Here is a 49,113-nt window from a genome sequence, read left to right on the forward strand (position 1 = left end):
GCGGCTAAGGCTTTTTGGCCACGGCGGCCCAGATGTTGCTCTCGGCACTCGGCGGGACGACGCTGTCGGGGCCGGCGCGCCACTCGGCCACCGGAACTATGCCGGGATCGACCAGGTCCAGGCCGGTGAGGAAGCGGGCCACCTCGGACCTGGTGCGGAAGCGGAAGTCCACGTTGTGCGCCTGGTTGGTGGCGTTGGCGGCATCCACCTGTTCCTGCGGCCAGAAGTCGCCGGTCGCGTGCGAGATCACCAGGTAGCTGCCCGAGGGCATGGCGTCGAAGATGGTGCTGATCGCCGGATAGGCGACCGCGTCGTCGGTCACCAGGTGAAGCACGGCGATCAGCATCACGGCGACCGGCTCGGTGAGGTCGAGCGTCTCGGTGAGCTCCTTGGCCTCCAGGATGGCGCCGGGGTCGCGGACGTCGGCGTCAATGTAGGCGGTGCGCCCCTCGGGGGAACTGGTCAGCAAGGCTCGGGCGTGGACCAGCACCAGCGGATCGTTGTCGGTGTAGACGACCCGGGCCGCCGGCGCGATCCGCTGCGCCACCTGATGGGTGTTGTCGGCCGTGGGCAGGCCGGTGCCGATGTCGAGGAACTGGCGGATGCCGGCGTCGGCGGTCAGGAAGCTGACGGCCCGGCCCAGGAACTGACGGTTCATCCGGCACGTCAGGCGGATGGACGGCACCCGGGCCTCGAGGGCGTCACCGTACGCCCGGTCGGCCTCGAAGTTGTCCTTGCCGCCGAGCCAGTAGTCGTAGACGCGTGCCACGTGGGCCTTGCTGGTGTCCAGGCCGACGGGCGGCCTCGGCTCCTCCATGGCGAGCTCCGATCGGTCGGCGGGAACACAGTGGACCATGGCAACGGGCTGTCACTGTATCCCTCGATCGGCCGCGATGATTTCGCGGAGGTGCCGTCAATCGGATTCGGCGCGGCCCTGGCGCCAGTAACCCATGAAGGCGACCGAGCGGCGGTCCACGCCGCACTCGATGACGAGGTGGCGGCGCAGCGACTTGATCATCGCGGCCTCGCCGGCGAGCCAGGCGTAGAAGCGGCTCACGTCGGCCGGCTCGGGCACCTCCCAGAGGATGCCGGCGTCGACGTCGACATCCTCGAGCTCGTCCGCGGGCGCCGGGGCCCGATCGCCGAGCAGCCGCCGGACCGCCGCGCGCATGGCCGGGACGAGCCGCTCGCCGTGCGGGGCGCCGTTGCGGGCCAGCCACGTCACGCGTACACCCGGTGGCGCCGTGATCTGCAGGGCGTCCTCGTCGGCCGGTACCTCCAGCAGGGCCTCGCCGCGGGCGTCGGCGGGCAGGCCGGCCAGGATCGAGGAGATGGCCGGGACCGCGGTCTCGTCGCCACCGAGCAGGAGGCACTCGGTCCGGGCGGGCGGGCGGAAGTCGACGCCGCCGTGGGCGCCGTCGTGCTCGGCGTTCGGGCCCATCAGGCAGGCGGTCGACCCCGGCACCGCCGAGGCGGCCCAGCGGGAGGCGGGGCCGTGGACGCCGTGCAGGACCATGTCGACGTCGACCTCGCGCAGGTCGGGGCGGACCGCGCGGACGGTGTAGGTGCGGATCGGGTTGCGCCGCTCGTCGGGCAGGTCGCGCCACCGGGAGTACCAGTCGGGCCCGGCCGGGAAGTGGTCGTGGCCGCCGCCCGGCAGCGGCGGGATCAGCTTGATCCGCTGGTCGAAGCCGTTGTCGGCGAAATGATGCAGGTCGTCGCCGGTGAAGGTGACACGAAGGAAGCTGGGGCTCAGCCGCCGCACCTCGCGGACGGTCGTGGAGAAGATTCGCCACGGCGGGGGTGCGGTGGTGGTCACCGGGTCCTCCTAGGTCGGCAGCAAAGGCATGCCTAACCTAACCTATGCGCCCGGGCCGTGCGAGTAGCGGGTCAGGAACTGCAGCAGCGGCCGCAGCCCGGCGGGGATCGTGGGGTCTGCGACGGTGCCCTGCCAGCGCCGGCCGCCGCGCTCGATCATCAGGTCGTAGCTCATCAGGTCGGCGCCGGCGGGCGGGCCGGGGCGGGCCGCGCCGAGCCGGGACAGATCGATGGTGGAGACCAGCTGGACGAGCCGGGCCGCGTCGGCCGGCGGCAGGGTCGCGGAGTCGACCTGGACGTGCACCGGGCGGCCGGCGAAACCGCCGGAGCGGCGCAGCTCGGCGCGGACATGCTCGGACACGACGCCCTCCGATGGCAACGGTGGTGTTCGCGGCGACTTTCGCGGGTAAACAGGAATTATGGGTATTCCGAAGGCTGCGCCCGGCCAGGCGGTGGTCGGCACCGCCTGCTGGTCGTGCGGCGCACAGCTCTACAAGACGGTACCCCGCCGTCGCCGCGGGCCCGGACACGTGCTCTGGACCTGCGACGACTGCGGGGTGCTCTGGTCGGAACCCGCCGGCCCCTACTACACGACGCCCACCTCACGGAACGCCGAGCGCACGGTCTGAGCGGCGTTGCGGCCGACCTTGCCGTCGCGGGCGAGGATGCGCGCCTGCTCGGCGCAGACGTAGGCGCAGTCGCTGAACTGCGCGTTCGGCCACAGGTTGACCAGCGTGTTGAACCAGACCTGGGCGGCCGGGAAGGTGCCCAGCTCGATCGCGGTCAGGTAGAACGCCCGGTTGATGATGCCCGAGTTCACGTGCGGGTCGCCGCCGGGCACGTACCCGGACATGTCGGCGGCCTGCGGGTCCTTGCCGAGGATCGGGTTGTCGTAGGCGGTGCCCGGGTGCGACATCGAGCGGATCGCCTCGCCGTACAGCTGCTCCGCCATGACCTGCTCGCCGATCAGCCAGTTGTGCTCGCCGGCGTCCACCTTGTGCACCATCTGGTCCACGCACGAGCCGAAGATGTCGGAGAACGCCTCGTTCATCGCGCCCGGCTGGTCGGTGTAGACGAGCCCCGCCGTGTACTGGGTGACGCCGTGGGTCAGTTCGTGCGCGCAGACATCGACGTCCTTGGTGAAGTCGGTGAAAATCGTCTCGTCGCCGTTGCCGAACACCATCTGGGTGCCGTCCCAGAACGCGTTGTCGTACTGGTCGCCGAAATTGACGTTTCCGAGCAGCGTGAGGCCGGCATTGTCGATGGAGTCGCGCCCGAGAACGTCCCGGTAGAAGTCGCGGGTGGCGCCCAGCCCGTCATAGGCGGCGTTCGCGTTGGCGGCACCGACCGCGGGGTCGCCCTCGCCGCGGACCAGCGTCACGCTCGTGTTCCACTGGTGCTCGTCGTCGTAGATCTGCCGGTCGCCCTTGCCCGGGCGAGGCGGCGTGAGCGCGGCCAGACTCGCGGTGGCGGCGCTGCGCCGAGCCTGCCGCTGTGCCTGGGAGGCAAGGGCCGTGCGCTGCGCCGGCTCCGGGTCGATGCCGAGTTGGCGAGCATTCTTCGCAATATGGTCGATGATGTGCGCGGGAACGTAGAAACAAACCGGACCTGACATGTGCCTGCCCCTCGCCGGAGGAATTGATCCACCTACATTTCGCCGATTCGCGGGCGCGGGCTGTCAATTCTTGAACAGTCGGTACTGTCAATTTTTGAACAAATCGGCGACCAGACTTGAATGGCTCAAAGGAGCGGCGGCTCGGCAAGTTCGGCGAGCCAGTCGGCGACCGCGGTGCGGAAGCCGGGGTCGACCGGGACGGCCGGGTCGGCCAGGGCGCGCTGCCAGGCGAGGGCCTTGGACACTCGGGTGACCCGGCAGGCCAGTGCGGCCGCGCGACGCAGGTCGGGCAGCGGGGCCAGGTCGGACCAGGGCTCGAGGTAGGCATCCCGCAGGCGGTCGAGATCGGGCGCTCCCGGCTCGAGCCCGAGCAGGTGGGCCGCAAAGCCGATGGCGACCAGCAGGGAGCCGAACGGGTGCGCCACGCTCGAGTCGCCCCAATCGAAGAACCGGAAGCCGTCGGGTGCGGGGAAGACGTTGGCGTCGGTCAGGTCGTCGTGCTGGAGGGTGGCGGAGATGCCGTCGGCGGAGAGCTCGGCGCACCAGTCGGTGACATCGGGGGCGACCCTGTCCACGGCGGCCCGGCGTGCCGGGCCCAGGTCGGCCTGGACCTGCGGATCGGCCAGCAGGGCGGCGAGGCGGGTGGGGAGGTGCTCGGGGCGGTGATCGGGGACGCCCAGGGCCAGCATCTCGGGAGTGTGCGCGGCCAGGTCACGCTGGAGCGCCGCGTAGGACTGCAGCATCGCCGCCCAGGTCGGCAGCAGGCGGTCCCCGGCCACCACCTCGCGCAGGGTGGGGCCGGCGTCGGCGGTCAGCAGCCAGCCCCGGGACGCGTCGACGGCCAGGGGTGCGAGCACCCGGCCGGGCGCCCAGGTGGCCAGCGGGACGGTCAGGCCGGCCTCGTAGGCGCACTCCGGAGTGTTCGCCTTGAACCAGGCGACCCCGGCCGTCGTCGGCACCCGATGGGTCACCGACCAGGGCCGCACCCGGACCTCTTCGATCGCGCCGACCGGGGGCATACCGCCCTCGGCGAGCCGTTCGGTCACCCACGCGTGGGCGGACTCCCGCCACCGTGGATCGTCCCAGGCGTTGGCCCGCACCGTGTCCATCGCCGCAACGATAGGGCTCGCCCCGCCCGCGGCGCCTCCCGATTTCCGGCTCGAGTTGCAGCTCAGCCCGCAGCGGGCGGCACGGGGCCGGGACGGCAGCGAGATCGCCTGGAGCGGCGGGGACCGGACCGGCCGCGTACGGCAAGGGCCTTTGAAGCGGAACGCCGAGGGTGACCGTCGGTCGAAGCCGCCCATGATCGGTGTCGATGTTGCGGCGAGATTTCCGGGAGACTGTGGACACGGGATTGGCGGGCATCTATCGTGAGCGATACCGCCGACAATCGAAGCGCTTCGACACGGACCTGAAACACGTCCCGCGGAAACGTGGCCTTCGAAAATCTGGCCTGCTCGCGTTCCTCGCTGAGCGGGTTATTTGCCGTTCCTGAAAATCGAGGAGAATCGCCCATGCGAAGGCGTTTCCTACCGGTTCTGGCGGCCGCTCTGCTGCTGGCTCCGGCCATTCCGGGCGCCGCGCACGCGGACCCGGCCTATCCGTTCCGTGATCCACATCTGCCGCTCCAGGCGCGCGTCGACGACCTGGTCGGGCGGCTCACGCTGGACGAGAAGATCTCGCTGCTGCACCAGTATCAGCCGGCCATCCCGCGGCTGGGCATCAACCTTTTCAAGGCCGGCACCGAGGCGCTGCACGGCGTGGCGTGGTCCAACGACCTCGACAACGGCGGCGCGGTGGTGCAGGCCGACGGCACGTCGTTCGCCCAGCCGGTCGGGCTCGCGAGCACGTGGGACACCGGCCTGATCACCCGGGTCGGCTCGGCGGTGGGCGACGAGGCGCGCGGCTTCAACGCGAAGAACCCGCGGGTCTTCGGGCTGAACCTGTGGGCGCCCGTGGTGAACCTGCTGCGCGATCCGCGGTGGGGGCGCAACGAGGAGGGCTACTCCGAGGATCCGTTGCTCACCGGCGCGATCTCGACGGCGTACGGCGCAGGGCTGGAGGGCGGCGACCCCGACCACCTCAAGGCCGCACCGACGCTGAAGCACTACCTGGCCTACAACAACGAGGTCGGCCGGGACGTGACCTCGTCGAACGTGCCGAACCGGGTGCTCAACGAGTACGACCGGGCGGCGTTCCAGCCGGCGATCAGCGCGAACGCGGCAACCGGCGTGATGGGCTCGTACAACCTGACCAACGGGCGCCCGAACACGGTGAACCCGGACCTGGCGACGCTCGAGCGCGGCTGGAGCAAATACCCGCTGTTCAACGTCTCGGACGCCTACGCGCCGTACAACCTCACCGGCTCGGAGAAGTACTACGCGACCCAGGCCGAGGCCGACGCCGCGGTGATCAAGGCGGGGATCAACTCGTTCACGGTGGACGACGCCAACGGGACGCCGACCGTCACCGCGATCAAGCAGGCGCTCGACCAGGGGCTGCTCACCGAGCACGACATCGACGTGGCAGCCGGGCAGGCGCTGAGCATCCGCTTCCGGCTCGGCGAGTTCGACCCGGGCGGCGGCCGGTATGGCGGTATCGGGCCGGATGTGATCAACAGCCCGGCCAACCAGAAGCTGTCCCGGCAGACCGCCGACGAGGCGATGGTGCTGCTGAAGAACTCGGACAACGCGCTGCCGCTGAAGCCGGGCGGCAAGGTCGCGGTGGTCGGCCCGCTCGGCGACACCCTTTACAGCGACTGGTACGGCGGGAAGCTGCCCTACCGGGTGACCGCCGTGGACGGGATCAAGGAGCGCGCCGGCAGCGTGGTCAGCTCGACCGGATCCGACCGGATCGCGCTCAAGGACGTCGCCACCGGCAAGTACGTGACCGCGACCGGCACCACCGACGCGGACGCCGTCAGCGTCTCCGGAACCGAGGCCACCACGGCCGCGCAGTTCGACGCGGACGACTGGGGGCAGGGCGTGCTCACCCTCAAGAACGTCTCGAACGGCAAATACCTCGGCTACAACTGGGGGCCGTTCGTCACCCGGGACGACCAGCCCAACGGCTGGTTCGTGCAGCAGCAGTTCAAGCTCGAGGCGCAGCCGGACGGGACGTTCGCCATCAGGTACGCGGGCTACGAGACCTTGGAAAGCTGGTTCGGGCCGAATCGCTACCTCACGGTCGATGCCGCCGGCAAGCTCGCCCTGGGCTCGCCGGACGCCGCGGGCGCCGCGAAGTTCAGCAAACAGGTGCTGCGCAGCGGCATCGACGAGGCGGTCGCCGCGGCCAAGTCGGCCGACACCGCCGTGCTGGTGGTGGGCAGCCAGCCGTTCATCAACGGCCGGGAAGCGCACGACCGCACCACGACGGCGCTCGGCGCCGGCCAGGAGGCCCTGGTCAAGGCGGTGCAGGCGGTCAACCCGCACACGATCGTCGTGCTGCAGACCAGTTACCCCGACACGATCACCTGGGAGCAGCAGCACGTGCCGGGGATCGTGTGGACGACGCACGCCGGCGCGGAGACCGGGCACGCGATCGCGGACGTGCTCTACGGCTCGTACAACCCGGCCGGGCGGCTCTCGCAGACCTGGTATCAGAGCGACCGCCAGCTGCCGGCCGACCTGCTCGATTACGACATCATCACCTCGAACCAGACCTACCTCTACAGCCGGCAGAAGCCGCTCTACCCGTTCGGGTACGGCCTGTCGTACACGTCCTTCAGGTATGGCAAGCCGGTGCTCGGCAACGGCCGGGTCACCTTCACCGTCACCAACACCGGCAGGCGGGACGGCGACGAGGTGGTCCAGCTCTACACCCACCAGCGCACCTCGCGGGACCGGACGGCGGTCAAGCAGCTGCGCGCCTTCGACCGGGTGCACCTGGCGGCCGGGCAGACGAGGACCGTCAGCCTGAGGCTGACCGCCGACGACCTCAAGCACTGGGACGTCACCCGCGGCAGGTGGGTGGTGGAGACCTCGGCGTACGACGTCATGATCGGCTCTTCGTCGGCCGACATCCGGCAGTCGATCACCTGGAACGTGCGCGGCGAGACGATCCCGGCGCGGGACCTGTCGAAGGTCACGCGGGCGGAGAACTTCGACGCGTACGCCCCGGCGGTCAAGCTCGTCGACGAGTCGAAGGCGTCCGGCACGGCGGTGGGCTCGTCGGCGGCCGGCGACTGGATCGCCTTCAAGGACGCCGATCTGCGCGGCGGCACGACCTTCACCGCCAGCGTCGCGGCCCTTTCCGCCGGCAGGATCGAGATCCGCCTGGACTCGCCGGCGGGCCGACTGCTCGGCACGGCGGCCGTTCCCGCGACCGGCGACGTCTACCGGTATGCGACCACCACCGCCGCGCTGGCCTCGGCTCACCTCGGCGGGCACCACGACGTCTACCTCGTGTTCGGCGACGCGCTGCGCGTGTCCACATTCTCCATTCGGTGAGAGGGGAACCCGCCCGCCCGCCTGGTCAGCGGGCGGGCGGGTCACCGATCCTTCCGCCCTCGAGGGAGTCTGCATGAAGTTTCGCCGCATCCTGCTCGCCCTTGCCTTGACGCTCGCCGGCCTGGTGACGATCGCCGGGCCGTCCGCCGCGGCGCCGGGGCACCGCGTGACGTACGACCGATATTCGCTGATGCTCGACGGGCGACGCATCGTTCTTTCGGCAGCCGAGTTCCACTACTTCCGGCTGCCCTCGCCCGACCTCTGGAAGGACATCCTGGAGAAGGAGAAGGCGGCCGGCTTCACCGCGATCTCGGTCTACTTCTCCTGGGCGTTCCACTCGCCCGCGCCCGGAATATACGACTTCACCGGCGTCCGCGACGTCGACCGGCTGCTGCGCACGGCCGAGCAGGCCGGGCTGTACGTGATCGCCCGGCCCGGACCGTACATCAACGCCGAGACCAGCGGCGGGGGCTTCCCGGCCTGGCTCAAGACGGTGCCCGGGCGGGCGCGCAGCAGCGACGCCGGCTACACCGCCGCGTACCACGACTGGCTCGCGCACATCAACCCGATCCTCGCCCGGCATCAGGTGACCCGCGGCGGGTCGGTGGTGCTCTACAACGTCGAGAACGAGTACCAGGTGAACACCGACCCGGTGTACATGCAGGACCTGCAGGACACCGCGCGAGCCGACGGCATCGACGTGCCGATCACCACCAACGACTGCTGCGACGCCGGATCCTGGTCGTCGACCTGGGGGTCGGGGCCGGGCGCGGTGCAGATTCCGGGCGTGGACGACTATCCCCAGTCGTTCGAATGCCAGAACGCCTCCAGCGTCTGGGGGCCGTGGGGCGCGGGCGTCACCGAGCGGGTGCGCGACGACGCCCCGGTGTTCGCGGCCGAATATCAGGCCGGCGCGATCGACTCGAACAACGCCGGATACGACGCCTGCCGGGACCTGACCGGCGTCCAATACACCAAGTACTTCCAGAAGGGGAATGTCGTGCTCTCCGGGGCGACGGCGTTCAACTACTACATGGGGTTCGGCGGGACGAACTGGGGCTGGCTCGGTCAGCCCAACGACGTCTACACCTCCTACGACTACGGCGCGGCGATCGACGAGGCGCGCCGGCTGACGCCGAAGTACTTCGAGTACAAGCGGCAGAACTACTTCCTGCAGGCGGTGCCGGCTCTTGCCAAGACCGATCCCGCCACCGCGCCGGTCGCCGCCGGGCTGGAAACCGCAGCAAGGACAAACCCCGATTTGGGTACGCAGTTTGTCCTGGTCCGAAACGGCTCCACGGCGCCGGTCTCGTCGACGCTTTCGTGGAACGGGCACACGCTGCCGCTGACGCTTCCCGGGCACGACGCGAAAGTCCTGGTGGGCGGATTCGACCTGGGCGGGCAGCGGCTTGTCGCGTCGACCTCGGAGCTGCTGACCACGGCGTACATCAATCGGGATGTCGCGGTTCTCTACGGTTCCGAAGGAACGCCGGGGACAACGGTGCTGCGCTATTCGTCGGAGCCGGTGGTCAAGGTGCTCGACGGGACGGTCGCATCGTCGTACGCGAATGGGGATCTGCGGCTCGACTACACCCATCACGGGTTGGCCCGCGTGCTGATCAGCGGTGGGGGACACCGGCCGCTGCTGCTTCTGCTCGGCACCGATGACGCGGCCGGCTCGTTCTGGCGGGCCGACACGGCCGCCGGGCCGGTTCTGGTGCGGGGCACTGCTCTGCTGCGGTCGGCATCGGTGTCGCACGGGACGGTCTCGTTGCGGGCGGACACCTCGTCGGCCGGGGCGATCGAGGTGTTCTCGCCGGCCGTCCGGGTCGTGGTCAACGGGGAGCCGGTCGTCACCCGTACGTCGGAAAGCGGTTCGCTGGTCGGTGGTCTGCCCGGCCCGCGGAAGGTTTCGTTGCCGGCTCTCGGCGGCTGGAAACAGCGGGGCGAGGCGCCGGAAGCGCAGCCGGGCTTCGACGACTCGCGGTGGACGGTGGCCGACCGGACGAGCAGTCTGAGCACGTTCCCGCCGCTCACCCAGCCGGTGCTGTTCAGCGACGAGTACGGCTACCACGCGGGCAGCGTCTGGTATCGCGGCCGGTTCACCGCCTCCGGGAACGAGACGACCGTGTCACTCAACGCGATCACCGGCAAGCGAGGCAACTACCTGGTGTGGCTGAACGGGACGTACCTGGGCAGCGCGGTGGGTGGCGTGCAGGCCGACTCGGACGTGCCGGCCAACCCGTCGCCGGGGGCCGGGAAGTTCACCATCCCGGCCGGCCTGGTGAAGCCGGGCTCGACGGCGGTGCTGTCCGTGCTGGTGCAGAACATGGGCAACAACGACGACTGGACGGCCGAGGACAGCCGGTTCCGGCAGCCGCGCGGGCTGGTCGGCGCCGCGGTCGACGGCGTACCTGCAATCTCCTGGAAGATTCAGGGGCAGGCCGCGGTGGACCCGGTTCGGGGCGGGCTCAACAACGGCGGCCTGTACGGGGAGCGCACCGGCTGGACGCTGCCGGGCTACCCCGACCGGTCCTGGCAGCCGGCCACCCGGGCGGTGCCGGGCGGGGTGAGCTGGCTGCGGACCGGCTTCGCGCTCGACCTGCCGCGGGGGCAGGACACGTCGGTCACGCTGCGCTTCGACGGGGCGATTCCCGAGGGTTACCGGGAGCAGATCTTCCTCAACGGCTGGAACCTCGGCGAGTACGGCGCGGCGATCGGCCCGCAGACCTCGTTCGTCCTGCCCGCCGGCCTGCTGCACCAGAACGGCCGGAACACCCTCGCGATCGCCGTGATCGCCGAGCGGCCATCGACCGTGACCGTTCCGCATCTGGCGGTCGCCGGAACCCAGCGCGGAGGTGTGCCGGTACGCGACGTCCCAGCTTGATCAATTAGGCGGTTAGGATTCCTGGCGAAGGGCGCATGATGGAGCGCGACCGGGTCACGTGGGGAGGGCCGATGCCGACGATCAACGACGTCGCCCGGGCGGCCGGGGTGTCGCCGAGCACGGTGTCGTACGTGCTGAGCGGCCGCCGGCCGATCTCCGCGCAGACCCGGGCCCGGGTCCAGGCCGCCATCGCCGAGCTCGGCTTCCACCCGCACGCCGGCGCGCGGGCGCTCGCGAGCAGCAAGACCAACGTCGTGGCGCTCGTGGTGCCGCTGCGGGTGGACGTCAACGTCCCGGTCATCATGCAGTTCGCGACCGCGGTGGTGACCGCGGCCCGCACGCACAACCACGACGTGCTGCTGCTGACCAAGGACGAGGGCACCGCCGGGCTCGAGCGGGTGGCGCACTCGACGATGGTCGACGCGCTGATCGTGATGGACGTCGAGAAGCACGACATGCGCATCCCGGCGCTGCGCCGGCTCAAGCAGCCGACCGTGCTGATCGGCCTGCCCGACGACCCGGCCGGCATCGTCTGCGTCGACCTCGACTTCGCGGCCGCGGCCCGGGAGACGCTGCGCCACCTGGCGTGGCACGGTCACCGCCGGATCGCGCTGGTCGGGCCGTCGCCGGCGGTCTACCGGCGGGGGACCAGCTATGCCGACCGGTTCCTGGCCGGGTTCACGGCGGCGTCCGGGGAGTTCGGGCTGGAGACGATGACCCACCCGTGCGAGCCGGGTCAGGACGGGGTACGCACCTGCCTCGCCGACATCGACGCGGAGCTCGACGGGGTGACCGCGCTGGTGGTGCACAACGAGGAGGCGCTGCGGCCGCTGCTCGACCAGTTGCGGGCGGCCGGGCGGCGGGTGCCGGAGGACATCTCGGTGGTCGCGGTCTGCCCGCGGGACGTGGCCCTGTCGATGCCGATCGAGCTGACCTCGGTGGACATACCGTCGCACGACGTGGGCGGCCTGGCCGTCGAGACGGTCATGAAGCTGCTCGACGGGCGGCACACCGAGCCGGTGCGGCTGCTTCCGCCGACTCTCGTCGAGCGGGAGAGCTGCGCGGCCCCGGCGGCGGTGCGGTAGGAACACTCACGCCGAGGCGTCCTCGGTGCTTCCGCCGACCCTCGTCGAGCGGGAGAGCTGCGCGGCCCCGGCGGCGGTGCGGTAGGAACGCTCACGCCGAGGCGTCCTCCGCCTGCCGGCCGAGCCGGACCAGCGCGCTCAGCCGTTCCCACCGGTTGAGCAGGGCCGCTGCCAGGACGAATGCCACCGGCGGGGTAGCCAGCAGAACTGCCCACTGGACCGGGACCAGCAGAACCGGCGACGGGAACCGCTGGCTGGAGTACATGAACCCGGCGAACCCGTACGCGACCATCGCGGCGATGGCGGCCACCGGGGCGGCCAGCGCCAGGACCCGGCGGCGGACCGGACCACCCAGCCGCCACCATGCCCACAGGGCGAGCCCGGCGGCAGTCAGATAAAAGGGCGCGCCGACCCGGAACACGAACCGACCGTCATAGAAGATCGCGACGTCGAGGCCGCGGAACTGCCACTGGCGGTCGTCGGCGACCCGGCCGCCGACCGCGGCCAGCAGCGCCGCGGCGAACCACCACAGGCCGCGCGGCACGGTGACCCGCGCGCCGCCGGCCAGCCACACCGAGCCGGCCGCGACCAGCAGCGCCACCGTCACCAGCCAGCTCGACCGCAGGACCTGGCTCGGCGAGTAGTCGTACCACCGGGCGACGTGCACGGTCTCGACGATCGCGCCGGCCGCCGCGACCCCGGCGGCGACCCGGCGCAGACCGGCCAGGGCCACGGCGAACCCGATCGCCCACACGGCCGGCCGGGCGACGTCCACCGCGTCCGCGCCGCCGGCGAGATAGGGGGCCACGCTGAGCGGCAGCCGGCGAAGCCCGACGCCGAGCAGGAACAGCGACCCGACCAACTGGACCACGAACGCCGCCCGCCGCCACGCGTCGTCGCCCAGGGCGGTGCCCCACCCGCGAAGACGGACGGCCAGCGCGTTGACCAGGAGATCGGCGCGGTCGCGGAGACCCGGGCGGCGCGCGCCCGGCTCGGCTGCGGCCAGCAGCACGGCCACCATCTCCTCCTCGTACTCCTGCCGGTGCCGCCGCGGGTAGGCGGTCATCAGGCGCCGGTACCGGCGCTCCAGTTCGTCGTGCGGGGTCATCGACGGTCGGTCTCCAGTCTTCATCGGAATTCTTCGGCGGGGCGTTGCCGGGCCGGATTCTCAGGCGGGGAGCGTTGCTGGGTCCGATTTTCAGGCGGGGGCGTTGCCGGGCCGGGGGCGGCGCTCGCGCAGCCGCCGCTCGGCCACCGTCGCCTGCCGCCGCAGCCGGGCGCTCTCGGCGGCCAGCCGCCGCTCGCCCAGCGCGGTGAGCCGGTAGTAGCGCCGCAGCCGGGACTGGACCACCTCCTCGCGGTCGACCTCGATGAGCCCGTCGCCGCGCAGCCGGTCGAGGACGGCGTAGAGCGTGCCCGCCCGCAGCGTCACCCGCCCATCGGTGATGCGCCGGACGTCCTCGATGACGGCGTAGCCGTGCTGTGGCTCGGCCGCGAGCGCGGTGAGCACCAGGAACGTCGGCTCCCGCATGGTCGCCTCATTCATGCCCGGAAGTATATACCGATCACAGGTATATACCGGGTTGCCCAGGCCGGCGCGTCGAAAGTGGAGCGCTGATGTCAGGAGCGCGCGGAAACCTTTCAAGATCCCGGGGTGGGCGCGGAGCGAGGGGCGCGGCGCCAGGGGTGCGGCGCGAGTGGGCGGCGCGGCGCGAGGGGCCGCGGTGTGAGTGGGACGCGCCGTGACCGGGGCGCGGCGTGAGCGGGGGCGCGCCGTGAGCGGGGGTGCGGCGTGAGTGGGTTGCGGGCGTGGGGCGGGACATCGACGGGGAACTCTGTGGCGAGGTTGAGGGGCCTGTGTTCGGGGGTGGGGTCGATCGATGGTGGTGCGATCCGATCGTTGCGAAATCTCTTGGTCACACCGTTGACATCGATGTGTGGCGGACCCTAACGTCACCGGAAAGTCCCGCGTCGAAGCGCTTCGACGACCGCGTGTCGAAGCGCTTCGACGGACCCCTCCCGGAGGACGGCATGTTCAGAACCCGAGCCGGCGCTGCCGCCGGTGCATTCTTGCTGGCCACGTCACTCGCGCTGTCCGCATGCAGCGGTTCCGGCTCGGATGACAAAAACAGCGGCAGCGACGCGAAGACCCTCACCCTCTGGCACTACGAGGGCCCGACCAGCGCCATGGGCGTCGCCTGGAACAAGGCGATCGACATCTTCAAGCAGAAGCACCCCGGCGTGACGGTGAAGTTCGAGGAGAAGTCCTTCGAGCAGATCCAGCAGAACGCCCAGATGATCCTGAACTCGGACAGCGCGCCCGACATCATGGAGTACAACAAGGGCAACGCGACCGCCGGCCTGCTGTCGAAGCAGGGCCTGCTCACCGATCTGAGCGACCAGGCGACGCAGCGCGGGTGGGACAAGAAGCTGAGCAACAGCCTGCAGACCACGGCCAAGTACGACGACAGCGGCATCATGGGCTCGGGCAAGTGGTTCGGCGTCCCGAACTACGGCGAATACGTCATGGTCTATTACAACCAGGACCTGTTCAAGAAGTACAACCTGCAGGTGCCGACCACCCTGGACGAGTTCACCAAGGTGCTGGACGCGTTCAAGGCCAAGGGCAGCACGCCGCTGTCGGTGGGCGGCGCCGAGTACCCGGCTCAGCAGATCTTCTACGAGCTCGCGCTGTCCAAGGCCGACCGCTCGTTCGTGGACGACTACCAGCTCTACAAGAACAAGGTGGACTTCCACGGGCCGCAGCTCACCTACGGCGCGCAGACCTTCGCGGACTGGGTCGCCAAGGGCTACATCGCCAAGAACTCGGCCGGCATCAAGGCCGAGGACATGGGTGTCGCCTGGGAGCAGGGCAAGTTCCCGATCCTGATCTCGGGCAGCTGGTGGTACGGCCGGTTCGCCAGCGAGATCAAGAACTTCTCGTGGGGCACCTTCCTCTTCCCGGGCAACAGCCTGCACCCGGGCTCGAGCGGCAACATCTGGGTCGTCCCGGAGAAGAGTAAGGCCAAGAGCCTCGCGTACGACTTCATCGACATCACCATGTCGCCGGAGATCCAGAACCTGCTCGGCAACTCGGGCGGCGTCCCGGTGGCGGCCGACGCCTCGGCGATCACCGACGCGAAGAACAAGGAACTGATCGACAACTTCAACAAGATCTCGTCGCAGGACGGTCTGGCGTTCTACCCGGACTGGCCGGCGCCGGGCTACTACGACGTCCTGGTGGCGGGCGTGCAGGGCCTGATCAACGGCTCGAAGACCCCGTCGGCGTTCCTCGACGAGATCGCGAAGCCGTACAACCAGAACCTCGCCGACATCGGCAAGTAGGACCGGCCCGCGGGCGGCGACAAAGCCGCCCGCGGGCAGCAGAACGGGTCCGCAAGCGAAGAGAAGGGACGTAACCCACATGGCCGGCAAGAGGGCGAGCCGGGGCGGCGGTTACGCGGTCTACCTGATCCCGGGGGTGATCGCCTCCCTGGCGGTCATCGTGGTCCCGTTGGTCATGACGGTCTACACCAGCTTCACCAGGTGGAACGGTGTGGGCGGCCAGACGTGGATCGGCTTCGACAACTACACCCGGCTGCTGCACGACGAGTTGTTCTGGCAGTCGTTCGGGCACATCATCCTGCTGATCCTGGCCATGGCGGTGGTGCCGACGCTGCTCGGCCTGGTGCTCGCGGCGGTGCTGTTCGACTACGTCGCCAAGCATTTCGGCAACCGGTGGGCGTCGATCTTCCGGTCCGGTTTCTACCTGCCCCAGGTCATCCCGGTCGCCGTCACCGGCATCGTGTGGGGCTGGATCCTGCACCCGGAGTACGGCGCGCTCAACAAGATCCTCGAGTCGATCGGGCTGTCGAGCCTGGCCAAGAACTGGCTCGGCGACGAGAGCTACGCGCTCTACAGCGTCATGGCCATCATGATCTGGTTCCAGCTCGGCTACCCGATCGTGATGTTCATGTCCGGCCTCCAGCGGATCGACCCCTCGCTGTACGAGGCGGCGGACCTGGACGGCGCCAGTTGGTGGCAGCGGTTCCGCAAGATCACGGTCTACCTGATCCGGCCGGAGTTCTACGTGGTGCTGGTGACCACCACGATCGCCGCGCTGAAGATCTTCGGGCCGATCTTCGTGCTCACCCGGGGCGGCCCGAGCAACGCGACGATCGTGCCCTCGTACTTCGCGTACAAGAACTTCTTCGAAAAAGCCCAGGTGGGGTACGGGTCGGCCATCTCGACCGTGCTCACCGTGCTGATCATCCTGCTGGCGATCGTGTTCCTGCGGGTGCAGAACCGGGCCGAGAAGGCCGGTGCCTGAGATGACCGTGACCGCCCCCGCCCCGACGAAGACCGCCGAGCCGCCGGTGACCGCCGCCAAGCACCGCAACCCGGTGCGCTTCGCGGTCCTGGTCGCGCTGCTCGTGCTGCTGCTGCTCGTGGTCGCGCCGCTGCTCGTGGTCGTGCTCAACGCGGTGAAGAGCCCGAGCGACTACGCCGGCCACGGCCCGCTCGCCCTGCCCAGCCACCTGTACTGGGACGGCATCGTCAACTTCTGGAACCGGGTGAACTTCGGCCAGAAGCTCTGGAACAGCTTCCTGTCGAGCATGGTGGTGGCCGTGCTCGGCGTCGTGCTGAGCATCCTCAACTCGTACGCGCTGGGCATCGGCAAGGTGCGGGGCCGGGTCTGGTTCCTGGTCTTCTTCCTGGTCGCCAACCTGCTGCCGCAGGAGGTGCTGGTCTACCCGCTGTACTACCTGTCCAAGCAGGCCGGCCTGTACGACGACCTCCTCTCGATCATCATCATCTTCACCGTCATCCAGAGCGCGTTCGGCACGTACCTGCTGACCTCGGTCTACGCCGAGTTCCCGACCGAGCTGCTGGACGCCGCCTCCGTCGATGGCGCCGGGAAGTGGCGGACCCTTTGGCGCGTCGTGGTGCCGGTCAGCCGGCCGACCCTCGGCGTGCTGTTCACCTTCTTCTTCATCTGGACCTGGAACGAGTTCTTCCTTCCGCTGGTCTTCCTGATCTCGAACGACAACCAGACGGTGCCGGTCGCCCTCGGCGTGCTGCAGGGGGACCGGCTGATGGACGCCACCACGACCAGCGCCTCGGCGCTGCTCGGCATCCTGCCCGCGATGCTCTTCTTCGTGATCTTCCAGCGGACGCTGACCCGCGGCATCACCGCCGGCGCCATCAAGTAAGCAAAGGACGCATATGAAGTTCACCGACGGCTACTGGCGCAAGCGCGATGGGTTCGCCGTGCTGCACCCGGCACAGCTGCACGACACCGAGTCGGACGGGGCGACGCTGACCGCGTACGCCACCGCGAAGAAGGTGCGCGACCGCAGCGACACCCTGGACGCGCCGGTCATCACGATCAGGTGCGAGGCGCCCGCGCCGGACGTCATCCGGGTGACCATCGGGCACTTCCTCGGCGGTGTTGCCAACGGGCCGAACTTCGCGCTGAACCGGGAAGAGCACCCGGTCACCGTCACCGAGCACGAGCTGACCTCGGGCCGCTTGACCGCCCGGTTCCGGCCGGGCGACGAATGGGGTCTGGACTTCGTGGCCGACGGCAGGCGCCTGACCGGCAGCGGGTGGAAGGGCATGGGGATCGTCGACGGCGCCGACGGTGCTCACTACGTACACGAGCAGTTGGATCTTGGGGTCGGCGAAGCCGTCTACGGCCTGGGCGAGCGGTTCGGGCCGTTCGTGAAGAACGGCCAGAGCATCGACATCTGGAACGAGGACGGCGGGACCAGCAGCGAGCAGGCCTACAAGAACGTCCCGTTCTACCTGACCAACGGCGGGTACGGCGTGCTCGTCGACCATCCTGGGCGGGTGTCCTTCGAGGTCGCCAGCGAGATGGTGTCCCGCACCCAGTTCAGCGTCGCCGGGCAGACCCTGTCCTACCTGGTCATCTACGGCCCCACCCCGGCCGACGTGCTGCGCAGGTACACCGCGCTGACCGGCCGGCCGGCCCTGCCCCCGGCCTGGTCGTTCGGGCTGTGGCTGACCACCTCGTTCACCACCCCGTACGACGAGGAGACGGTCAACCGGTTCATCGACGGGATGGCCTCGCGCGACCTGCCGCTGAGCGTCTTCCACTTCGACACGTTCTGGATGCGCGAGTTCCACTGGTGCGACTTCGAATGGGACCCGCGGATCTTCCCGGACCCGCCGGGCATGCTCAAGCGCCTGTCCGACCGAGGGCTGCGCACCTGCCTGTGGATCAACCCGTACATCGCGCAGCGCTCGGCGATGTTCGCCGAGGGTAGGGCCAACGGCTACCTGGTCACCAGGGCGAACGGTGACGTGTGGCAGTGGGACCGGTGGCAGGCCGGCATGGGCCTGGTCGACTTCACCAACCCGGCGGCCCGCGACTGGTATGCGGGCAAGCTGAGAAACCTGGTCGAGATGGGTGTGGACGCGTTCAAGTCGGACTTCGGCGAGCGCATACCCACCGACGTGGTCTGGCACGACGGCTCCGACCCGGAGCGGATGCACAACTACTACACCCAGCTGTACAACCAGACCGTCTTCGACGTGCTGCGGGAGGCCCGCGGCGAGGGCGAGGCGGTGCTGTTCGCCCGGTCGGCCACGGTCGGCGGGCAGCAGTTCCCGGTGCACTGGGGCGGGGACAACTCGGCCACGTACGAGTCGATGGCGGAGAGCCTGCGCGGCGGGCTGTCCCTGATGTCCTCGGGGTTCGGCTTCTGGAGCCACGACATCGGTGGCTTCGAGGGCCGGCCGGACCCCGCGGTGTTCAAGCGGTGGATCGCGTTCGGGCTGCTCTCCTCGCACAGCCGGCTGCACGGCAACCAGGAGTACAAGGTGCCGTGGCTGTACGACGAGGAGTCGGTCGAGGTGCTGCGCAAGTTCACGCACCTCAAGTACGCGCTGATGCCGTACCTGTACGGCGCCGCCCGCCAGGCGCACGAGGACGGGCTGCCGGTCATGCGGCCGATGGTCGTCGGATTCCCCGGGGACCCGGCCGTCACCCACCTTGACCGGCAGTACCTCCTCGGCGGCGACCTGCTGGTCGCCCCGGTGCTGAGCGAGTCCGGAGTCGTCAGTTTCTACGTGCCGGCCGGGCGCTGGACGCACTACCTGACCGGCGAGGTGGTCGAGGGGCCGGGCTGGGTCACCGAGACGCACGGCTTCGACAGCGTGCCGCTGCTGGTGCGCCCGGGTGCGGTGCTGCCGATCGGCAACCGCACCGACCGGCCGGACTACGACTACCGCGACGGGATCACGCTGCGGGTGTACGAGCCGGCCGACGGGACCACGACCGTGCCGGTCGGCGACAGCACGTTCACGGTGACCCGGGACGGCACGGCGACCCGGGTGGAGCGCGACGGCGCGGCCCTGCCGTGGCGCGTCGAGATCGTCGGCGGGGCCTCGGCGGACCTGCCCGCCGGCGAGGCGGTCTGGGTCGCCGGCTGATCCGGGCGTTCTGTCTCGCCGCTGATCGGGCAGGCCGGGGGTGGTTCTGCAATGAGGATCACCCCCGTTTTGTCGTACCCCCGAAATACGATCGCAGGATGGCGCCGACGCTGGACCTCTTCGTTCCCGGTGTCGTCTACCTCGACATCATCTTCACCGGGCTGCGCGATCTGCCGCGCCCGGGCACCGAGGTGTGGGCGACCGGGATGGGGTCGTGTCCGGGCGGGGTGGCCAACCTGGCCGTCGCCGCGGCCCGGCTCGGGCTGCGCACCGGCCTGGGCACGGCGCTGGCCACCGACGCGTACGGCGACTTCTGCGCGCGCACGCTGTGCGGCCAGGAGAACATCGACCTGTCCGCCTCGACGCGGGTCGACGGGCATTCGCCGGTGACGGTGTCGCTGGCGTACGACCGGGACCGCAGCATGGTCACGCATGCGCATCCGCCGCCGCTGAACGCGTCCGGCCTGGTCGGGCCGCTGCCGGCGGCCCGGGCCGCGTCGGTCAGCCTCACCAAGGACGATCTGCCCTGGGTGCGGCAGGCCCGCCAGGCGGGCACCCTGGTCTTCGCCGACGTCGGCTGGGACGACACCGACGCGTGGCCGGCCGAGGCGCTCGCGATGCTCTCCGACTGCCACGCGTTCCTGCCGAACTCGGTCGAGGCGATGCGCTACACCCGGGCGTCTTCGCCGGAGGAAGCGGCGCGACGGCTCGCCGGGCTGGTGCCGATCGTGGTGGTGACCTGCGGGTCGGACGGCGCGATCGCGATCGACTCGGCCACCGGGGAGCTGGTGCACGCGCCGGCGGTGCCGGTGGAGGCGCTCGACCCGACCGGGGCCGGCGACGTCTTCATGGCGGGCTTCATCCTGGGCACGCTCGCCGGCCGGCCGCTCGAGGAGCGGCTCGCGTTCGCCAACCTCATCGCGTCGCTGTCGGTGCAGCAGTTCGGCGGGTCGCTGTCGGCGCCGGGCTGGGGCGACATCGCGGACTGGTGGCGGTGCTCGGACGATCCTCGATACGCCTTCCTGGACGACCTGATCCCGGACGGAGAGCAGCGCGCGGTACGCCGGGCCACGGCCACGATCGCGCGTCTCTCGGATGCGCAGGCCCATGACTGAGGGGCGGCGGCTCACCATTCTCGGGGGCGGGGGTTTCCGGGTGCCGCTGGTCTTCGGCGCGCTCCTCGATCCCGGGAGCCCGATCTCGTCGGTCGTCCTGCACGACGTCTCGGTGGCCCGGCTGGCGGCCATCGCGCGGGTGCTGGCCGCGCAGGCGGCCACCGCGCCGGCGCCACCGGAAATCCTGGTCACGACGGATCTGACCGAGGCGCTGACCGGGGCCGACTTCGTGTTCAGCGCGATCCGGGTGCACGGGCTCGCGGGCCGGGTCATCGACGAGCGGGTGGCGCTGGGCGAGGGCGTGCTCGGGCAGGAGACCGTCGGGGCCGGCGGCATCGCGTTCGGGCTTCGGACCCTGCCGGTCGCCGACGCCATCGCCCGCCGGATCGCGCTGGTCGCGCCGCAGGCCTGGGTCATCAACTTCACCAATCCGGCGGGGCTGGTCACCGAGGCGATGGCGGCGCACCTGGGCGACCGGGTGATCGGGATCTGCGATTCGCCCTCGGCGCTCGGCCGGCGGGTCATGCGGGCGCTGGGGGTCTCGTCGGCCCGGCTCGACTATGCCGGGCTCAACCACCTGGGCTGGCTGTCGGGCGTACGGGTCGACGGGGAGAATGCGCTCCCACGGCTGCTGGCCTCCGACGACGGCCTCTCGTCCTTCGAGGAAGGACGGCTGTTCGGGGCGGAGAGGCTGCGCGCGCTGGGTGCGGTGCCCAACGAATACCTGCGCTATTACTACGAAACCCCTTCCCTGGTACGCGCGGAGTTGAGCGCGACCGAGACGCGCGGGGAGTTCCTTCTCCGGCAGCAGGACGAGTTGTACGCGAAGCTTGCCGGGTCCGCGGATCCCCTGGCCACCTGGCAAGCGGCGCTGCGGCAGCGGGACGCCACGTACATGGCCCTCGAAGGGTTGGGGGAGCGGGACGACGCCGAGGGCGGCGGCTACGAAGCGGTGGCGCTGGCCCTGATGCTCGCCATCGCGACGGACACGCCCGCGGAGCTGATCCTGAACGTGCGCAATCGGGGCACCCTCGACGTCCTCGACGACGACGCGGTGGTGGAGGTGCCCTGCCGGGTGGACGGCGCCGGGGCGCACCCGCGTCCGGGCGCGTCGATCCCGGGGCACGGCGTCGAGCTGGTAAAGCGGATCAAGGCGGTCGAGCGCGGCGTGCTCGAGGCGGCGTCGACCGGTTCGCGGGCCGTCGCGGCGCGGGCGATGGCCTGCCACCCGCTGATCGACTCCGTGCCGATCGCGCGCCGCCTGATCGCCGAGTACCAACGGCAACTGCCCGAGCTCGGTTATCTGCGCTGACCGTCCGAGTTCGGTTATCTGCGCTCACCGGCCGAGCAGTCTAAAGGCGGCGCGGGCGGCCTGCGGGCTGCCGGATCATCCTCATCCGTTGGGAAGGATGTCTTGTCCGGGTTGGTCCCCGAGACTTTCGGCGAGCGGTGCCTCGTGCTGGCGCCGGGCACGAAGGGGACTGGAGATGGGACTGTTCGCGCACGCCCGCCCGCTCGTGGTGGCCGTTGCCCTGGCCGGTGCGCTGACCGGGCTGGCGGCCTGCGGGGGCGGCGAGGGCGGCACGGCGCTGCCGTCGACGCTGCCCTCGATCGAACGACCGACCAAGACCGCGGAGACGACCGAGCCGACCGCGACGGCCGAGGGGTCCAGGACGGCCAGGCCGACCAGGACCACGGAGCCGACCAAGACCACCGTGCCGACGAAGACCGCGGAGCCGACGAAGACCGCGGAGCCGACCAAGACCACCGAGCCGACCAAGACGGCGGAGCCGACGAAGACCGCGGAGCCGACCAAGACCACCGAGCCGACGAAGACCGCGGAGCCCACGACCACCGCGGCGACGACGGAGACCACGACCGCGGCGGCCGCGACCACCACCCCGACCGCGAACCCGTCCGAGGCCGCGGCCACCACCGAGACCACCAGCGGCCTCGGCACCCTCGGCTGGCTCCTGATCATCCTGTTGGCGGGGCTCGCGATCGTGGTCACCGTCCTGATGGTCAACCGCAAGAAGCGGGCCGCCGCCTGGCAGACCGAGGCGGCGAATCTGGCCGCCGCCGGCCGCAACGTGATCGCCACCCGGCTCCCGGGGGCGCTGAGCACCCAGGTGGCCGCGGAGCGGGCCCTGGCCTGGCCGCCGGTGCGCGCCGACCTGACCGAGATGTCGTCCCGCTGGGACCTGCTCGCCGGGCGCGCCGTCGACGACTACCACCGCGCGTCGGCCGGCCAGGTCAGCGCGATGTCGCAGGACCTGGTCGCCGCGGTCGACGCGGAGAGCCAGGCCCTCGCCGCCGGGCAGGACTGGCGGATGCTGAGTCCGCGGGTGGACGAGATCGTGCGGGCCCTGGACACGGCGCTGGTGGGCTTCCTGGTCGCCCAGCCGGATCCGAACGCCGAGCCGGGGAACGGCACCACCTACCCGGGGGACGGCCCGACCTATCCGGGCGGGAGCCCGGGGTATCCGGGCGGCGGGGGCCCAACCTACCCGGCCGACCCCACGTATCCCGGCGGCGGGACCTATCCCGGGACCACCCAGCCTGGTGGGCCGTACCCCGGGAGCGGCGACGAGCCGGGACCTGGCAGCAGCGGGCCGGGGCCGTATCCGGCCTGACGCAGACGCGTGCGTGCGGTCGGGCGAGGGCCCGGCCGCCGTCGTCGGCCCGGAGGGAACGGCTACTTGGTGGTGAAAGCTTCCTTGTCGGTGAAAGCGGCTTCCGCCTTCACGTTCTCGATCGCCTCGGCGGCCTGTTCGGTCACCGGCTCCGCCGACTCCCGATGGGCGATCACCCGCTCCACCGCGACGGCAGCCGCCGCCCCGACGATCGTCGCGGCGATCGCGGTCAGGGTGACCGCGCGCCGCCGCTGCCGGATCTCCCGGCCGCGCATCACCTGCAGGGCCACGCCCATCCGGCTGCCGTAGACCGGCACGAGGGCGCGGAACTGCCCGCCGGTGACCCGGGCGGCGGCCCAGGCCGCGGCCATCGCGTCGCGCAGTTCGATCTCACGTTTTCCCATCGTTCTTCCCTTCACGGTGCGAATCGGCGAGGTGGAAAGCGGCGCCCGCCGGCAGTCGCGCAGCGGCAAACCTCGTCGCGGCGAGCCCCGGCGTCCCCCGCGCACGTCTCCCACCCTCCCGTCGGCCCGGCCCCGCTCGCCTCACCCCGTTCGGATGAACGCCATCCCGCGCGAAAATCCCGCAAAATCTCGGAAAACACCCATTGCGTACGCCCGGGGCACGCTATATTCACGCGCTCGGTGTGGGGTGGCAACCTCCTGGATGGACGACGGTCAACGCGCGTCCGCCCGGGAGAGCCCCCATGACCGGCGAAGTGCCATCCGCGGAGACCGGTCCGCGCGAACTGTCCATGCTCGACGCGGTCTGACCCGGCGGGCTCTCCGGGCGGCGCGACGATCGGCAGGGCCGCGCCCGCCCAGCCGGCGGGCCGGTCGGGTGCCGAGGGCGACGACCGCCGCGGCCGTGACCGAGAGGCGCTCGACGGCGGCGAAACAGCCGGCCCGGAACTCGGCGGCCAGTGCCCCGAGGATGGCGCCGGTGCAGCAGGCCGAACCGGACCCGGTCCTGGCCATCCGCGACGCGGGTCCAGGCCGTCGGCTGTGGGGGAGCGGCGGTGTCCGGTAACGCCTTCGGTACCGCGTGCCGGGAGCGGATCGGCTGCCTGGTGAGGATAGCCTTACTTCCGACAGCGTCGCGGGGCGGACAGGAGTGTGGGATGGCCGAGGACGAGGCCGGGCGCCGGCGCGCTCGTGGCGAGCTCGAGTCCGAGGTGATGGCCGCGCTGTGGTCGGCCGGCGAGCCGCTCACCCCGGCGGGCGTGCAGGAGGCGCTGGGCGGCGGCCTCGCGTACAACACCGTGCAGACGATCCTGAGCCGCCTGCTGGAGAAGGACCTGGTCCGGCGGGGCCGCGCCGATCGTGGACGCGGCCACGTGTACTGGCCCGCCCAGGACGCGGCGACGCTGGCCGCGACCCGGATGCGGGCCGCCCTCGACGAGCGGCCCGACCGGCGGGCGGTGCTGCAGCAGTTCGCCGCCGCGCTGGGCGAGGACGACGCCGAGACGCTGCGCGCCCTGCTCGCGGAGCGGGCGACATGACGCTCGCCGTCTACCTCCCGCTGCTGCTGCCGGTGCTGGTCGTCCTCGCCGCGCGGGTCGCCGCCGACCGAGCCCGCCCGTGTGCCGCCGTCCCGGCCCTGGTCGCGGGCGCCGTGCTGACCGCGGCCGCCACGGTCTGGTCGCTGGTGCTGCTGGTGCTGACGTTGTTCGACGACCTGCCCGCGATGATCGCCCTCGACGCCCGGTCCGGCATGCGCCTGCCCGAGCCCGTCCCGGACGCGGTGGCGGCCGCCGCGGCGGCGCTGCTGGCGGTCGCCCTGATCCGTCTCGTGCGCGACGTCCGCCTGCGGAGCGCCACGGCTCGCCGGTTGCGCGACGCCGGGCCGTCGGCGGGCGGGGTGGTGGTGGCCGACTGGTCCGAGCCGTTGGCGGTCGCCGTGCCGGGGCGTCCGGGCGAGATCCTGCTGACCACCGGCATGCTGCGGGTGCTCGACGCCGGCGAGCGCCGGGCGGTGCTGGCCCACGAGCGGGCTCACCTGGCACACCGGCACCACCGGGCGATGCTGCTGGCCGGGGCGGCGGCCGCGATCAACCCGCTGTTGCGGCCGGCCCGGGAGGCGGTGGCCTACCTGGTGGAGCGCTGGGCCGACGAGGAGGCGGCGACCGGTGTCGGCGACCGCGACCTGGTGGCGCGGGCGGTGGCCCGGGCGGCCCTGGCGACCGCTGCGTCGCCGGCCCCGGCCCCGGCCCTGGGCGTGCACGGCGGGGTGATCGTGCGGCGGGTCCGGGCGTTGCAGGGGCCGCCGCCGGTCGGCAGCGGCCGGCCGGTGTCGCTGCTGGCCGTGGTGGGCTTCGCCGCCCTGCTGCTGGAGGCGACCGCCACGGCCGACTTCGTGGCCGTCCTGCGGGCATGGCTGATCGGCTGATCGGCGCCCGCCGCCATCGAGATCACTTAGGCTCGGCGGCGGCTTTCGGCGCCGCGGTGGCTTCCGGCTCTGCGGCGGGTTCCAACTCGGCGGCGTCCGGCTCGGTGAGCTGTCCGTCCGGGCCGTCGTCCGCGCGGGGGAGCGGCCCGCTGGACACGAGGGGGGTGATCCATCGGGTCGACGGGTCGATGTCGACCAGCAGGCCCTTGGCGAGCAGGCTGAGCGGGATGGCGAGCAGCGCGCCGAGCGGCCCGAGCACCCATCCCCAGAAGATCAGGGAGAGGAACGACATGGTGGCGGACAGGCCGACCGCCTCGCCCACCACCTTCGGCTGGATGATCGACTGGATGACGAAGTTGATCGCGCAGTAGACGACGATCACCCAGATCATCTTCTCCACGCCGCCCTGCAACAGCCCGAGCAGCGCCGGCGGGATCACGCCGATGATGAAGCCGATGTTGGGGATGTAGTTCGTGATGAACGACAGCAGACCCCACAGGAACGGCAGCGGGATGTCCAGCGCCCACAGCGCGAGGGTGTCGATCACCGCGACGATCAGCCCGAAGACCGTGGTCACCCACAGGTAGCGGCGGGTGCCCTGGGCGAACTCGCGAAGCGCGCCGATCACCTGCGGCCGCTGGTCGCCGCTGGCGGCGAGCCGGGCCGGGAAGTCGATCGCGTCCACGCACATGAACAGCAGCACGGCGAGCAGGAACACGGTGTTCGAGAGCACTCCGGCGATCCCGCCGAAGACCCATTCGAGGGCGCCGACGACCTTCGAGGGGTCGGTCAGCTTCTGCAGCTGGGCGGTCACCTGGCTCTGGTCGATGCCGAGGTCGCGCAGCGTGCTCGCCAGATTGGCGCGCAGGTCGGCGAACTGCTGCTGGTACTGCGGCAGCAGATCGACCAGCCGGGCCAGCGACAGCGCCATCGCGGCACCGAGGATGAACAACAGCAGGTAGACCACGAGCACGTTGACGATCATGGCGAGCCACAGCGGCACGCCCTTGGCGCGCATCCTGATCGCGATCGGGCTGACCGTGACGGTCAGCATCAGCGCCAGGAACACCGGGCCGAGCAGGTCGGCGGTGATCCGCATCCCGCCGACCACGATGACCAGGCACGCGGATCCGAGCAGGACGATGACGCCGCGCGGCAGGCCGGCGCTCGTGATCACGGGCGCCGGCCATACCCGCGGCGTCCGCTCAGTACTGGACCTCACGGCCGTGCACGGCGAGCGCGTAGATCGCCAGCACGTCGAGCGCGATGATGATCGTCGCCCAGATCGGGTACGCGGGCAGGAACGCGATGTTGGACAGCGCGCTCAGCACCGCGATGATGATGCCCGTGACCCGGGCCCAGGTCTGCCCGAGCAGGACGCCGATACCGGCGATCACCGCGACCGCGCCGAGGATCAGGTGCGTCCAGCCCCAGGCGGTGAAGTCCATGGTGAGCAGCAGGCCGCGTTGGGTGACGAGGTAGTAGTCGTCCCGGAAGATGGCTACCAAGCCCTCGATCGCCTGGAACCCGCCCAGCATGATCAGCATGACGCCGGCGAACACGACGTACCCGACCCAGCCGGTCGCCTGCGGACGCGGGGTGTAGGTGGAGTTGGAGGCCACCGGCCTCTGCTGTGTCTCGGACATTCCTCACTCCTCGATCGAATTAGGTTGCGAGTTCACGGTCGTCTCCTCCTGCGGCGAAGACGCCATCCTGGGCGGATGAACCTTGTCCCGCCAGCCCCTCGGGCTCCACACATTCACGACCTTGGCCACGGCCGTGACCAGGAAGAGCTGCCCGAGCAGTGCCTCCAGCACGGCCAGCGTGCGGCCGGGATTCCCGGCCGGGACGAGATCGCCGTAGCCGGTCGTGGTGAGCGTGACGAAGCTGTAGAACAGGCTGTCCGCCATCGTCCCGTCGCCGTTGCTGCCGTAGAACGGGCCGGGCTGGAACGCCGCTATGCAGCGGTAGGCGAAGGCGAAGGCCATCCCGAGCATCAGGTACGTCGAGAGCGCCCCCAGCATCAGCTCGCGGTCGACGTGCCGGCGGCGGCCCAGGTCGCCGGCGATGGAGACCGGCGCCACCAGGTACAGCATGCTGCCGGCGAAGAAGACCAGCCCGATCAGCGTGGCGCCGTGGACGAAGAAGTTCCAGGCGCCGGCGATCAGGGAGAGCGCGAACACCACCGCGGCCAGAGCGCGCAGGCTGGTGTGGGCCCGGGAGACCAGCAGGGCGTACCAGACCGTGCCGATCTGCGCGAACAGCAGCAGCGAGATCGTCCAGCGCTGGTTCGCGATCGTGCCGATCACGTAGGTGGCGCAGATCAGCAGCATCAGCGGGCCGTAGCTGTGGCTGGACCAGATCGGCGTGCGCCTACGGGGAATTCTCATCTACGCGTGTCCACGGTGGAATCCTCACCCCCGGGGAGCCGGCGGATCTCGATCAACCGCAGACCCATGCCGTGCATCCGTGAGATCAGGCCGAAGAGCGCCGACTGGTCGGGGAGCGCGCCGAAGAGCACGGTCTCGGGTGGCTCGACCGAGATCGTCATGTCGGACAACTCGGCCAGCAGCTCGCTCGGGATCGTCCCGGACACCCGTACCTGGTAGTTCGTCGCGGTCATGACCATCCTCTCCGCGTCGTCTCGACCAGGTCCGGTGCTTGCGCGCCGAGCCGGCCGCGGTTGGTTGGAACCTCAACACTCGACCTGTACGGCCGCCGCGTCGTCACCCCGAGCAGATGAGGCGGGGCCGATCCCGGTGCGATGTGCTCACAACTGCGACCACCAGGAGGTGTGTGATGAGGGATCCGGAGACACGCGCAGCCGCCGGACGGGATGCGCAGAAGGTGACGCCGCGGGAGAGCCATGCCGATTTCGCCCCGCCCGCCGACCGGCCGGACCCGGTGGCCGTTCTGCAGGCGCAGGACGCCGACCGGGTACCCGAGCTGGTGCCCATCCGGCACGGCCGGATGGGCCTCTCACCCTTCTCCTTCCTGCGCGGCTCGGCCGCGGTGATGGCCGCCGACCTGGCCGCCGCGCCGGACACCGGGCTGCGGGTCCAGCTCTGCGGCGACGCGCACCTGATGAACTTCGGCCTGTTCGCCTCGCCCGAGCGGCGCCTGGTCTTCGACATCAACGACTTCGACGAGACCTGGCCGGGCCCGTGGGAATGGGACGTCAAACGGCTCGCCGCCAGCCTCGCGGTGGCCGGCCGGGCCAACGGCTACGCCCGCAAGATCCGCCGCGGCATCGTCCTGGCGATGGCCGAGCGCTACCGGGTGGCGATGGCCGAGTTCGCGGCGATGCGCGACCTGGAGGTCTGGTACGCCCGAGCCGACGTCGACGACCTGGCCGGCACGCTCGGGGCTCAGCTGGACAAGGCGCGCCAGAAGCGGGTGGACAAGATGCGGACCAAGGCGATGACCCGGGACAGCCTCCAGGCGTACAAGAAGCTCACGGCCGCGGTGGGCGGCAGCCGGCGGATCGTCGCCGACCCGCCGCTGGTGGTGCCGGTCCGTGATCTGCTCCCCGAGGTGGAGTGGCAGGAGCTGGCGGGCCAGCTGCGGGGGCTGCTGGCCGGCTACCGGGACAGCCTCGCCGAGGACCGGCGGCACCTGTTCGACCAGTACGAGTTCGTCGACATGGCCCGCAAGGTCGTCGGGGTGGGCAGCGTCGGCACCCGCTGCTGGATCGTGCTGCTGGCCGGCCGCGACGAGCACGACCCCCTGCTGCTGCAGGTCAAGGAGGCCGGCCAGTCGGTGCTGGCGACCGCGCCCGCCGAGAACGAGGGCCGCCGCGTGGTGGTCGGGCAGCGGCTCATGCAGGCGGTCAGCGACATCTTCCTGGGCTGGCAACGGGTGCCCGGCTTGGACGGCACGAGCCGCGATTTCTACGTGCGGCAGCTGCGCGACTGGAAGGGCGCGGTGGTGGCCGAGGAGATGGAGCCGGCCGGGATGCGCGACTACGCGGCGGTGTGCGGGTGGACCCTGGCCCGGGCGCACGCCCGCACCGGCGACCGGATCGCGATCGCCGCCTACCTGGGCGACGACGCGGTCGTCGACAACGCCCTCGCCGAGTTCGCCGAGAAGTACGCCGACCAGACCGAGCGCGATCACGCGGCTCTGGCCGCCGCGGTGAACGAAGGCCGGGTCACGGCCCAGACCGGGATCTGAGGCGCTCGAGCCGTCCGGCCGCCCCCGCGGGGGCGGCCGGACGGCCGCTAATTCGAGTCGAGGTAGACCAGCTCCACACCGGACTGCTGCAGCTTGTCGAGCAGGCGCTGCAGCTCCTCCTCGGAGAACCGGCCGCGGATCGTGCTCTGGCAAGGCAGCGTCTCGCAGGCGAGATTCGCGAACTTGCTGCGCAGCAGCGGACCCAGCAGCCCGTGGATGCGGATCTCGTACCGTTCCTTCATGAGCCAGCCCCCTGCTCTCTAGGAATGGGATGGGGTCAACGGTGCCGGGTCGGCAGGCTCCGGCGCATCACTCTCCGGGAGTGAACCGTCGCTCTCCGACAGAGATCCATCCGGGAGCCGGTCGGTACGGCCGATCAGGGTGACCGCCAGCTCGTACGCGGCGACCACGATCAAAATCACCAGCAGCGACGTCCAGGAGGACAGCAGCAGCGCGAGGATGCCGCCGACCACCAGGCCGCCGACCCGCAGCACGTCGCGGTGCGCGGCGGTCCAGCCGGGCGCGTTGCCGCCCAGCCAGCGGGCGCCGCGAGCGGTCGCCCGGCCGGTGATCACCGCGCCCCGGCGCACCTGCGCGCGCAACCAGGTCGCGCCCCGGCCGGGGCCGAACAGGTAGCAGACCACCGCCAGGATCGCGCCGATCCAGATCAACTGCGTTCCGCGCGTACGCAGGAGACTGAACACGCTGGTGACGGCCGCCGCCACCCCCTCCCGATAGACGCCGTCGGGCACCTGGTTGAGCAGTTGGTCGCGGACCCCGCGCAGCACCGCAGTGACCGCCACCGCGGCGACCACCAGCCAGAGCCCGAGCTGCAGCAGGGTGCGGCGCCGCCAGGGGGAGATCGCCAGGGCGATCAGCAGCAGGAGGATCGTCGCGGTGACGAACAGCACCAGGTACCTCTTCGCCGCCTCGACCGACTGCTGCACCGCGTAGAGCTGGCCGTTGTCGTAGACGGTGAACTGGGCGAAGTTCTCCGGCAGGGTGACGCCGAGGGCGTCCTGCACCCGGGCGCGCAGGTTGTCCGGTATCTCCCCGCTGCTCAGGTCGGGCAGCGTGATCGTCTTGCCGAACAGGGTCGGCAGCTGGTCACTGAGTGCGCGGATCACCTGGTTGATCAGCGGCAGCAGATCGATCTCGACCTTGTCCTGCTGCGCGGTCACCGTCTGGCTCTTGCCCTCGATGATGTCCAGCACCCGCGCGTGGACCCGCGCGTTGACCCCGACCCAGATCCGCTGGAACTGATCGCTCTGCATCACCTTGTAGACGGTGTTCTGGATCTGAGTGCGAAGCTGGCCGGTGACCGGGCCGGCGATGAACGCGGCCTGCGGCGGCAGGACGTCCGCGATCCGCTGCTGCACGTTGATCGCCGTGAACAGCTGGTCGGTCGAGTACTCGGCGACCGCGGCGGCGATCTTCGGGTCCTTCGGCAGCGGCGCGACCGTGGACACCCAGCGGTCGGTGCTCAGCACCGTGGTCGCGGCCCAGACCCCGACGACGCTCGTCACCAGGGCGAACGCCGTGATCATGATAAAGACGGCGGCGGCCACCCGGCGCAGCGCGAGCAGGGCGAACTGCCGGCGGCGGCGGTCCTGAAGGCGGGCCTGCAGGGTGGCGACCTCATCGCGGAGCCGGGCGACCTCGTCGTCCGGCACGATCGGGCTCGAAGTCATGCCCCTGACGTTCGCCGACCGGGGCGCCGCGGCGCTTCATCCGGCGCGAGTGAACGCCCCTTTTCATTCCCCCGGTATGAGGAAGCGCCCACCGAGCTGTGGCTGACTGGGCAACGCAACCGCAGACGGAGAAAGGGTCATCACCATGTCAACTCTGGTCGCCATCGGGTACCCCGACGAGACCACGGCGACAGCCGCGGGCTTGGAAGCCGAGAGGCTCGCGAAGGACCTCATCATCCAGCCGGACGCCATCGCGGTCATCCGGCGTGACGCCGAGGGCAAGTACCACGTGACCACCAACCACCACGCGGTGGGCGGCGGCGCGACGTGGGGCATGTTCTGGGGTCTGCTGTTCGGCCTGCTGTTCTTCATCCCGGTGATCGGCATGGCCGTCGGCGCGGGTCTCGGCGCGCTGATGGGCAAGTTCACCAAGGGGGCGATCAACAAGGAGTTCCAGGAGCAGGTACGGGACATGCTGCAGCCCGGCACGTCGGCGCTGTTCCTGATCGTCGAGGCCGTGACTCCGGACAAGGCCGTCGACGCGCTGAGCCAGTTCGGCGGCACGGTGCTCAAGTCGTCGCTCTCCAAGGAGGCCGAGGAGCAGCTCCAGGAGGCGCTGCACGGCCAGGGCCAGGAGACCGCTCAGGCCTGATCGACATGGCGCCGCCCGCCCGTTCGGGGCGGGCGGCGCTTTCATGGAGGAGAGAGCCATGACCAGTGCCGAGCAGCTGCGACTGACAGACGCGGACACCACCGGAATTCCCTGGCGGCGCTGGGGGCCTTACCTCAGCGAGCGGCAGTGGGGCTCGGTGCGGGAGGACTACAGCCCGGGCGGGGACGCCTGGAACTATCTGACCCACGACCAGGCGCGGTCCCGCGCGTACCGGTGGGGTGAGGACGGCATCGCCGGGGTCAGTGACGACCGCCAGCTGCTGTGCCTGGCGCTGGCCATGTGGAACGGCCGGGACCCGATCCTCAAGGAGCGCTTCTTCGGCGTGACCAACTCGGAGGGCAACCACGGCGAGGACGTCAAGGAGCAGTACTTCTACGTCGACGGCACGCCCACCCACTCGTACATGCGGATGGTCTACAAATATCCGCACGCCGCGTTCCCCTACGACGACCTGGTGCGGACGAACCGGGAGCGCGGGCGCGACCAGTTCGAGTACGAGCTGCTGGACACCGGGATCTTCGCCGGCGAGCGGTACTTCGACGTCGAGGTCGAGTTCGCCAAGGGCGGCCCCGAGGACATCCTGTACCGGGTCACCGTGCACAACCGCGGGCCGGAGGCGGCGACCCTGCGCCTGCTGCCCACGCTCTGGTTCCGCAACACCTGGCAGGACGCGGCGAACGGGCAGCCGACCCTCTACCAGGTGCCCGGGATCCGCGGCGCCGCGGTGATCGAGGCGCGCCACGCCGAGCTGGGCCGCCGCTGGCTGCTCGTGCAGGGCGAGCACACGGTGCTGTTCACCGACAACGAGAGCGCCGGCACCGCCCCGTACGTCAAGGATGCTTTTGATCGTTTCGTGGTGCACGACGAGAAGGACGCGGTCAACCCGGCGCTGACCGGCACCAAGGCCGCCGCCGACATCCTCCTTCAGATCCCCGCCGGCGACTCGGCCGTGGTGCGGCTGCGGCTCACCGACGAGCCGGTCCCGCCCGAGGCGGTCCGGGAGCGGCTCGGCCCGATCTTCGACGAGACCCTTGAACTGCGCCGCCGCGAGGCCGACGCGTTCTACGACGAGCGGCTCGGCGCCGGCCTGAGCGCCGGGCAGCGGCAGGTCAGCCGGCAGGCGCTGGCGGGCATGCTGTGGAGCAAGCAGTACTTCGGGTACGACGTGGAGGCGTGGCTGACCCAGCACGGCCGCGACCCCCTCGCCGCCGGGCCGACCCGCAACGGCGAGTGGTACCACCTGATCGCCGACGACATCATCTCGATGCCGGACGCCTGGGAGTACCCGTGGTTCGCCGCCTGGGACCTGGCCTTCCACGCGGTCACCTTCAGCCTGATCGACCCGGCGTTCGCCAAGCGCCAGCTCGACCTCCTGCTCAGCCGGCGCTACCTGCACCCCAACGGCCAGATCCCGGCGTACGAGTGGAACTTCTCCGACGTGAACCCGCCGGTGCACGCCTGGGCCACCTACCTGGTCTACGAGCTGGACAAGGCGCGGCACGGGCACGGCGACCGCAACTGGCTGGCCACCGCCTTCCACAAGCTGGCCAAGAACTTCACCTGGTGGGTCAACCGCAAGGACGCCGACGGCAACAACGTCTTCCAGGGCGGCTTCCTCGGGCTGGACAACATCGGGGTGTTCGACCGCAGCGCCCCGCTGCCCACCGGCGGCCACCTCGACCAGGCCGACGGCACCGCGTGGATGGCCCTGTACTGCCAGAACATGCTGCAGATCGCGCTCGAACTCGCGCTGGACGACCCGACCTACGTGGAGCAGGCGCAGACCTACGTCGAGCACTTCGCCTGGATCGCGGCCGCGGTCAACCACCCCGGCCGGGCCTCGATGTGGGACGAGGACGACGGCTTCTTCTACGACCTGCTCCGGCGGCCGGACGGGGGAGCGGTGCGGCTCAAGGTCCGCTCGATGGTCGGACTGCTGCCGCTGGCCGCCGCGACCGTCTTCGACACCACGGTCAGCGCCCGGCATCCGGAGATCATCGACGAGACCAACCGGTTCCTCGCCGCGCACCCCAGCGTCCGGGCGGCGCTGTCGGAGGGCCGGTTCGCCGGCCGGCCGGGCACCCACCTGCTCGCCCTGTTCGACGAGGACCGGCTGCGCCGGATCCTGGCCCGGTTGCTCGACGAGGACGAGTTCCTCAGCCCGTACGGGATCCGCTCGCTCTCCCGGTTCCACGAGGAGCACCCGTTCGAGTTCGACGTGAACGGTGACCGGTACCGGGTCGCGTACACGCCGGCCGAGTCGGACAGCGGGATGTTCGGCGGCAACTCCAACTGGCGCGGCCCGATCTGGTTCCCGGTCAACGCGCTGATGATCCGGGCGCTGCTCAACCTGTACGTGGGCTACGGCGACGACTTCACCGTGGAGTGCCCGACCGGCTCCGGTGTGCGCAAGACGCTCTTCGAGGTGGCCCGGGAGATCTCCGACCGGCTCGGCCGGATCTTCCTGCCCGGTGAGGACGGCCGCCGGCCCTGTTACGGTGGCCAGGACGTGTTCGCCACCGAGAACTGGCGTGACCTGATCACCTTCTCCGAGTACTTCCACGGCGACAACGGCGCCGGCCTGGGCGCCGCGCACCAGACCGGGTGGACCGGGCTGGTCGCCGTCTTCCCGCTCGTGTTCGCCCGGGTCACCGGATCGGAACTGCTCGAGCGCGGGATGGCCGGGGCCTTCCAGGCGGCAGAGGAGGAACAGTCGTGAGCACCGGTTGGCCGGCTGCCCCCGTCGTGTACGAGATCGACACCTGGCCGTGGCTGGAAGGTGTGTCCCGGCGGCTGGGCCACCGGGTGACGCTCGCCGACGTCCCGGCCGAGGTCTGGGACGAGACCCTGCCGCCCGGCGTCGACGCGGTCTGGCTGATGGGCGTCTGGGAACGCAGCCCGGCCGGCCTGGTGGTGGCCCGGGCCAACGAGGACCTGCAGCGCTCGTTCCACCAGGCGCTGCCCGACCTGAAGCCGGCCGACCTGGTCGGCTCGCCGTACTGCGTCCGCCGGTACCGGGTGGACGCGCATCTCGGCGGGCCGGGCGGGCTGGCCACCGCACGCGCCGAGCTGGCCCGCCGCGGGCTGCGGCTGGTCCTCGACTACGTGCCCAACCACGTCGCGCCTGACCACCCGGCCGTGGTGGAGGCGCCGGACTGGTTCGTGCACGGCGACGAGGCCGACGAGCAGAAGGAGCCGGCCGCCTGGTTCCGGGCGGCCGGGCGGATCCTCGCGCACGGCCGGGACCCGTACTTCCCGCCGTGGCCGGACGTCGCCCAGCTGAACGCGTTCTCGCCGGAGCTGCGTACGGCTACCGCCGCGGCGCTGTCCGACATCGCCGGGCAGTGCGACGGCATCCGCTGCGACATGGCGATGCTGCTGACCAACGACGTGTTCGCCCGTACCTGGGGCGGGCACGCCGGGCCGCCGCCGGCCGAGGAGTTCTGGCCGGCGGTGATCGGGGAGCTGCGCACGCACCGGCCGGACGTGGTGCTGATCGCCGAGGCGTACTGGGACATGGAGTGGACCTTGCAGCAGCAGGGTTTCGACTTCTGCTACGACAAGCGGCTCTACGACCGGCTGGCCGGGGAGAGCGCCGCCGCGGTCCGCGGCCACCTCGCGGCCGGCCGCGACTACCAGGACAAACTCATCCGGTTCATCGAGAACCACGACGAGCCGCGGGCCGCGACGGCGCTGCCCGGCGGCCGGGACCGGGCCGCTGCGGTGGCGGTCGCCACCCTGCCCGGCGCGACCCTGTGGCACGACGGCGAGTTCGAGGGGCGGCGGACCCACCTGCCGGTGTTCCTGGCCCGGTTCCCCGACGAGCCGGTCGACGAGGACCTGCAGGCGTTCTACCGCCGGTTGCTCGCGGTGGTGGCCGGCATGCGCCGCGGCGACTGGACCATGCTGGACGCGGACGGCTGGCCGGACAACCCCACCCACGCCGACGTGCTCGCCTGGGCCTGGCACGACGACGTGCCGCACCACGTGATCGCGGTCAACCTCTCCGGCCACGAGTCCCAGGCCCGGATCGTGCTGCCCTGGCCGGCCCTGGCCGGTCGCCGCTGGCGGCTGATCGACCTGCTCGACGGCCGGGTCTTCGACCGCGACGGCGACCAGCTGACCGGCGACGGCCTCTACGTCGACCTGCCCCCATGGGGGCAGCACCTCCTGGCGGTCGCACCCGCCTGACCCTCTGATGTCGAAGAGGTTTTCACCGTGACGCAGACCAGGTCCACGGCGGCCGCGGCGCGCTCGATGGTGCTGCCGCTCGCCCTCGCCCAGTTCATCGCCAGCTACGCGGCGAGCAACATGAACGTCGCGATCAGCACGATCGCGGACGACATCGGCACGTCGGTGGCCGGGATCCAGGCGACGATCACGTTCTTCACGCTCACCATGGCCGCCCTGATGATTCCCGGAAGCAAGCTCACCGACATCTGGGGCCGCAAGTTCTGCTTCAACCTCGGCATGATCATCTACGGGGCGGGCGCGCTGATCGCGTCGCTCGCCCAGGGCCTCGGCCTGATGTTCGTCGGCTACTCGCTGCTCGAGGGCGTCGGCTCGGCGCTGATGATCCCGCCGATCTACATCCTGATCACCGTCGCGTTCGACGACATGGCGACCCGCGGCAAGTACTTCGGCATCGTCAGCGGCGCGGCCGGCCTCGGCTCGGCCTCCGGCCCGCTGATCGGTGGCCTGATCACCAGCACGCTCGGCTGGCGGGCCTCGTTCCTGGCCCAGTTCGCCGTGGTCGTGGTGATTCTCTTCCTGGGCCGCAAGATCCCGGAGCCGGCCCGCACCGGCCCGCGGCCCAAGTTCGATCTCTGGGGTGCGGTGATCTCGGCGGTCGGCCTGGTGCTGGTCGTCTCCGGCATCCTGTTCTCCAACTCGCACGGGATCATCTCCTGGCAGGTCTTCGTGCCGGTGCTGGCCGGTCTCGGGGTGCTCGTGTTCTTCCTGCGCTACCTGGGCGGGCGGGAGCGGCGCGGCCAGGTGCCGCTGCTGGCGACCCGGCTGTTCCGCAACCGGGTCTCGAACCTGGGCCTGAGCACCCAGGTCGTGCAGTGGCTGATCATGCAGGGCTCGTTCTTCGTGATCTCCGTGTACATCCAGCAGGTGCGCCACTACGACGCGATCCACACCGGCCTGCTGCTCACCCCGGCCACCATCGGCGTGCTGCTCGCCTCGGCGGTCGCCGGGCGGATGGCGAGCCGGCGCGCGCAGGCCATGCTGGTGCGCGGCGGCTTCGTGCTGACCACGGTCGGCATGATCCTGGTCCCGCTGCTGGTCCGGGAGGACTCGGCGGTCTGGACGTTCGTCCCCGGCCTGCTGCTGATGGGCTTCGGCGTCGGGGTCATGCTCACCGCCTCGGTCAACGTCGTGCAGTCGTCGTTCGGCGACGAGGACCAGGCGGACATCTCCGGCCTGTCCCGGGCGGTCTCCAACCTCGGCTCCTCGCTGGGCGTGGCGATCGCCGGCTCGATCCTGGTGGCGGCGAACGGCAAGCACCTCGGCACCCCGTTCGCGGTGGCGCTCGGGTTGCTCGCCGGCATCTCGTTGCTGGGACTGCTGGCCGCCATGTTCATCCCTCGGAAACCGCCGCCCCGCGCGGCGCCTGGCTCACCCGCAACGGGTGAGGCGGCGGCCTGAGGGGCAGGCGCATGCTGAAACCCATGGCATTGGGTCCGCTGGAACTCATCGTCCTGTCCTTCCCTGCGGCACGACTCAACGACGGCGTCCTGGCGACACTTGACCAACTGCTGGCCGCTCCGGGCGTCCGGGTGCTCGACGTGCTGGTGGTTCGGACCGACGCGGTGGGCGGCGCCTGCGCGGTGGAGCTCTGCGAGCTCCCCGGGCTCGGCGGCGACCCGCAAACCCAGGCCCGGCTGGCCACCGGGCTGATCACCGAGACCGACGTCGACGAGGTAGGCGAGCTCGTCGACGACGAGACCGACGCCCTCGCCGTGCTGGTCGAGCACCGGTGGGTGAACGACCTGGCCAGCGAGGTGGCGTCGACCGACGGCACCGTCCTCGCCCTGTTGCACATTCCGGCCGTACACAAGATCCGCTCGAACGCCCTGGCGGGCATCGGCGGAAAGTGAAGGGAGCGCCATGGACGACCTGCACGACCTCCAGGAGATGGGCCCGGTCGACTACCTCTGCATCGAATTCCCGCCCGGCAGCCAACCCGGCCAGGGTCTGCCGCACATCGTCAACCTCGTCGACCGCGGCATCATCCGCGTGCTCGACCTGCGGTTCCTGCGCAAGGACGCGGACGGCAAGGTCAACGAGGTGGTCGGCGAGCAGCTGGACTCCGGGCTCGCCCTGTTCCAGGGCGCCTCCTCCGGGATGATCGGCGGCGACGACCTCGAGGAGGCCGCGGCGGTCCTCGAGCCGGGCAGCGCGGCCGCGCTGATCGTGTACGAGAACGTGTGGGCCGGCCCGTTCGCGGCCACCGTCCGGCGCGCCGGCGGCCGGGTCATCGCCGGCGGCCGCATTCCGGTCCAGCAGCTGCTCGCGGCCCTGGACGAGTCCGAGCCCGACTACGTGAGGAGCTGATCATGGGACTTCTGCGAGGTGTTGCCCGCACCGCGGTAGTCGCCGGGACCGCCACAGCCGTGTCCAACCGGGTGTCCCGCCGCCAGGCCGGCCGGTGGCAGCGGCAGGCCGACCAGCAGGCGGAACACGAATACTACGAGCAGTCCCAGCAACAACAGCAGTACCCGCCCCAGCAGCAGCAGTACGCACCGCCGCCGCAGCAGTACGCGCAGCCGCAGCAGGTCTACGTGGCGGCCCCGGTGCCCGCGGCCGAGCAGGAGGACGAGGGAGCCGACCCGATGCAGGCGAAGCTGGACGCGCTGAAGCAGCTGGGCGAGCTCAAGTCCTCGGGCGTGCTGAGCGAGCAGGAGTTCCAGCAGGAGAAGGCCAAGATCCTGAACTCCTGACCAGGCTCGAACACGGAAAAGGCGTCGGTCGCCGGTGATGGGAGATCACCGGCGACCGACGCTTTGGCCCTCCTGATGTCTGCATCCGTGGCCTCGGTACCCTGGGCGGCCCTGGGGAAGGCTGAGCGTGGTCAATGTCGTTGTGCAGCGTTCCGTACGTCGGGCCATGATGATCGTGGTGGCGGCGGGTGCGCTCGGCCTGCTGGCGTTCGCGGCCGACGCGATCGACGGCTTTGTCCTGCGGCAGGTCGTGACCGCGCTGGTCAGCAGTGGTCTTGCCTGGGGTCTGGCGGCGGTGCTGGCCGGCCGGACGGCCCCGGATCGCCGTGCTGCGGTGGTGGGTGCGACCGCGCTGCTGGTGTCGGCCACGCTCGTCTACTACCTGCTGATTCTCGTGGTCAGCCGGCGCTGGAGCGGCGGCTCGCCGGGCGATTGGTACGGACTGCGGTCGCTGGCTGTCATGACCACGGCCTGGTTGCTGGTGTCGATGGTCGCGGGACCATCTCTGGGACTGCTGGGCCGGATGACGCGCACCGCGCCGATGGCGCGCGCCGCCCTGGCCGCCGGTGTCGCCTGCGGGCTGCTGTCCGGCCAGGGCTGGCAGGAGATCCTTCTGACACCGCCCGGGCTCCCTTGGGCGATCCGCGGCCCGGACGCCGTCCTCGTCCACGGAATCGGTGCCGTGCGACTGGTCGAGGTCATCGTTCCGCTCGCCGTGCTCGCGTGGTTGGCCACCCGCCGGCGCCTCTGGCGTGCCTGGCCCGTCCTGTTCCTCGCGATGGTCGTCACCGCGACACTGAGCGCCCTGTTCTGGCGGCTGCTCGGCACCGCCGCGAACCACCTCGGCTGAACGTTCTCGCTCGGAAAGGTGATCAGACCACGGACCGCGTGCCGGACTGCTGCTTGTGCAGCAGGCCGAGGCGGAACAGGTGCTCGAGGCGGCGGACGGTGAACGGGTGCGACATCGGCAGCTGGGCCAGGCCGGTCCAGAAGCCGTGCAGGCGGCGGCCCTGGGCGAGCAGCTCGTCGACGTTGACGTCGTTCTCCACGTAGCGGCCCGCGGTCAGCACGACCAGGCCGTTCACCCCGGTCGGGCAGAGGTACGCGCCGTGCCGGTCGCACGAGTACTCGCGCAGCCGGGACAGTGCCGGGCCGAGCAGCGGGATCCGCCCCGAGTACGCGATCGACAGGTTGTACCAGAGTCCGGTGTGGTGCAGCCGGACGTGACCGAGCTCGTGACCCAGGATGAAGCGCAGGCCCTCGCGGTTGTTGTTGTACAGGTTGGCGAACAGCTCGTTGGCCAGCACCACGTAGTCGTAGCCGTGGGCCTGGGCGGCGAAGGCGTTCAGCGCACCGTTGCCGTTGGCCAGGTAGATCACCGGCCGGCGGCGCAGACCGAGCGCGCCGGCGAAGTCCTCGGCCGTACGGTAGATGTCCGGGAACTGTCTCGGTGACAGCTCGACGGCCCCGCCGCGGATCGAGGCACGCTGGATCTCCCGGATGAACACCAGCCCGGGGATCAGCAGCAGCAGGGCGATGAAGGCCGTCCGGATCGCCACGCCCCAGCCGGACTCGCGGACCGAGTCGGGCACGTACGGCAGCACCGACGCCGCGGTGACGATGGCAGCGATGATGATCAGGTTGAGCACGACCATGATGGCGTACAGCGGCACCTCGACCGGATGCCGCAGCCGCCGCTCGGGAATGGAGGGACTCGACACGTCTGCTCCTTCGGGGGGAATCCTCCGACCGAGGATCACCCGCGGGGCCGATCCCCGCGTCATACCGCGAGGATGAGCCGCCGCCGGTCCGGACGGGCCAACCTCGGTCGACTGTGGAGATCGCCAACGGCCGGTTGTTGCCTTCCGGCTGCCATCTGTGTTGGGGTGGGGCGGGACGCGTGACGAGAACGACGACGATCACTCTCGGTAGTTCATGAACCTGGGACCTCCATTGGGGACGGCGGCGTCGACCGACCGCGGGGGTGGTTGGGTAGTTGAGGGAGACCGGAAGGACCACAGCACAGGACGGCGGGCGGATCGGGCGCCCACCGGTACGGCAGCCGTTCGTGCGGCGTCGTCGTCTGGCGGAGATGCTCGACGCGGGCGTGTGCCGGCCGGTGACGCTGGTCTGCGCCGGCCCGGGCTGGGGCAAGAGCGCGCTGGTCGCCTCCTGGGCCGAGGCGAGGGTGACGTCCGGCCCGATCGCCTGGCTGACGCTGAGCGCGCAGCACAACGATCCCCGCGCGTTCTGGTCCGACCTGGTGATGGCGTTGCGGATGTCGGGCGCGGTGCCGGGCGGCAACCCCCTGGAGCAGCTGGATCTCGGTATCCGGGCGGATCAGCGGGCGGTCGCCCGGGTGCTGGACGGCCTGGACGCCCTGCCCCAGCCGGTCGTGCTGGTGCTCGACGACTTCCACGAGGTGGACGACGCCCGGGTGCTCGGCGGCCTGACCACGCTGCTGCACGACCCGCCGCCCGCGCTGCGGCTGGTGCTGATCGCGCGTACCGAGCCGACACTGCCGCTGCACCGGTTCCGGGCCGGCGGCGAGCTCACCGAGATCCGCACCCGGCACCTGGCGTTCCGCCCGGCCGAGGCGGCCGAGCTGCCGGCCGTCCACCGCCGCCGGATGCCGGTCGACGAGCTGACCGCGCTGCTCGACCGTACCGAGGGCTGGGTGGTCGGCCTGCAGCTGCTCGCCGACGTGCGAGCCGAGCGGGGGGCGCCGGCCAACGGCGAGGTCCGGGCGGCCTCCGACTACCTGTTGCGCGAGGTGGTGGGCGCGCTGCCGGCGAGGACCAGACAGTTCCTGGTACGCGCGAGCGTCCCCGACCAGATGTGCGGCCCGCTGGCCGACGCGCTGACCGGCGAGACGAACAGCCGGCGCATCCTCGAGGGCCTCGAGTCGTCCAACGCGTTCGTCGTGCGGGTCGAGGAGCGGCCCGGCTGGTACCGCTGTCACCCCATGCTGCGCGACGCCCTGCTGCACCAGCTGCTCCTGGACCGGCCCGGGGCGGCGGCCGAGCTGCACCTGCTCGCCGCCGATTGGTACGCCAGACAGGACTCGATCTTCGAGGCGCTGCGGCACGCGGCCGACGCGGGGGACTGGCGCTACCTCGGCCGGCTCGCCGTCGAGCGGGCCATGGTCCGGGTGATGTGCGGCGATCAGCTCGCGCTGGTCGAGGTGCTGCGCCGGATCCCGCCCGAGGAGCACGCGAGCACGGCCGAGCTGGCGCTGTGCGGGGCGGCGGTGCGCTACGCCAGCGGCGACCGGGCCGGGGTGGCCGGGCTGCTGCGGCTGGCCCGTTCGCTGACCGGCCGGCAGGCCGAGGTGCCGGCCGCCACCGACCTGACGCTGCGGCTGATGGAGGCCGGCATCCTCAACTGGCGGGTCGGCGACATGCCGGGGCTGATCGCGAAGTCCACCGAGACGCTGCGCACGCTGGCCGCCTACCGGCAGGACGAGCTGCCGTCGCTGCTGCACTACCGGGCGATCGCGTTGAACGAGAAGGGCGCGGGCCTGCTCTGGATGGACCGTGCCGACCAGGCCGACCGGTACCTGTGGGCGGCGTCCATGGCGGCCCGCGGGGTCGGCTCGACGGTCACCGAGGTCAACGCGATGGCCCACCTCGGACTGCTGGTCTTCCTGCAGGGGTCGCTGAACGAGGCGGCCGAGCACGTGAGCGCGGCGCTCGACCTCGCCCGGCGCAACCGCTTCGAGACTTCGGCGCAGGCGTCCGTGTCGTACCTGACCTCGGCGCTGATCCAGATCGAGCGGGACCGGGTCGGCGAGGCCCAGGAGGCCCTGCGCAAGGCGCTGCGGGCCGGCGGCGACGAGCCGGCCGCGGCGCCGGGGTTGCTCGCGGCGCTTGTCCGGGTGCATCTGCTGCTGGCCGCGGGCGACCCGGCGGCGGCCCGGGCGTTGCTGCGGCTGACCCGGGAGGAGGCGCCGGTGACGCTGGTCGCGCCGGTGCTGGCGCACTGGCTGCGGCTGGCCGAGTCGGAGGCCGATCTGGCGCTGGGGTGTTTCCGGGAGGTGGTGGCCCGGTACGACCGGGAGGCGCCGCACGGCGTGCTGACCGCGTCCGAGCAGGTGTGTCTGGCTCGGGCGCTGCTGTCGGCGGGTGATCACGCGGCGGCGGAGCTGCTGCTGGCGCGGGTCCGGGAGAGCACCGATCGGGTGGCGGCGGTGACCGCCTGGATCGCGACCGCCTTCGCGGCCGACGCCGAGGGGCATGGCAATCGGTCCATCGACGCGCTGTCCCGGGCGCTGCTGATCGCCGAGCGGGACGAGATCCGGCGACCGTTCCGCCGGTTCGACCAGCGGCGGCTGGCGGTGCTGCTCGATCGCCGCCGGTGGGTGGAGGAGCACACCGCGGCGTCGGCCGTGACGGTGGCCCGGGCCGCGGGGTCGGAGCCGCCCGCGGGGACGCTCGACGTGCTCAGCGAGCGGGAGCGGGATGTGCTGCGCTATCTGCCCACGGTGCTGACGGCGGGCGAGATCGCGGCCAACCTCAATATCTCGATCAACACGGTCAAGGCCCACATGCGGTCGATCTATCGGAAGCTCGGCGCGGCCCGGCGTCGCGAGGCCGTGGTCCGGGCCCGCCAGCTGGGGCTCCTCTGACCCCGGTCTACCCCTCCGGGATGAGGACGTGCCCGCGGCGTCGAGGTGTGCTGGGGCTTTACCTCGTTCCGGGGAGGGGAGCCCATGCGCCAAGTCGGGATCGTTCTTGGCGGGTGGGCGGCGCTCGGGCTGACCATCCTGATGCTGCCGGGGCTGACCGCGGACAACGGGTGGTCGGTGCTGTTCGCCGCCGTGTTGCTGGGGCTGTTCGGGGTGGTGATCCGGCCGGCGGTGGCGTCGCTGATGGCCCGGATCGGGTGGGTCGGGGTGCTCGCCGGGTGGCTGCTGGCGCAGGCGGCGCTTCTCTACCTGGCGCTGGCCCTCGCGCCGGGTATCCGGGTGGACGGGTTCTGGACGGCGTTCTGGGCCTCCTGGATCTATTCGGCGCTGATCAGCATCGCGCTGTGGGTCGTCACCGCGGGGCGCACCGAGGCGGTCACCCGGCATCTGCTCTGGGTCAACCGGCGGTACCGGGGCAGCGTGCCGCGTACCGAGCTGCCGGGTGTGGTGTTCGTGCAGATCGACGGGCTGTCGGCGCCGCTCGCGCGGTGGGCGCTGGACACCGGGAACCTGCCGACGCTCGGGCGCTGGCTGCGGTCGGGGAGTCACGCGCTGGCCGAGTGGCACGCGCAGCTGCCCGCCACCACGCCGGCCAGCCAGGCGGGGCTCCTGCACGGTGCCAGCGACCAGGTTCCGGCGTTCCGGTGGTACGAGAAGGAGAGCGGCCGGCTGATCGTGACCAACCAGCCGGCCGACGCGGCGGTGGTCGAGTCCCGGCTCAGCGACGGCCGCGGGCTGCTGGCCGACGGCGGGCTCAGCCTCAGCAACGTGTTCTCCGGGGACGCGACCACCAGCCTGCTGACGATGAGCACGGCCCGGGCCGGGCGCGGGCCGGCCCGGTACCTGAGCTCGTACCTGCTCGATCCGTTCGGGCTGACCCGGTCGCTCGTGCTGACCTTCGGGGAGATAGTCAAGGAGCTGCACCAGGCTCGCCGGCAGCGGGTGCGGCGGGTCGAGCCGCGGATCCGGCGGGAGCCGTCCTACGTGCTGCTGCGCGGGGTCACCAACGTCCTGCTGCGGCAGCTGAACCTGGCCGTGCTGGCCGAGCATCTGATGCGCGGGACGCCCTCGATCTACTGCGACTTCGTGGACTACGACGAGATCGCGCACCACGCGGGGCCGGCGCGGCCCGAGGCTCTGGCGGCGCTCGAGGGGATCGACGCGGTGCTCGCCAACCTCGAGGAGGTCGCGGCGGAGGCGCCCCGGCCGTACGAATTCGTGATCTTGTCGGACCACGGGCAGAGCCAGGGTGCGACGTTCCGGCAGCGGTACGGGCTCGGGCTGGAGGACCTGGTGCGCGGCGACGTGGCCGTGCAGACCGACGACGAGCAGGCCGGCCGGGCGCTGACGCTGCGCGCGAGCCTGCTGCCCGGCAAGAACGGCTCGGCCCCGGAGGAGATCCGGCCCGAGTTCGTCGTGGTCGCCTCGGGCAACCTGGGGCTGGTCTACCTGGCCCGGCAGCCCGGGCGGCTGACCATGGAGGAGATCGAGAAGCACGCACCGGGACTGGTCGACCGGCTCGCCACGCACCCGGGAGTCGGGTGGGTCATGGTGCGATCGCAGGCGGACGGGCCGATGGTGCTGGGCGGCGGCGGGCGGCGGCTGCTGGACGGCGACGTGCTCGAAGGCCCGGATCCACTGGCCGGCTTCGGCCCGTTCGCGGCCGACGACCTGCGGCGGCACGACCGGCTCGCGCACACCCCGGACATCCTGGTCAACAGCCTGCACGACCCGGAGACCGGCGAGGTGGCCGCGTTCGAGGAGCTGGTCGGCTGCCACGGCGGGCTCGGCGGCTGGCAGGACCGGCCCGTGCTCATCCACCCGAGGGCCTGGCCGATCGACCGCGAGCTGTCCTCGTCGGATGCCGTGCACGCTCAGCTGAAGAGCTGGCTGGACCTCATCCGTGCGGGGTGATGGCCCCCGGCCCGCGGGCGGCGACCCTGTGCGTGAAAGGGGGTCCCGCGATGTGCCGCTGGCTGGCCTACTCCGGAACACCGATCCTGCTCGACGAGCTCCTCTACAAACCTCGCTTCTCGTTGATCGACCAGAGCATGCACTCCCGGATGGGAGTGGAGACCACCAACGGCGACGGCGTCGGGGTCGGCTGGTACGGCTCCGAGGACCAGCCCGTGCCCGCGCTGTTCCGGGGGGTCGGCCCGGCCTGGGGCGACGTGAACCTGCGCGAGCTGGCCCGGGTCACCCGGTCCGGCCTGTTCCTGGCGCACATCCGGGCCAGTACGGGCACCCCGGTGCAGCAGACCAACTGCCATCCCTTCCGGTTCGGGCGGTGGCTCTGGTGCCACAACGGGTCCATCAAGAACTTCCATGAGTTGCGGCGCGACCTGTTGCTCGCGGTCGACCCGGAGCTGTTCCCGAGCATCGCCGGGTCGACCGACTCCGAGGTGATGTTCTACCTGGCCCTGACCTTCGGCCTGCGCGACGATCCGCTGCGCGGGGTCGAGCGGATGGCCGGCCTGGTCGAGCAGGTCGCCGCCGCCCACGGTGTCGCCGACCCGCTGCAGATGACGGTCGGCGCCAGCGACGGCGACCGGGTCTGGGCCTTCCGCTACTCCAGCGTGGGCAAGAGCCGCACCCTGTTCTTCAGCACCGCGCTGAACGCGCTGCGCGCCCTGCACCCCGACTTCGCGCTGATCCAGGGGCTCTCCGAGGAGACCCGGCTGATCGTCTCGGAGCCGCTGGGCGAGCTCGCCGGTGCCTGGCAACCGGTACCCGAATCCAGCTACGGCGTGATCCAGAAGGGCGACGACGAGCTGGGCGCATTCACCCCCCGCTGAACCCTTCGAACCTCCCGAACCCCCGAACCCCCCGGAGACAGCCATGGTCGCTGTGTCGGACAAAGAGACCGAGTCCGGCCGCACGATGGGCCTGCCCCAGGCCACCGCACTCATCCTGGGCAGCATCATCGGCGTCGGCATCTTCAACCTGCCCTACTCGCTCGCGTCGATCGGCCCGATCAGCATCGTGGCGATGGCGCTGACCACGGTCGGCGCGCTGGCTCTGGCGATCATGTTCGCCGCGCTGTCCCGGCGCCTGCCGGCCGACGGCGGCCCGTACGCGTACGCGCGCGCGGCCTTCGGCAACGGCGTGGGCTTCACCAACGCCTGGTCGTACTGGATCACCGCGTGGGCCGGCAACGCGGCGATCGTCACCGGCTGGGTCTTCTACGTCGAGCACTTCGTCAACAAGGGCTCGATCACCGGCTGGTCGATCGTGATCGCGCTGGTCGGCCTCTGGATCCCGGCCGCGATCAACCTGGTCGGCACCAAGAGCATGGCCGCGGTCCAGCTGTGGACCACGATCATCAAATTCATCCCGCTCGCCATCATGTCGACGGTCGGGCTGTTCTTCATCGGCACCGGGAACTTCACTCCGTGGAACGTGAGCGGCCAGAGCACGATCGGCGCGATCGGCAGCGCCATGGCCATCTGCCTGTTCAGCTATCTGGGCGTGGAGACCGCGGCAGTGGCGGCCGCCAAGGTCCGCGACCCGGACCGCAACGTGCCGAAGTCCACCGTGTTCGGCACCCTCGCGAGCGCCGCGGTCTACCTGCTGTCGATGGTCGCGATCTTCGGCATCGTGCCGACCGCGCAGCTCGCCCTCGACGAGAACAAGGCGTCCTACTCGGTGGCGGCCAACATGATGGCCGGCAGCGGGCACTGGGCCGGCGACCTGGTCGCCGCGGCCGTCATCGTCTCCGGGTTCGGCGCGCTCAACGGCTGGACCATGATCTGCGCCGAGATGCCGTACGCCGCCGCCAAGGACGGCCTGTTCCCGCAGGCGTTCGGCCGGCTCAGCGGGCGCGGCGTGCCGGCCACCGGCATCGTCTGGTCGACGATCCTGGCCAGCGTCGCGATGGTGGTCAGCTACCTGGGCGCGAGCGGCGCCACGGTCTTCAACACGCTGGTGCTGATGACCGGCATCACCGCGGCCATCCCGTACGCCTTCTCGGCGCTCGCCCAGCTGAAGTGGCGCCGGGCCGACCAGCGGGAGATGCACACGCCGCGGTTCGCCCGCGACGCCGGCGTGGCGGTCGTCGCCCTGATCTTCTCGATCCTGTTCGTCTGGTACTCGCGCAACACCGGCCAGGAGCACTGGTACGTGGTGTGGGGTCCGTTCCTCATGGCCGGCGCCGCGCTGCTGCTCGGCGTACCGGTCTACCTGTCCATGCGGAGCCGGATGGCAGCGCCGCCGCCGGTGCCGCCCTACCGCTGAGGCGGGAGAGCAATGAGTTTCCACGTCGATTCCGAGACCGGGCGACTCCGCCAGGTCATTCTCCACCGGCCCGGCATCGAGCTCAGCCGGCTGACCCCCGACAACGTCGACTCGCTCCTGTTCGATGACATCCTCTGGGCCAAGAAGGCCCGCGAGGAGCACGACGCCTTCGCCTCGGTGCTGCGCGAGCGGGGCGTGACCGTGCACTACTTCGGCGAGCTGCTGGCCGAGGTGCTGAACGACCCTAAGGCCCGCGACTGGGTGCTCGAACGGGTCATCAACGACGACACGGTCGGCCCCAACCTCGCCGACCCGCTGCGCCGGCTCGCCGAGCAGGCCGACAGCGCGCGGCTGTCCGAGCTGCTGATCGGCGGCGTGCTCAAGAGCGAGCTGGCCGGTTTCACGGTCAACAGCCTGCGCTGGGAGCTGATGAGCGCCGACGACTTCGTGCTCACCCCGCTGCCCAACCACCTGTTCCAGCGGGACAACTCGGCCTGGATCTACGGCGGGGTCAGCATCAACCCGATGGCGATGCCGGCCCGGCTGCGCGAGTCCGTGCACAGCACCGCGATCTACCGCTTCCACCCGATGTTCGCCGGCGCGGACTTCCAGGTCTGGTACGGCGACGACGAGCCGCCGCACAAGTTCGCCACCCTGGAGGGCGGCGACATCCACGTGCTCGGCCGGGGCGCCGTGATGATCGGCCTGGGCGAGCGGTCCACCGCGATGGGCGTGGAGAACCTCGCCTCCCGGCTGTTCGCGGCCGGCGCCGCCACCAAGGTCATCGCGATCGAGCTCCCGCACTCGCACGCGATGATGCACCTCGACACGGTCATGACCATGATCGACAAGGACACCTTCGTCCGCTACCCGTACCTCAAGGGCAAGATGCGCTCGTGGACCGTCACGCCCGGGCCGCAGGGCGGGCTCGCCGTCGAGGAGAACCTCGAGGTGTTCCCGGCCATCGCCGACGCCATCGGCCTGGAGAACTACCGGGTGCTGGTCACCGACGAGGACGAGCGGGCCGCACAGCGCGAGCAGTGGGACGACGGCAACAACTTCCTCGCCGTCGAGCCCGGCGTGATCGTCGGCTACGAGCGCAACGTCACCACCAACACGTACCTGCGCAAGCAGGGCATCGAGGTGATCACCATCGCCGGCAGCGAGCTCGGCCGTGGCCGCGGCGGCCCCCGCTGCATGACCTGCCCGATCGAACGCGACGCCGTCTAGGAGGCGGATCCATGTCATTCAACCTGCGCAAC

42 protein-coding genes are annotated in these 49,113 nt (G+C 70.9%); 27 read left to right on the forward strand and 15 right to left on the reverse strand.

Annotated elements, in window-relative coordinates:
* Nucleotides 1-4: 4 nt before the first annotated feature.
* The 3 genes from ODJ79_RS42410 to ODJ79_RS42420 form a co-directional block, all read right to left on the reverse strand.
* Entirely contained in the window at nucleotides 5-817 is an 813-nt protein-coding gene (locus ODJ79_RS42410) for an SAM-dependent methyltransferase (protein WP_263029388.1), read from the reverse strand.
* Nucleotides 818-913: 96 nt separating this feature from the next.
* Entirely contained in the window at nucleotides 914-1,819 is a 906-nt protein-coding gene (locus ODJ79_RS42415; RefSeq protein WP_263029389.1) for a siderophore-interacting protein, read from the reverse strand.
* 42 nt (nucleotides 1,820-1,861) lie between these two features.
* Entirely contained in the window at nucleotides 1,862-2,179 is a 318-nt protein-coding gene (locus tag ODJ79_RS42420; protein ID WP_263029390.1) for a protealysin inhibitor emfourin, read from the reverse strand.
* A 58-nt stretch (nucleotides 2,180-2,237) separates the two neighbouring features.
* On the opposite strand from ODJ79_RS42420, the gene ODJ79_RS42425 reads away from it, so the two are divergent.
* Entirely contained in the window at nucleotides 2,238-2,447 is a 210-nt protein-coding gene (locus tag ODJ79_RS42425) for a hypothetical protein (protein WP_263029391.1), read from the forward strand.
* On the opposite strand, the gene ODJ79_RS42430 is transcribed toward ODJ79_RS42425, so the two are convergent.
* Both ODJ79_RS42430 and ODJ79_RS42435 read right to left on the reverse strand, forming a co-directional pair.
* Nucleotides 2,405-3,433 carry a M4 family metallopeptidase gene (locus ODJ79_RS42430; RefSeq protein WP_263029392.1) on the reverse strand — a complete coding sequence of 343 codons (1,029 nt, stop codon included), beginning with the start codon at nucleotides 3,431-3,433 and terminating at the stop codon, nucleotides 2,405-2,407. The two genes, ODJ79_RS42425 and ODJ79_RS42430, sit on opposite strands and share 43 nt — an antisense overlap.
* 125 nt (nucleotides 3,434-3,558) lie before the next feature.
* Complete coding sequence (locus ODJ79_RS42435; protein ID WP_263029393.1) at nucleotides 3,559-4,542, reverse strand: aminoglycoside phosphotransferase family protein; 984 nt, start codon at nucleotides 4,540-4,542, stop codon at nucleotides 3,559-3,561.
* Between the two features lie 405 nt (nucleotides 4,543-4,947).
* On the opposite strand from ODJ79_RS42435, the gene ODJ79_RS42440 reads away from it, so the two are divergent.
* The 3 genes from ODJ79_RS42440 to ODJ79_RS42450 all read left to right on the forward strand — a co-directional run bounded on the left by ODJ79_RS42440 (nucleotide 4,948) and on the right by ODJ79_RS42450 (nucleotide 11,853).
* Complete coding sequence (locus ODJ79_RS42440; RefSeq protein WP_263029394.1) at nucleotides 4,948-7,881, forward strand: glycoside hydrolase family 3 protein; 2,934 nt, start codon at nucleotides 4,948-4,950, stop codon at nucleotides 7,879-7,881.
* 73 nt (nucleotides 7,882-7,954) lie between these two features.
* On the forward strand, nucleotides 7,955-10,768 hold the full coding sequence (locus ODJ79_RS42445; protein WP_263029395.1) for a beta-galactosidase: 2,814 nt from the start codon (nucleotides 7,955-7,957) through the stop codon (nucleotides 10,766-10,768).
* A 71-nt stretch (nucleotides 10,769-10,839) separates the two neighbouring features.
* Nucleotides 10,840-11,853 carry a LacI family DNA-binding transcriptional regulator gene (locus ODJ79_RS42450; RefSeq protein WP_263029396.1) on the forward strand — a complete coding sequence of 338 codons (1,014 nt, stop codon included), beginning with the start codon at nucleotides 10,840-10,842 and terminating at the stop codon, nucleotides 11,851-11,853.
* A gap of 91 nt (nucleotides 11,854-11,944) precedes the next feature.
* Here ODJ79_RS42450 and ODJ79_RS42455 read toward each other — a convergent pair whose 3' ends face one another.
* Together ODJ79_RS42455 and ODJ79_RS42460 are read right to left on the reverse strand one after the other, a co-directional pair.
* Nucleotides 11,945-12,985 carry a hypothetical protein gene (locus tag ODJ79_RS42455; protein WP_263029397.1) on the reverse strand — a complete coding sequence of 347 codons (1,041 nt, stop codon included), beginning with the start codon at nucleotides 12,983-12,985 and terminating at the stop codon, nucleotides 11,945-11,947.
* Between the two features lie 66 nt (nucleotides 12,986-13,051).
* Nucleotides 13,052-13,399, reverse strand: a complete 348-nt coding sequence (locus tag ODJ79_RS42460) for a PadR family transcriptional regulator (RefSeq protein WP_263029398.1) — start codon at nucleotides 13,397-13,399, stop codon at nucleotides 13,052-13,054.
* A gap of 485 nt (nucleotides 13,400-13,884) precedes the next feature.
* Between ODJ79_RS42460 and ODJ79_RS42465 the strand changes: the two genes are divergently transcribed.
* The 7 genes from ODJ79_RS42465 to ODJ79_RS42495 all read left to right on the forward strand — a co-directional run bounded on the left by ODJ79_RS42465 (nucleotide 13,885) and on the right by ODJ79_RS42495 (nucleotide 23,059).
* A complete protein-coding gene (locus tag ODJ79_RS42465) occupies nucleotides 13,885-15,198 on the forward strand; it encodes an ABC transporter substrate-binding protein (protein WP_263029399.1) in 1,314 nt (437 codons plus the stop codon).
* Between the two features lie 79 nt (nucleotides 15,199-15,277).
* Nucleotides 15,278-16,183 carry a carbohydrate ABC transporter permease gene (locus tag ODJ79_RS42470; protein WP_263029400.1) on the forward strand — a complete coding sequence of 302 codons (906 nt, stop codon included), beginning with the start codon at nucleotides 15,278-15,280 and terminating at the stop codon, nucleotides 16,181-16,183.
* 1 nt (nucleotide 16,184) lies between these two features.
* A complete protein-coding gene (locus ODJ79_RS42475; RefSeq protein WP_263029429.1) occupies nucleotides 16,185-17,066 on the forward strand; it encodes a carbohydrate ABC transporter permease in 882 nt (293 codons plus the stop codon).
* 13 nt (nucleotides 17,067-17,079) lie between these two features.
* Complete coding sequence (gene yicI / locus ODJ79_RS42480; RefSeq protein WP_263029401.1) at nucleotides 17,080-19,311, forward strand: alpha-xylosidase; 2,232 nt, start codon at nucleotides 17,080-17,082, stop codon at nucleotides 19,309-19,311.
* Nucleotides 19,312-19,409: 98 nt separating this feature from the next.
* Nucleotides 19,410-20,426: a carbohydrate kinase family protein gene (locus ODJ79_RS42485; RefSeq protein ID WP_263029402.1), complete on the forward strand. Its 1,017-nt coding sequence runs from the start codon at nucleotides 19,410-19,412 to the stop codon at nucleotides 20,424-20,426.
* On the forward strand, nucleotides 20,419-21,738 hold the full coding sequence (locus ODJ79_RS42490; protein ID WP_263029403.1) for a 6-phospho-beta-glucosidase: 1,320 nt from the start codon (nucleotides 20,419-20,421) through the stop codon (nucleotides 21,736-21,738). The genes ODJ79_RS42485 and ODJ79_RS42490 overlap by 8 nt, the downstream gene beginning before the upstream one ends.
* Nucleotides 21,739-21,913: 175 nt before the next feature.
* Nucleotides 21,914-23,059, forward strand: coding sequence for a hypothetical protein (locus tag ODJ79_RS42495; protein WP_263029404.1), 1,146 nt, complete (start codon nucleotides 21,914-21,916; stop codon nucleotides 23,057-23,059).
* A gap of 62 nt (nucleotides 23,060-23,121) precedes the next feature.
* Here ODJ79_RS42495 and ODJ79_RS42500 read toward each other — a convergent pair whose 3' ends face one another.
* Nucleotides 23,122-23,463, reverse strand: a complete 342-nt coding sequence (locus ODJ79_RS42500; protein ID WP_263029405.1) for a hypothetical protein — start codon at nucleotides 23,461-23,463, stop codon at nucleotides 23,122-23,124.
* Between the two features lie 716 nt (nucleotides 23,464-24,179).
* Here ODJ79_RS42500 and ODJ79_RS42505 point away from each other — a divergent pair.
* A complete protein-coding gene (locus ODJ79_RS42505) occupies nucleotides 24,180-24,560 on the forward strand; it encodes a BlaI/MecI/CopY family transcriptional regulator (protein WP_263029406.1) in 381 nt (126 codons plus the stop codon).
* The gene (locus ODJ79_RS42510; protein WP_263029407.1) at nucleotides 24,557-25,447 is read left to right on the forward strand and encodes a M56 family metallopeptidase; all 891 of its coding nucleotides are present in this window, start codon (nucleotides 24,557-24,559) and stop codon (nucleotides 25,445-25,447) included. The genes ODJ79_RS42505 and ODJ79_RS42510 overlap by 4 nt, the downstream gene beginning before the upstream one ends.
* A 22-nt stretch (nucleotides 25,448-25,469) precedes the next feature.
* Here the strand turns inward: ODJ79_RS42510 and ODJ79_RS42515 are convergent, their stop codons facing one another.
* The 4 genes from ODJ79_RS42515 to ODJ79_RS42530 are packed head-to-tail and all read right to left on the reverse strand — an operon-like array spanning nucleotide 25,470 to nucleotide 28,070.
* Nucleotides 25,470-26,624 (reverse strand): AI-2E family transporter, encoded by a 1,155-nt coding sequence (locus ODJ79_RS42515; protein ID WP_263029408.1) that lies wholly within the window; start codon nucleotides 26,622-26,624, stop codon nucleotides 25,470-25,472.
* Nucleotides 26,625-26,652: 28 nt separating this feature from the next.
* A complete protein-coding gene (locus ODJ79_RS42520) occupies nucleotides 26,653-27,093 on the reverse strand; it encodes a hypothetical protein (protein WP_263029409.1) in 441 nt (146 codons plus the stop codon).
* A gap of 3 nt (nucleotides 27,094-27,096) precedes the next feature.
* Entirely contained in the window at nucleotides 27,097-27,837 is a 741-nt protein-coding gene (locus tag ODJ79_RS42525; protein WP_263029410.1) for a potassium channel family protein, read from the reverse strand.
* Entirely contained in the window at nucleotides 27,834-28,070 is a 237-nt protein-coding gene (locus tag ODJ79_RS42530; RefSeq protein ID WP_263029411.1) for a hypothetical protein, read from the reverse strand. Before ODJ79_RS42530 ends, ODJ79_RS42525 begins: the two co-directional genes overlap by 4 nt.
* A 176-nt stretch (nucleotides 28,071-28,246) precedes the next feature.
* On the opposite strand from ODJ79_RS42530, the gene ODJ79_RS42535 reads away from it, so the two are divergent.
* Nucleotides 28,247-29,620 carry a DUF2252 domain-containing protein gene (locus tag ODJ79_RS42535; protein ID WP_263029412.1) on the forward strand — a complete coding sequence of 458 codons (1,374 nt, stop codon included), beginning with the start codon at nucleotides 28,247-28,249 and terminating at the stop codon, nucleotides 29,618-29,620.
* Between the two features lie 47 nt (nucleotides 29,621-29,667).
* Here the strand turns inward: ODJ79_RS42535 and ODJ79_RS42540 are convergent, their stop codons facing one another.
* Together ODJ79_RS42540 and ODJ79_RS42545 are read right to left on the reverse strand one after the other, a co-directional pair.
* Entirely contained in the window at nucleotides 29,668-29,862 is a 195-nt protein-coding gene (locus tag ODJ79_RS42540) for a hypothetical protein (protein WP_263029413.1), read from the reverse strand.
* 18 nt (nucleotides 29,863-29,880) lie between these two features.
* Nucleotides 29,881-31,311 carry a hypothetical protein gene (locus tag ODJ79_RS42545; RefSeq protein ID WP_263029414.1) on the reverse strand — a complete coding sequence of 477 codons (1,431 nt, stop codon included), beginning with the start codon at nucleotides 31,309-31,311 and terminating at the stop codon, nucleotides 29,881-29,883.
* A gap of 145 nt (nucleotides 31,312-31,456) precedes the next feature.
* Here ODJ79_RS42545 and ODJ79_RS42550 point away from each other — a divergent pair, with 145 nt between their 5' ends.
* The 8 genes from ODJ79_RS42550 to ODJ79_RS42585 all read left to right on the forward strand — a co-directional run bounded on the left by ODJ79_RS42550 (nucleotide 31,457) and on the right by ODJ79_RS42585 (nucleotide 39,781).
* Nucleotides 31,457-31,963, forward strand: a complete 507-nt coding sequence (locus tag ODJ79_RS42550) for a DUF1269 domain-containing protein (protein ID WP_263029415.1) — start codon at nucleotides 31,457-31,459, stop codon at nucleotides 31,961-31,963.
* A gap of 58 nt (nucleotides 31,964-32,021) precedes the next feature.
* Entirely contained in the window at nucleotides 32,022-34,703 is a 2,682-nt protein-coding gene (locus tag ODJ79_RS42555) for an MGH1-like glycoside hydrolase domain-containing protein (protein ID WP_263029416.1), read from the forward strand.
* The gene (locus ODJ79_RS42560) at nucleotides 34,700-36,175 is read left to right on the forward strand and encodes an alpha-amylase family glycosyl hydrolase (protein ID WP_263029417.1); all 1,476 of its coding nucleotides are present in this window, start codon (nucleotides 34,700-34,702) and stop codon (nucleotides 36,173-36,175) included. The genes ODJ79_RS42555 and ODJ79_RS42560 overlap by 4 nt, the downstream gene beginning before the upstream one ends.
* Before the next feature lie 27 nt (nucleotides 36,176-36,202).
* Nucleotides 36,203-37,636, forward strand: a complete 1,434-nt coding sequence (locus tag ODJ79_RS42565; RefSeq protein WP_263029418.1) for an MFS transporter — start codon at nucleotides 36,203-36,205, stop codon at nucleotides 37,634-37,636.
* A 23-nt stretch (nucleotides 37,637-37,659) separates the two neighbouring features.
* On the forward strand, nucleotides 37,660-38,088 hold the full coding sequence (locus tag ODJ79_RS42570) for a DUF6325 family protein (protein ID WP_263029419.1): 429 nt from the start codon (nucleotides 37,660-37,662) through the stop codon (nucleotides 38,086-38,088).
* A 10-nt stretch (nucleotides 38,089-38,098) separates the two neighbouring features.
* Nucleotides 38,099-38,545: a DUF1269 domain-containing protein gene (locus ODJ79_RS42575; protein WP_263029420.1), complete on the forward strand. Its 447-nt coding sequence runs from the start codon at nucleotides 38,099-38,101 to the stop codon at nucleotides 38,543-38,545.
* Nucleotides 38,546-38,547: 2 nt separating this feature from the next.
* Nucleotides 38,548-38,931 (forward strand): SHOCT domain-containing protein, encoded by a 384-nt coding sequence (locus tag ODJ79_RS42580; RefSeq protein WP_263029421.1) that lies wholly within the window; start codon nucleotides 38,548-38,550, stop codon nucleotides 38,929-38,931.
* A gap of 127 nt (nucleotides 38,932-39,058) precedes the next feature.
* Complete coding sequence (locus ODJ79_RS42585; protein WP_263029422.1) at nucleotides 39,059-39,781, forward strand: hypothetical protein; 723 nt, start codon at nucleotides 39,059-39,061, stop codon at nucleotides 39,779-39,781.
* A gap of 22 nt (nucleotides 39,782-39,803) precedes the next feature.
* Here ODJ79_RS42585 and ODJ79_RS42590 read toward each other — a convergent pair whose 3' ends face one another.
* Nucleotides 39,804-40,652 carry a M48 family metallopeptidase gene (locus tag ODJ79_RS42590; RefSeq protein WP_263029423.1) on the reverse strand — a complete coding sequence of 283 codons (849 nt, stop codon included), beginning with the start codon at nucleotides 40,650-40,652 and terminating at the stop codon, nucleotides 39,804-39,806.
* Between the two features lie 347 nt (nucleotides 40,653-40,999).
* On the opposite strand from ODJ79_RS42590, the gene ODJ79_RS42595 reads away from it, so the two are divergent.
* The 5 genes from ODJ79_RS42595 to ODJ79_RS42615 all read left to right on the forward strand — a co-directional run bounded on the left by ODJ79_RS42595 (nucleotide 41,000) and on the right by ODJ79_RS42615 (nucleotide 49,081).
* Nucleotides 41,000-43,558, forward strand: a complete 2,559-nt coding sequence (locus tag ODJ79_RS42595; protein WP_263029424.1) for a LuxR C-terminal-related transcriptional regulator — start codon at nucleotides 41,000-41,002, stop codon at nucleotides 43,556-43,558.
* Nucleotides 43,559-43,642: 84 nt separating this feature from the next.
* Nucleotides 43,643-45,532: a phage holin family protein gene (locus ODJ79_RS42600; protein WP_263029425.1), complete on the forward strand. Its 1,890-nt coding sequence runs from the start codon at nucleotides 43,643-43,645 to the stop codon at nucleotides 45,530-45,532.
* A 50-nt stretch (nucleotides 45,533-45,582) separates the two neighbouring features.
* On the forward strand, nucleotides 45,583-46,413 hold the full coding sequence (locus ODJ79_RS42605) for a class II glutamine amidotransferase (RefSeq protein ID WP_263029426.1): 831 nt from the start codon (nucleotides 45,583-45,585) through the stop codon (nucleotides 46,411-46,413).
* Nucleotides 46,414-46,456: 43 nt separating this feature from the next.
* Entirely contained in the window at nucleotides 46,457-47,851 is a 1,395-nt protein-coding gene (locus ODJ79_RS42610) for an amino acid permease (protein ID WP_263029427.1), read from the forward strand.
* A 12-nt stretch (nucleotides 47,852-47,863) separates the two neighbouring features.
* Nucleotides 47,864-49,081, forward strand: a complete 1,218-nt coding sequence (locus ODJ79_RS42615) for an arginine deiminase (RefSeq protein ID WP_263029428.1) — start codon at nucleotides 47,864-47,866, stop codon at nucleotides 49,079-49,081.
* Nucleotides 49,082-49,113 lie beyond the last annotated feature (32 nt).

The sequence above is a fragment of the Actinoplanes sp. KI2 genome, assembly GCF_025630775.1.
Classification (GTDB): Bacteria; Actinomycetota; Actinomycetes; order Mycobacteriales; family Micromonosporaceae; genus Actinoplanes.

Coding starts and splice junctions, on each gene's coding strand:
- ODJ79_RS42410 (WP_263029388.1), bottom strand. CDS start 817: ATGGAGGAGCCGAGGCCGCCCGTCGGCCTGGACACCAGCAAGGCCCAC.
- ODJ79_RS42425 (WP_263029391.1), top strand. CDS start 2,238: ATGGGTATTCCGAAGGCTGCGCCCGGCCAGGCGGTGGTCGGCACCGCC.
- ODJ79_RS42430 (WP_263029392.1), bottom strand. CDS start 3,433: ATGTCAGGTCCGGTTTGTTTCTACGTTCCCGCGCACATCATCGACCAT.
- ODJ79_RS42435 (WP_263029393.1), bottom strand. CDS start 4,542: ATGGACACGGTGCGGGCCAACGCCTGGGACGATCCACGGTGGCGGGAG.
- ODJ79_RS42440 (WP_263029394.1), top strand. CDS start 4,948: ATGCGAAGGCGTTTCCTACCGGTTCTGGCGGCCGCTCTGCTGCTGGCT.
- ODJ79_RS42445 (WP_263029395.1), top strand. CDS start 7,955: ATGAAGTTTCGCCGCATCCTGCTCGCCCTTGCCTTGACGCTCGCCGGC.
- ODJ79_RS42450 (WP_263029396.1), top strand. CDS start 10,840: ATGCCGACGATCAACGACGTCGCCCGGGCGGCCGGGGTGTCGCCGAGC.
- ODJ79_RS42455 (WP_263029397.1), bottom strand. CDS start 12,985: ATGAAGACTGGAGACCGACCGTCGATGACCCCGCACGACGAACTGGAG.
- ODJ79_RS42460 (WP_263029398.1), bottom strand. CDS start 13,399: ATGAATGAGGCGACCATGCGGGAGCCGACGTTCCTGGTGCTCACCGCG.
- ODJ79_RS42465 (WP_263029399.1), top strand. CDS start 13,885: ATGTTCAGAACCCGAGCCGGCGCTGCCGCCGGTGCATTCTTGCTGGCC.
- ODJ79_RS42470 (WP_263029400.1), top strand. CDS start 15,278: ATGGCCGGCAAGAGGGCGAGCCGGGGCGGCGGTTACGCGGTCTACCTG.
- ODJ79_RS42475 (WP_263029429.1), top strand. CDS start 16,185: ATGACCGTGACCGCCCCCGCCCCGACGAAGACCGCCGAGCCGCCGGTG.
- yicI (WP_263029401.1), top strand. CDS start 17,080: ATGAAGTTCACCGACGGCTACTGGCGCAAGCGCGATGGGTTCGCCGTG.
- ODJ79_RS42485 (WP_263029402.1), top strand. CDS start 19,410: ATGGCGCCGACGCTGGACCTCTTCGTTCCCGGTGTCGTCTACCTCGAC.
- ODJ79_RS42490 (WP_263029403.1), top strand. CDS start 20,419: ATGACTGAGGGGCGGCGGCTCACCATTCTCGGGGGCGGGGGTTTCCGG.
- ODJ79_RS42495 (WP_263029404.1), top strand. CDS start 21,914: ATGGGACTGTTCGCGCACGCCCGCCCGCTCGTGGTGGCCGTTGCCCTG.
- ODJ79_RS42500 (WP_263029405.1), bottom strand. CDS start 23,463: ATGGGAAAACGTGAGATCGAACTGCGCGACGCGATGGCCGCGGCCTGG.
- ODJ79_RS42505 (WP_263029406.1), top strand. CDS start 24,180: ATGGCCGAGGACGAGGCCGGGCGCCGGCGCGCTCGTGGCGAGCTCGAG.
- ODJ79_RS42510 (WP_263029407.1), top strand. CDS start 24,557: ATGACGCTCGCCGTCTACCTCCCGCTGCTGCTGCCGGTGCTGGTCGTC.
- ODJ79_RS42520 (WP_263029409.1), bottom strand. CDS start 27,093: ATGTCCGAGACACAGCAGAGGCCGGTGGCCTCCAACTCCACCTACACC.
- ODJ79_RS42525 (WP_263029410.1), bottom strand. CDS start 27,837: ATGAGAATTCCCCGTAGGCGCACGCCGATCTGGTCCAGCCACAGCTAC.
- ODJ79_RS42530 (WP_263029411.1), bottom strand. CDS start 28,070: ATGACCGCGACGAACTACCAGGTACGGGTGTCCGGGACGATCCCGAGC.
- ODJ79_RS42535 (WP_263029412.1), top strand. CDS start 28,247: ATGAGGGATCCGGAGACACGCGCAGCCGCCGGACGGGATGCGCAGAAG.
- ODJ79_RS42540 (WP_263029413.1), bottom strand. CDS start 29,862: ATGAAGGAACGGTACGAGATCCGCATCCACGGGCTGCTGGGTCCGCTG.
- ODJ79_RS42545 (WP_263029414.1), bottom strand. CDS start 31,311: ATGACTTCGAGCCCGATCGTGCCGGACGACGAGGTCGCCCGGCTCCGC.
- ODJ79_RS42550 (WP_263029415.1), top strand. CDS start 31,457: ATGTCAACTCTGGTCGCCATCGGGTACCCCGACGAGACCACGGCGACA.
- ODJ79_RS42555 (WP_263029416.1), top strand. CDS start 32,022: ATGACCAGTGCCGAGCAGCTGCGACTGACAGACGCGGACACCACCGGA.
- ODJ79_RS42570 (WP_263029419.1), top strand. CDS start 37,660: ATGGCATTGGGTCCGCTGGAACTCATCGTCCTGTCCTTCCCTGCGGCA.
- ODJ79_RS42575 (WP_263029420.1), top strand. CDS start 38,099: ATGGACGACCTGCACGACCTCCAGGAGATGGGCCCGGTCGACTACCTC.
- ODJ79_RS42580 (WP_263029421.1), top strand. CDS start 38,548: ATGGGACTTCTGCGAGGTGTTGCCCGCACCGCGGTAGTCGCCGGGACC.
- ODJ79_RS42600 (WP_263029425.1), top strand. CDS start 43,643: ATGCGCCAAGTCGGGATCGTTCTTGGCGGGTGGGCGGCGCTCGGGCTG.
- ODJ79_RS42605 (WP_263029426.1), top strand. CDS start 45,583: ATGTGCCGCTGGCTGGCCTACTCCGGAACACCGATCCTGCTCGACGAG.
- ODJ79_RS42610 (WP_263029427.1), top strand. CDS start 46,457: ATGGTCGCTGTGTCGGACAAAGAGACCGAGTCCGGCCGCACGATGGGC.
- ODJ79_RS42615 (WP_263029428.1), top strand. CDS start 47,864: ATGAGTTTCCACGTCGATTCCGAGACCGGGCGACTCCGCCAGGTCATT.